Source organism: Terribacillus aidingensis, assembly GCF_900215625.1.
Taxonomy (GTDB): domain Bacteria; phylum Bacillota; class Bacilli; order Bacillales; family Amphibacillaceae; genus Terribacillus; species Terribacillus aidingensis.
In genome coordinates this window covers 173015-230685 of record NZ_OBEK01000002.1, presented here as the reverse complement: position 1 = coordinate 230685, position 57671 = coordinate 173015, and the positions used below count along the sequence as shown (strand labels likewise).

The following is a 57671-nucleotide window of genomic DNA, read 5'->3' as shown; positions in this document are numbered from 1 at the left end:
TTACCAGATTCGGACTTCATCGCTGCAGCTACACCGGCAAGGAACGACCCTTGCTGCTCTTCGAACACGATGCTTGCTACATTCTCTTTATCTACGACAGAATCGACGATGGCAAAATGCGTATCTTTATGCTGATCAGCGACTGTACCAATGTCCTCGGCAAGTTTGAATCCAATTCCGAAAATCAGATCCGTGTTAGATTGCACAAGGCGATTTAAGTTTGTCACATAATCAGATGCACTGTTTGACTGCAGGTAAGAATAGCCTGCATCTTCTTTTAGGCCGTTGTCTTCACCAAATTGTGTCAGACCTTCCCAAGCGGACTGGTTGAATGATTTATCATCAATACCGCCAGTATCTGTAACCATTGCTGTTTTGAAGCTGTTATCGCTTCCGCCTTGCTCTGAGCTGCCGCCAGATCCGCACGCACTAAGAACAACGCCTACGACAAGTAGCAAACCTAAAAGTACTGCATAACGACGCATTTTCAAGATAGAAACCCCCAAATGATAGATTGATAACCAAGTAGAAGCGAGGATTAAACATTAGTAAATAATTAGTACATAATTACTACATCTGCTCCACTCGAAACATAATATATCATCTTTTTTACAGAAAATAAACACTTGTTTTACAAAAAATACGAATATTTTTGTTTTATTTTACTTAATTCATCTCTTTTTTGTCACACATTACCGAATTATGCCCTACGATAGTTTGTCCTCAGCCGTCTTGGAAACTAGCACTTGCCGCGGCTTGCTGCCCTCATATGGTCCTACGACTCCCCGTTCTTCCATCGCATCAATTAGACGCGCCGCTCTTGTGTAGCCTACTCGGAATCTGCGCTGCAGCATAGATACACTGGCACTTTGCATATCTGTCACAAGAAACACTGCATCATGGTAGAGTTCATCTTCTACTTCAGACTGCACTTCTGTTTCTTCGTCGGGGATCATATCTGTCTGGTATTGTGCTTTTTGCTGTTCGATACAGTGATTTACGATACCTTCCACTTCGTCATCAGAAAGGAATGCCCCTTGAATACGTGTTGGCTTGGATGACCCGACCGGGATAAACAGCATATCGCCGCGTCCAAGCAGTTTTTCTGCTCCTCCGCTGTCCAGGATGGTGCGGGAATCAATCTGAGAACTTACGCTGAAGGCAATACGAGATGGAATGTTGGCTTTAATAACGCCTGTAATGACATCTACAGATGGACGCTGTGTAGCAATGATTAAGTGAATCCCAGCTGCTCGAGCCATCTGGGCAAGTCTTGTAATAGCATCCTCTACCTCACTTGATGCAACCATCATTAAATCAGCTAGCTCATCTACAAGTACAACAATGTATGGCAGGAACGGCTGCTCTTCTTCGTTTTGTTCGTTTTGTTTTTTAATATAGGCATTGTATCCTTCGATATTACGCGTACCCGAATCGGAAAACAGATCATAACGGCGTTCCATCTCTGCTACTACCTTTTTCAATGCTCTGGAAGCTTTTTTCGGATCTGTCACAACTGGTGTAAGCAAATGCGGTATCCCGTTGTATACATTCAATTCTACTTTTTTCGGGTCAATCATCATCATTTTCACTTCATGCGGCTTTGCTCGCATTAAAATACTGGTAATTATCCCGTTGATACACACACTCTTGCCGCTTCCTGTAGCACCAGCTACGAGCAGATGGGGCATTTTATTCAATTCGGCGACAATAGATTCACCGGAAATATCTCGGCCAAGTGCGAAACTCAGCTTGCCTCCGCTCTTCATCTGGCTGTTATCGAGCACTTCTCGGAGCGACACACTTGCAACTTCTTTATTGGGCACTTCAATTCCAACAGCAGATTTACCCGGAATCGGTGCTTCAATTCGGATATCCTTAGCAGCCAGTGCCAAGGCAAGGTCATCATGCAGATTCACAATCTTGCTAACCTTCACACCTGTATCTGGATATACCTCGTATTTCGTAACAGCCGGTCCGACATGCACTTTGCTCACTTTCGCTTTCACGCCAAAGCTTTGAAACGTTTGTTCAAGCTTTCTTGCGACCGCTTGAATTTGTGTTCGCTCTTGTTTTTGACTGTTTTTCTTTGGCTGTTTCAGCAACGTAATACTTGGCAGCTGATAATCACGGTTTTCCAGCTCTGAAGCTGGCAGTGCCTCTTTCTCAGCCGGCGTCTCTTCACTGCTCTTCTGCGGCTCCTCTTTTGGCTCAATAATCTCAGGCTGCTCTGGTTCCGCATAGGCGATGTTCGTGAAATCCTGGATAATCGGCTCCTCATGCCCGGGACTTGATTCTGCCTCTGTCATCTCTGCAGCTTCTTCTTTCTCTGCTTGCACAACCTGCTGCTTCTGTGACCTTGGCTTCGGTTCCTTCCTTGATCGATCTGATCGTTTTTTCTCCTTGTTCCCTGACAACTTGTCCTTCATCTTATCTGATGACGCGTTGGCTCCCTTTTTCACGAGCATAACCAGTTTTTGAACAACAGCGGAAAGAGAGGTATTGCTTAAGATCAAGATACCGATCAACACGAGAAAGAATGCGACGATTTTTGCTCCTGTAGAGGAGAACAGATAATAGCATAAAGCGAACAGAATAGCGCCAATCATACCTCCGCCGAGCGCCGAGGGATCAATGGTGTCTTGAATGTAAGCTAAATAATAATTCCAGCTCGTCTTAATAATAGACGGCTGTGACACTTGGCTTAATTTGTCCTCAAATGCTTGGATATGGGTGAACAGTAATACCCCTGCTACTACTGCGTATAAGCCAATCAGCTTTTTGTGGAACAAATTCGGCTTTTGGCATTTTGCCATCAAATAGAGACCAACAGCGCCCATAAAGACGGCCAGCAGAAAATACCAGCTGCCGAAGAAAAAGCGGAACAAATGCTCAAGCGCATTCGGAATTGCACCGCCGCTGATTGCTCCAGCTCCGCTGCCAAAGACAGCAAGAAATATTAATAACAGTCCGATAACTTCAAAGCTCATGACGTGTTTAAATTTGGTTTGTCGTTTTTTTGTTTTTCGTTTTGCCATAATAGCGAATCTCCTTGTTTTGCATTGCTTATGTATTTCTTTAGATGTAAAGAAAACCCCTGCCAAAGGCAGGGGTTTTCTCTCTTTACGTCCTCTGCCGCCTTATTTAGTATAACATAGGCGGCAAAAGTGCGAACATACGTATTCATTTACAAGGAGAATATTTTCCCGGGAGAACAGCTTTCATCCAGAAAATGAGCGGGATCTGTCGACAACAGCTGATGCACGCGGTATGTACCATTTCCCATATGCTCTGCATGAACGGTTCGGCCGCGATACTCCATAATTTGATAATCGGTAAATTGATTCGGTTCCGGCGGAAATATATCTTCTGCTGCTAGCGGTGTGTACAAAATCATTGCAATTCACCTTGATGATCGGATTTGTGCTCGTCCATTAATTCATTCAGCTTGCGCATGGCATGTGCCACACCGCCAACTTCATGGATTAATCCATAGGAGACAGCATCGGTTCCAATAACATTGGTACCAATGTCCCGCGTTAAATTTCCTTTTGCAAACATAAGTTCTTTAAATTTATCTTCCGTTATAGAAGAATGAGACGTCACGAAACTGATAACTCGGTCTTGCATTTTGTCCAAGTATTCAAAGGTTTGTGGAACCCCGATTACAAGACCGGTAAGCCTGATTGGATGAATGGTCATGGTCGCAGTCGGCACAATAAAGCTGTAATCCGTACTCACAGCAATTGGCGCACCGATAGAATGCCCGCCGCCAAGGACAATCGAAACAGAGGGTTTGGATAGCGATGAGATCATCTCAGATATCGCAAGCCCTGCCTCCACATCTCCGCCAACAGTATTCATCAAAACAATAAGCCCCTCGATTTTCGGGTTCTGCTCAATTGCAATCAATTGCGGAATAACATGCTCATATTTTGTTGTTTTATTTTGGGGCGGAAGCTGCATATGTCCTTCAATTTGTCCGATAATGGATAGGACATGTATACGGGAATCAGGTGCTTGCGCAACGGAAGTCTGACCAAGCTGCTGTATCTTCTCAATAATGGATTTTCCGCCAGATTCCTCGTTTTCGTTTTCTTGTTTATCATTACGTTCCTTTGCCATTTTCGTAACTCCTTTCCATACTTGCTTTTAGTATGAACAGCTGGAGGAACAGCATACATCTGAGAAGGAGCAAGTGCTGTGTTTTTTTACAGACTTCTTCCAATAAAAAAAATCCAAACTAAGATGACATTCTCTTTCAAGAAAGCTCATCATCGTTTGGATTTGTTGTTTATTTCAAGAGACTAGCAACGCTTTGCTTTTCCTCTTCAGTCAGCTCGACCAATGGCAGACGAACACTGCCGACTGCAATGCCTTTTTGATTTAGTGCTTCTTTCACAGGTGTTGGACTTGGTGCTTGGAACATCCCCTGCATAACTGGAAGAATCTCCTGGTGAATGCGAGCAGCTTCTGTCACATTGCCAGCTTTATATGCCTGCAGCATCGATTGCATCTCATTCCCGATTATGTGAGAAGACACGGATACAATACCGTCACCGCCGATTGCAGCGACTGGCAGTGTTAGATCATCATCGCCGCTGTAAAGGCTGAAGTCAGCTGGAGTGCCGCTAATAACCTTCGTCATCGCTGCTAAGTCACCGCTGGATTCTTTTACCGAAACGATATTTGGAATCTTCGCCAATTGAATAATTGTTTCTGGTTCAATTGTAATTACCGAACGTCCCGGAATATTATAAAGCATAATTGGCAGCTTGGTGCTGTTCGCCACTGCCTCAAAATGTGCATATAATCCGCGCTGGTTTGGCTTGTTATAATAAGGTGCAACAATTAAAGCAGCGTCAACACCGATTTTTTCAGCTTCCTGCGTCAGTGCAATACTGGCTTCTGTATTATTGCTTCCTGAACCAGCTATGATGGGAATACGGCCATTGACTGTCTTTACTGTATGACGGAACAAATCTAGCTTTTCTTCATGGGAAAGCGTTGGTGACTCTCCTGTTGTTCCAGCTACGACAACCGCGTCCGTTCCATTATTTATTAAATACTCAAGCAGTTGGTAAGTCGCATCATAGTCGATCTTCCCATGACTGTCGAATGGCGTTACCATCGCTGTAATAACGTTACCGAATTTCATCGTAAAACTCCCCTGCCTTCAACACATTTTGATTTAGAGACTAAGTTCAAATGTCGCATGAAGCGCATTCACTGCCGTCACTAAATCTTTCTCCTTAATCAATACCCAAATAGTAGTGTGGCTATCCGCGGATTGCAGAATATCTATTTCTTTATCCGTCAATGTGTGAACAATTTTAGCCGTAACACCTGGTATCCCTGTCATACCTGCACCAACTAGAGAAACCTTCGCACAATTATTGATAACCTGCGGCTCTAAATCAAGCTCATGTAAGATATCCTGCGCCAGATTTACTTGCTCTGCCGCAATCGTGTACACAATACCATTCGGTGAAATGTTAATAAAGTCAACAGATATACCTGCTTCGGCCATCGCTTTAAATACACGGGATTGTATTTTGTAAGCTTCCGTATCGGTTTCTATCTTAATTTGCGAAACGCCTGCAAGATGTGCGATACCAGTAATTAAACGATCTGGAATATCCTTGCCGGCAAATTCAGTTCGCGACGATGTGACTAGTGTCCCTTCTGAAAGTGATCCGGTTGAACGGACACGCATCGGCACCTTTGCCTGCATAGCTATTTCCACAGCCCGCGGATGCACGACTTTAGCTCCTTGATAAGCTAAATTACATATCTCCGAATACGTTACCACATCGAGTTTTCGGGCTTCTTCTACTACGCGAGGATCAGCAGTCATAATGCCTTCCACATCGGTAAAGATATCGACAAATTCTGCCTGCAAAGCAGCGCCAAGTGCCGCAGCCGATGTATCACTGCCGCCTCGGCCTATCGTCGTAATCTCACCGCTTTCGGTCATCCCTTGGAAGCCAGCTACAACGATAACATCATGTGTCTCTAGTTCCTTCCAAATTCGGTCGACGCGCATTTCTTTTATTTTAGCGGCTGTAAACTCGTCATTTGTAATGAAGCCAGCTTGGGAACCGGTCAAGGCAGCGGCACGAATACCTTTTGCATTCAGTGCATTGGAGAAGACAACGGACGAAATAACCTCGCCGCATGAAAGCAGCAAGTCCTTCTCGCGTTTCGATATATACGTCTCTCCTGGCAGCCCGACTAATCCCAGCAAGGAATCTGTTGCGTACGGATCGGGATATCTCCCGATAGCTGATACAACAACTACTACTTTATTTCCTTGCTGAAGCGCGGCTTCAATATGCTGAATGGCTTCCGCCTGATTATCTCGAACCGACGTACCGCCAAACTTCTGGACTAACACTTTCATTTCTACACCTCAGATTGTAAGCAAGTTATGTTGAATTAAGCGTTCTGCAATCTGAACACTATTCCAAGCCGCACCCTTCAATAGGTTGTCGGACACAATCCACAGGTGGAATCCATTATCATGATCTGGATCCTTGCGCACTCTTCCGACAAATACATCCTTCTTGCCAGCGGCAGAGAGCGGTGTCGGGTAGGTTTGCGTACTCGGATCATCTTCTAGTACGATACCTTCTGCTGCTGCCAGTTTCTCATGAATGTCTTTAACGGAAAGACCGTCTTGACCGAGTTCAAGATAAACGCTTTCGGCATGAGAAGTAAACACCGGCAAACGAACACATGTTGCAGAAACATGCATGTCTTCCGCATGCATGATTTTTTTCGTTTCATTGATCATTTTCATTTCTTCATACGTGTAGCCATTATCTTGGAACACATCAATTTGCGGCAATGCGTTAAATGCTACCGGGAAATGCCGTTTGTCGCCTTTTACAGGCAAGACATTCGCTTCCATATCTTCACCGTTTAGAAATTGCTGTGCTTGGTCCTTCAATTCATCTATAGCAACTGCACCCGCTCCAGATACAGCTTGGTATGTGGAGACAATGATACGGGAAAGTCCGAAAGCTGCTTTTAAAGGTTCCAATGCAGCTACCATTTGTATTGTAGAGCAATTCGGATTGGCAATAATACCTTTATGCGCTTTTAAATCTTCTTCATTTACTTCTGGAACAACAAGCGGCACTTCCGGATCCATTCGGTAAGCACTTGTGTTATCAACGACAACTGCACCGCGCTTTACCGCTTCTGGTGCCAAAGCTTTTGAGACAGAGCCTCCTGCTGAGAATAATGCAATGTCAACACCTTCAAAGCTCTCCGGCTTCGCTTCTTTCACCGTATAGCTTTTCCCTTTAAAATCTATTTGCTGACCAGCTGATCTGCTGGAAGATAATAAGGAAAGCTCGCCGATCGGAAAGTCGCGGTCTGCGAGAGTTTCCAGCATTTTCTGACCTACAGCGCCTGTCGCGCCTACTACTGCGATATGATAACTTTGCTGTGCCATAAAAAAACCCTCTCCTCTGTCTATCTCAATGGATACGTATGATATGGTTGTTACGCTAAACCCTATCATATCATAATTTTTCTGTGATAGGTTATCGATTGAGGAGTTTAGGAAAAACGTTGGACCAATACAGGCTGCAGCTGTTTGTACTGCAAAGCAGCTTCTATTGTTTCAGGCAGTTTTGTCATATCCGCAACAAGGGAGTTCGGCTTCTTAAATGGATCATCTTGACCGAATGGGATGAAATACATGAATTTAGCGGCCATTAAGCGCATTAAATTAACACCGTTCAAGCCTAAAGCATCATTTGTGCTGATTCCAAGAACGATTGGTTTCTCGTTTCGGATTGTTGCTTTCGTTGCCATTAACACAGGGCTGTCAGTCAGAGCGTTGGCCAGCTTCGACATACTGTTACCAGTCAACGGTGCAATTACCATGCAATCCAGCGGTTCTCTCGGACCGAGCGGTTCTGCTTCCGGAATCGTCTTAATGATTTTTGTTCCTGTCAAATCACTGATTTTTTGCAGATGATCCTTCGCATCTCCGAAATACGTATCAGTAAATTGAACAGTATTGCTTACAATCGGCACGACTTCTGCACCTAGCTTTACGAGATGTTCAATTTGCGGAAATATTTCACTGTAGGTGCAATGTGAGCCTGTAATACCGAACCCAATCCTTTTTCCTGCTAAACTCATACACTACTCCTCCTTCTAGCTGTTAGTTAAAATCTGTTTAATAACGACGGATAAAATATTGCCAGCCGTCTTCGGTGCAACAATACCCGGCAGACCCAAAGCATGGATAGCCTGGATACCCCTTTTTTTGGCGTATTCGAAATCGACACCGCCTGGTTTCGAAGCTAGATCAATAATCAATCCTTGTGTTGGCAGCTGTTCAATTACAGGTCTCTTCACAACAAGAGCCGGAATTGTATTAATGAGAATGTCGCTGTTTTGTACCATTTCTGGAAGACGATCAAGGAAAAAGGCATGCATCCCCATTTGGCTTATCCGGGCAATATCAGCATCGTGAATCGATCCCACATGTACATCTGCACCAAGTGCATCGAATTTCGCAGCCACGCTCATTCCGACACGCCCGAAGCCGAGCACAGTAACTTTTGATCCGTGGATTGTGAAATCCGTATGTTTGATGGCGGTCATAATAGCACCTTCGGCTGTAGGAATCGAATTGTAGATGGCCACATCATCTCTGTCGAACAGCGATACAAGGCGCAAATTTCGCTTCTTGCATGTTTCCGTCAAGTACGTATTCGTAATGCCTGTAAAAATAACACATTCTTTAGGGAGACGATCCATCCAAGTTTCTGTCAGCTGAATATTCTTATCAGAGAAGACCGTCTCAATTTGTCCATTAGGGCCCAGACCAGGAATCGGCAGGATAATGGCGTCCAGTTGTTCTGGATCAATATCTTCCATCTCCCGCTGAATACCGCCAGTAAAGCTTTGATTAATTTTTTCGAAACCCACTGCAAAAACAGATGCATTCGCACTGCACTGCAGGCTGCGAATCATCTCCAAGTAGCGGGCATCACCGCCAAGGACAGCGATAGTCAATTCGGTGGTCAAACTCTCACCTCGCTCTGCAGCGTTATTTTCGTAGATTTTCTTGCAATAGAAATGTTGCTTTCCAGTTATCATATGAGGATTACGGAGAGGAGTGCTTGAATTGGGGGCATTGCACAGACAGAAATTATGTGCTGTAACGGAAGATGTGTATTCGCCTTCTATGCTGCTTTAATTAGCGCCCCAACTAAAAAATCCAAACGCAGGATAAATTCTTCAATAAGAAATTATCCGTGTTTGGATTTTTTTAAGTATGCTTTTATCCTGCTTGTCACGAGTTAATAAGTATCATGTGTTTGCCGATTGTCTGGATTTCTTCCCAAGCTATGCGGTTGTCACTGCCTTCTTTGCGCAAGCCGAACCACTTATAATTCGGAATGAGAAAAGCATCAATCTTGCCTGTGACTGGGTTAAACTCTACATCTGTTTGTCCGAGCACCCCTAAACGTTCGCCGTTGTTCACATCAATGATCTCTTTATCTCCAATGTCCTTGAAACGCAAAGCCGATCAGCTCCTTTTTTATTTTGGTGCTACTATCGCTCTAGCTTGCTCTTTGCCGAATACGTGATGAATGATAGCATTCACATCGTCCATTGTTACATTGTCAATTTTCTCGATCAATTCATTAAAGGATGGATGTTTACCAAGCATTAATTCATTACGGCCATTTCGGCTCATTCTGCTATTTGTGCTTTCTAAGCCAAGCATATAGTTACCCTTCAGCTGTTCTTTTGTATTCCGCAATTCCTTTTCCGTCAGCCCGTCTGCTTTCAGCTTATCCGTAGTTAGACGGATTGTCTCCTGCAGTTCATCCAGCTGCTCTTTGCCAGTACCGGCATAGATAGTCAGCATGCCGCTATCTTTATGTGTACTATGGTAAGAGAACACTGAATACGCTAATCCCTTGTCTTCTCGCACATCTTGGAACAGCCGTGAACTCATGCTGCCGCCTAGTACGTTGTTCACAACCATAAGGCTGTAGCTTGCTGGATCATCCAGCTTCAAGCCATTGTACCCAATTGTCAAATGAGCTTGCTCTGTTTCTTTTGCTCGGCGGATTGTATTCGGAAAGAATGGCGGTGCTTCTAATTCCTGATGTGCTGACTCCGCTTCAAAGGAACCAAAATGATGTTCCACATCTTTCATGAACGAATCATCTACATTTCCGGCAACTGAAATAACGATTTTCTCCGGCACATAATGTGTTTCTTTATAGTTCCGAACAGAACCACTGTTAAAACTCATCACAGTGCTCTCTGTGCCTAGGATAGGCAATCCAAGCGGATGTTTGCCATAGGCAGCTTCAGCAAGCCAGTCATGAATAATATCATCTGGTGTATCTTCTGCCATCTTGATTTCTTCCAAAACAACTTTTTGTTCCTTTTCTATTTCTTCCTGAGCAAATTGCGATTCAAAGAACATGTCCGCTAATACTTCAAGTGCGAATTCTTTATGCGTATCAAGCACTTTGGCATAATAGCACGTGTATTCCTTAGAAGTGAAAGCATTCACCATGCCTCCAATTGCATCAAAAGCTTCCGCCAGTTCTTTCGCTGAGCGCTTTTTTGTTCCTTTAAAGAACATATGCTCCAGGAAATGGGACAGCCCATTATTTTTTTCTTCTTCATTTCTGGAACCTGTCAAGATCCAGATACCAATCGTTACGGATCGCACCGACGGCATGTTTTCTACTACAATTCGTAATCCATTTTTGCATGTGTGTCTTTGCAGCAAGTTTTAATCCTCCCAATCAGCAGCACGTACTGCTGTACCATTATCTTCCTTCATTCAATATCGTATCCAAAGTCGATACACTGTACCCTTTTTCTTCGATAACTTTCAGCATGTCGGCAAGTCCTGCTTCTACAACAGGCGTTGGATGCATCAGGATGAATGCTCCTGGATGCAATTTCTCAGTCACGCGTTTCATCATAACAGGTACTGTCGGTTTTTGCCAATCAATGGTATCAACGGACCACAAAATCGTCTCCATGTGCTGTTCAGCAGCAGCTTCAATAACGCCTTGATTAAAGCTTCCGCTCGGCGGAGCGAAATAGGTAGGTTTGTCACCAGTAATCGCGTTAATAATCTCATTCGTCTGAGTTATCTGTTCAACTGAGTCTGCTTTGTTCATTTGTTTCATATCGGGATGATTATAAGCATGGTTGCCAATAACATGTCCTTCTTCTTCAATCATCTCGACAATTTCATTATTTTCTTTTGCCCATTTGCCTTCAAGGAAGAAATTCGCCTTCACACCAGCATCTTTTAATGTTTGCAAAATTGGAGGAATATGTTCTTCGCCCCACGAAACATTAATCAGCAAAGCAACCTGCTCTTGATCTTCTCTCGCTCGATAAATTGGTGAAGCTGGCAGTTCGTCCAATGTAACTTCCGGCTCGACTTCCTCTAATACGAGCAGCTCCCGATCAAAAGTTCCTGTCTTTTGCATCTTTTCTACAGAAGCATCAACATCAACCTTGACACCCGCTTTGCCGGGTATTTTCTTCCATATCTTATCGATTCGTGCATTCTCGGACGGCTTTTCAACTTCCTTGCGTACCGCCTCTATCTCCTGCCGCAACTGTGCTTCATCAGACCTCACTGCTATATCAGAAAAAACTGGATGATGGCTCACAGACTCTGTTTGAGACGGCAGATTACCGCCATCAATCAGCAGAAGAATCAGTGTGACGAAAACAAGCAAGTGTATAATAATCCGATGCATTCCCATCCCTCCCCTAAACTAGCTTATGAGGAGATGGGACAAGGAAGAACAAGCAGGAAAAAAAAGAAACTGGCTAAACCAGTTTCTTGGGGACTTGCTTTATTCTTCAGTCGCAGACTGCTCTTCTTTTTCCTGCTTTGCTTCAACAAGCAGCTGTTTATGTGAAAGATTCACTCGTCCTTGACGGTCGATTTCTTTTACTTTCACTTTAAGTTTGTCGCCAATTTTGACTACGTCCTCTACTTTACCAACACGTTCCTCTGCCAGTTCAGAGATATGGACAAGTCCGTCTTTTCCTTTAAACAATTCGACAAATGCACCGAATTTCTCAATACGTTTTACTGTACCATCGTATACTTCTCCAACTTCAACTTCACGAACGATGTCGCTGATGATTTGTTTCGCTTCGTCGTTCTTAGCAGAATTAGTAGAAGAGATAAATACGGTTCCGTCTTGTTCGATATCGATCTTGACGCCCGTTTCTTCGATGATCTTGTTGATTTGTTTACCGCTTGGCCCAATTACGTCGCGGATCTTATCTGGATTGATTGTCATTGTCAGGATTTTCGGAGCATAAGCAGAAAGCTCTTGCTTCGGTTCGCTGATCGTAGAAACCATATGATTTAGGATCTCCAAGCGGCCTTTACGTGCTTGCGTTAATGCCTCTTCTAAAATCTCACGGCTCAAGCCTTCAATTTTAATATCCATTTGCAAGGCTGTTACACCTTTTTCTGTACCTGCTACTTTGAAATCCATATCTCCTAGGGCATCTTCCATGCCTTGGATGTCTGTAAGGATTGTGTAATCATCACCTGACTTCACTAAGCCCATTGCAATTCCTGCTACTGGTGCTTTAATTGGTACACCTGCAGCCATCATCGCCATTGTGCTGGCACAGATACTAGCTTGAGAAGTGGAACCGTTGGACTCCAGAATCTCAGAAACAAGACGAATTGTATAAGGGAAGTCCTTCTCAGAAGGAATCACTTTTTCCAATGCTCTTTCTCCGAGTGCACCATGTCCGATTTCACGGCGTCCTGGCGCTCTGATTGGTCCTGTCTCACCGACACTGAAGTGCGGGAAGTTGTAATGATGCATGAAACGTTTCGTTTCTTCTGTATCCAAACCATCAAGAATCTGTACATCGCCCAATGCGCCAAGTGTACATACACTCAATGCCTGCGTTTGACCGCGTGTGAACAATGCAGATCCGTGTGTCCGAGGCAATACACCAATACGAGAAGAAAGCGGACGAATTTCGTCAACACCGCGACCATCCGGACGGATTTTGTCTTTCGTAATAGCTCGGCGAACTTCTTCCTTAACTAGTTTGTCAAGAATTCCTTTCACTTGCTTCACAGTATCTTCATCAGCTTCCTGTTCTTCATAGAAAGCGACAGTTTCTTTTTTCACTTCATCAATCGCTGCTTCACGTGCTTTCTTTTCATGCACTTCGATGGCAGCTTTCAACTTGTCGTAGCAACGTTTTTTTACATCTTCCGTTAATTCCTTGTCCAAATCGAAAAGTTTAACATCCATTTTTTCTTTTCCAACAGCGGCCACGATTTCTTCCTGGAATGATACAAGACGTTTAATTTCTTCATGACCGAACATGATTGCTTCCAGCATAATATCTTCCGGTACTTCTTCTGCACCGGCTTCAACCATGTTGATCGCATCTTTTGTACCAGCAACTGTCAGGTCAATGTCACTCTGCTCTTGCTGTTCTTTTGTCGGGTTGATGATAAATTCACCATTTACACGACCAACAACGACACCAGCAATCGGGCCGTGGAATGGAATATCAGAAATGCTTAGTGCGATGGAAGAACCGACCATTGCAGCCATTTCAGAAGAGTAATCTTGATCCACACTCATTACCATGCTGATTACTTGCACGTCATTACGGAATCCATCTGGGAATAACGGGCGAATCGGACGGTCAATTAGACGAGAAGCCAATACAGCTTTCTCGCTCGGACGGCCTTCACGCTTGATGAATCCGCCTGGAATCTTACCAACCGCATACAGTCTTTCTTCATAGTTTACTGTTAATGGGAAAAACGGTAGGTCTTTCGGTTCTTTAGAACCAACAACAGTGGAAAGTACAGATGTGTCTCCGTACTGGATTAGGCAAGCGCCGCTCGCTTGCTTGGCAAGTTCTCCGATTTCCACAGAAAAAGTCTGGCCGGAAATCTCAGTGGAGAACACTTGTTTTTGGTCTGCCATGAATAAAGCCCCTCTCATTTATCTTGCAACATATCCTGTCTGTATTATGCTCCAGTTCAGGCTGCGTTTATAACACTATGTAAAATAGGTTTTCTCCTATAGAAAAAGCGGGAAAAATTCCCGCTTCTTTGTCCATCTTATCGGCGTAAGCCAAGTTTTTGAATTAGATCACGGTAACGTGTAACGTCTTTATCGCGAAGATAGTTTAACAAGTTACGACGGCGACCGACCATTTTCAATAGGCCACGACGAGAGTGGTGATCTTTTTTGTGTGTACGAAGGTGTTCGTTAAGTGTAGTGATTTCCTCCGTCAATACAGCGATTTGCACTTCTGGTGAACCTGTGTCACTGTCGTGTGTTTTGTATTCGCTGATTAGTTCATTCTTACGTTCTTTAGAAATTGCCATTTGTTTGTTCCTCCTAAAAAATCTAATAGTAACCCCATTCCCCGAGCAATCGCCGGAGTAGCGAATTGCCAAGCGAAGGTTTTCCATAGTCCAGATTACACCTTTTTGCTTCAGATTGCAAGTCCTGCAGTCCATTTCTATGCAAAATATGCGTTAACTTGCTGTTTATCGCGGTTCAATTGACTGACCAGCTCATCGATGCCGTTAAATTTCACTTCTTCACGAATGAAAGATCTCCAAGAAACAGTCAGTTGCTCCCCATAGATTTGTTCATCGAAGTCAAGAATATGAACTTCTAAATTGGGCAGTACGGCGTTTTCCTGGAAAGTCGGTTTATATCCCAGATTAGCCATACCATAATAGGTTTGCCCTTTTACCAGTACTTCTACTGCATAAACGCCTGTTTTTGGCATGAAATAGGCTGGATCGATACGAATATTCGCTGTTGGATATCCGATTGTACGACCGCGCTGATCACCTGTAATTACTTCTCCAGTCAATGTGAGCGGATGGCCAAGTAATTCAACGGCTTTTTCAATTTCCCCGGCTGCCACTAACTCCCTGATATGTGTAGAGCTTATTTTTTCATTGGCGTCTTCTACTTTAGCTACCGCTTCATAGCTGAAGGTATTGCTTTGTGCTGCTTCTTGAAGAGATGCTGCATTTCCGGCTCCTTTTTGTCCGTAAGTAAAATCGAAACCAGATACAAGATGCTGCACCGAGAGACCATTGATAAACCGTTCTATAAAGCTGTCCGGACTTAAGCTTGCAAGCTCTTTCGTAAATTCAATTAAATATAGATAATCTATCCCCATCTTCTCTAAAATGGCTTCTTTTTCACGAAGTGGTGTCAGATAATCCTCTCTTGTCTCTGCTCTGCCGAGAATTACCGATGGATGCGGATGAAAAGTGATGACTGCGCTTTTCAGCTGCTTTTCTTCCGCATAATCGATAGCTTGCTTAATAACCTGCTGATGGCCGCGATGAATTCCATCGAAAAAACCAATCGCTGCACTGACTGCAGGCATATCACTTAGTTCCATTGTTTCTGTATATTGCAATTTAATCGTTTGCATCTGTGCCACCTGCTTTCCCTGATACGAATACTCGTTTTGGCTTTAATAGCTGTGAATAAGAAGGATGCGTCTCATAAATGCCAAGCAGTTTCTCTCCTCTTTGGACACGGTAAAGATCCGCTTCTGCCGGCCGAGGAAGACGCTGACCGAATCGGACCTTTTGTTCGATTTCGGCATCTGCTTCGATGAGCGGCAGATAGTCAACTGCTTTCGTGACAGGCTGCAGCAGCTGTTCTATCGTCCCTGCTTCCATTGCTTCCTCTATTTTAGCAAACGTAACCGTATCTTGCGCAGAAAATGCTCCAGCTTGCGTACGCACCAAACTGCTCATATGTGCCGGGTATCCCAGAGCCTTACCGATATCTACACAAAGCGTACGAATATAAGTACCTTTTGAGCAGCTTACTGTAAACCCGAACACGCTGCCATCCGCGCGAACGGAATCCTTGTGCAATTCAATGCTGTGAATTGTAATCCGCCGAACAGGACGCTCCACGACTTGCCCTTGTCTGGCGTATTCATACAGCTTGCGGCCTCCTACTTTGACAGCAGAATACATAGGGGGTATCTGTTCCGTTTCACCAAGGAAGCTTTTGAGTACTTTTTCAATAACGGCTACGGGAATTGGCTCTGTGATTTGTTTTTCTTCGATTACCTCTCCGCTTTTGTCTTCCGTTTCGGTCGAGGTACCTAGCGTTACTTCTGCAACATATGTTTTGGAGGTATCCGTCAAATACGGAACAACTTTCGTTGCTTGTCCGATACAGAGCGGCAAGACACCTTCTACATCCGGATCAAGTGTGCCTGTATGCCCAATTTTCTTCGTTTGTAATAGCTTGCGTGCTTTGAACACACAGTCATGGGAGGTCATCCCTTTCGGTTTCCATAACGGCAGGATTCCATCCAATGCCAGCACCCCTTTACTATATGTAAAAAGAATCCCTTCTCCCATAAGGGCGAAGGGATTCTTTTCGTGTTCTTATCTCTCGGAATCGTCAAGCTCTTTTAGCAAATGCTCAATACGATTTCCTTGTTCTACTGCTTCGTCGAATTCGAAGGCTAGCTCCGGTGTTTTGCGCAAACGAATTCGCTTGCCAATCTCAGAGCGGATAAACCCTTTTGCTTTTGCTAACCCGAGAAGCGTATTGTTTTTCTGTTTTTCTTCACCGAGGACGGAAATGTAAACTTTCGCTTGCTGCAAGTCACCCGTAACTTCTACATCGGTGACTGTTACAAAACCGATCCGCGGATCTTTAATCTTTCTCGAAATAATGTCGCCGAGCTCTTTTTTCATTTGCTCTGCTACACGATTTGCACGTAATTCACTCATATATTCACCTCATCGTCATTTGGAGGGATGCTAAAGCCACTGTTTATCAGCAGCTGTTCTCTCGATCTCCGGAAAAGAATCAATCAAGGCAAGTGCCTGGTCCATTACTTGCTCGGCACGGACACGGTCTGGAGAAGTGGTTACCAATTCAAAGCAAGTACGCTGCCATAAATCATGGTAATCCACTTCACTGATAGCGATATTAAAGGAACCGCCAATCCGTGTTGTGATCCGTTTAACGACCGAACGCTTATCCTTGAGGGAATGCGCGTCATAGATTATACATTCTACAACCGCAGCCAGAATCATTTTCTTTCGATTTCTTCCATCACATATGCTTCAAAGGTGTCGCCTTCTTTAAGGTCGTGGAAGCTCTTCAGCGTAATACCACACTCATAGTTTGTAGCAACTTCACGGACATCATCCTTGAAACGTTTCAATGAATCGATTTCGTCTTCGACGATTACGACACTGTCACGAATCACGCGGATAGAAGCATCACGTGTTATCTTACCTTCCGTTACATAAGAACCTGCAATGGTACCGATACGAGAAACCTTAAAGATTTCACGTACTTCTGCCTGTCCAATGACTTTTTCTTCAAATTCCGGATCCAGCATGCCTTTCATAGCAGACTCAATCTCTTCGATTACTTTGTAGATGATACGATGCTGTCTAATATCAACATTTTCCGATTCAGCTGCTTTCTTCGCATTTGTATCCGGACGAACGTTGAAACCGATGATGATAGCATTAGAAGCAGATGCAAGAATTACATCGGATTCAGTGATTGCACCTACACCAGTGTGGATGATACGTACTTTAACGCCTTCCACTTCGATTTTCTCTAGGGATGCAGCCATTGCTTCTACAGAACCATGTACGTCTGCTTTCACGATTAGGTTGATATCCTTCACTTCACCTTGTTTAATCTGGTTAAACAGGTCATCAAGACTTACACGAGCACCAGAAGAACGGTTCTCTTCTACTTGTCTTTGCTGTTTTGCTTCCCCAACTTGACGAGCTTGTTTCTCATCTTTGAAGACCATAAACTGGTCGCCGGCGTTCGGCACAGAGTTCAAGCCTGTAATCTCAACAGGTGTAGAAGGAGCAGCAGTCTTCACACGGCGTCCTAAATCGTTCACCATAGCACGGACACGACCGTAAGAGTGACCAACTACAATGCTGTCCCCTACATGCATTGTACCGTTTTGTACAAGCAATGTTGCTACAGGTCCGCGGCCTTTATCAAGCTGCGCTTCAATAACGGTACCTTCAGCAGGACGATTTGGATTAGCTTTCAATTCTTCTACTTCCGTAACAAGCAAAATCATCTCAAGAAGATCGTCAATACCTTCGCGCTTCTTCGCGGAAAGCTGAACGAAGATTGTATCGCCGCCCCAATCTTCCGGAATTAAGCCATGCTCAGTCAATTCTTGCATAACGCGGTCCGGATTGGCGCCTTCTAAGTCGATTTTATTTACAGCGATGATGATTGGTACTTCTGCAGCTTTGGCATGGTTGATTGCTTCTACTGTCTGCGGCATAACCCCATCATCAGCAGCAACAACAAGAATAGCAATATCCGTTACCTGTGCACCGCGGGAACGCATGCTGGTGAATGCTGCGTGACCTGGTGTATCAAGGAACGTAATCTTCTTGCCGTTTTCTTCAATCTGATAAGCACCAATATGCTGGGTGATACCGCCTGCTTCGCCTTCTGTAACTTTTGTATCTCTAATGGAATCAAGCAGTGTTGTTTTACCATGGTCAACGTGCCCCATAATTGTAACAACTGCAGGACGCTCTTGAAGATCATCTTCTTTGTCTTCAATTTTGTAGTTGTCAAGATCTGTAACATCGACATCTACTTCTTCTTCTACTTCTACGTCATACTCCGCACAAATTAATTCAATTGCATCTTTATCAAGCTCTTGATTTTTCGTGGCCATAACACCTTGCAAGAAGAGTTTCTTGATAATCTCAGCGGACTCCCGATGAAGCTTCGCTGCCAATTCGCTGACAGCCAAGGACCCTTTGAAGGTGATTTTGTCTGGAGTCGGCATTGCTGGACGTTTCTGCTGCGGTTTCTGGCTGCGGTTGTTGTTGCGGCCGCCGCGTCGATTTTGTCCGCCTTTGCCAGGTCGGTTGTTGCCGCCTCGCTGTTGGCTGCGGTTTTGTCCGCCGCCGCTTTTGCCTTTTGGCTTATTGTTTTGACCATTATTTGCTGAGTTGGATGTGTTTGCTGAGTTCCCCGTTTTAATCGCTACTTTCTCGCTACCCGCGCTTTTTGCTGTGAAGCTTTTGTCCAATTTATCTTTTGCTGTATCGTTAATCATCGACATATGATTGGACACTTCAACATTCATATCTTTTAACTTATTGATAATTTCTTTACTTGAAACGTTCTTTTCTTTTGCGTATTCATAAACACGAATCTTTGACATACGTTCACCTCCGAGTGGATTCAGTGAGCAAAGATTTCAATTTGTCTGCAAAGCCTTTGTCTAAGACGGCAATTGCGACTCTGCCGGATTTACCAACCGCTTGTGATAATTGCTCCCGGTCCTCCTCTACCTGCAGAAAGGCGATGTTGTAAAAATCGGTCTTGTTGCGAAGTTTCTTTAAGGTTTGGGGACCGATATCACTGGCGGCTATTACCAGCTTTGCATTCTGTCGCTGTACATCACGGACAATGGCTTCTTCTCCAAATGTGCACTGTCCGGCACGCACAGCCAGCCCTAACAAATTCAAATAATTTTTACTCATGATTGCTGACCTTTCGCGATTCGCTCAAGCTCTTCATAAATAGAATCATCGATCTGTGTATTAAGATGGCGCGCCAGCGTGTCTTGTTTCTTCGCTTTTTCGATGATCAGTGCATCCTTTGAAACATACGCACCGCGACCGTTCTTCTTGCCTGTATCATCCACGAACACTTCGCCTTCTTTGTTGCGGACAATGCGGATCAATTCCTGTTTCGGCTTCATTTCATTAGAAACCACACATTTTCGAAGCGGAACCTTCTTTTGTTTCATATACAGCGCCCCTTATCAATATGTGTCTTCGTCAAAGTCATCGAAGTCGTCTGCTTCGGTATCTTGTACTGTCAAAATTCCGAGGTCCCGTGCTTCTGTCTCGGATTTAATATCGATTTTCCAACCAGTCAGCTTTGCTGCCAGGCGGGCGTTCTGACCGCGTTTCCCGATTGCCAAGCTAAGCTGATAATCTGGTACGATGACCGTCGTCGCTTTTTCTTCTTCATCCACTAATACTTGGATAACCTTAGAAGGGCTTAATGCATTTGATACATACTCGACTGGATCTTCAGACCACTCGACAATATCAATTTTTTCGCCTTTAAGTTCATTTACAATTGCTTGTACACGCTGACCTCGCTGGCCCACGCAAGAACCGACTGGATCGACTTCCGGCTGAGCTGCATAGACAGAAATCTTGGAACGGTCACCAGCTTCTCGCGCTACGGAGCGAATCTCCACAGTACCATCATAAATCTCCGGCACTTCCATTTCAAACAATCGCTTCAAAAGACCTGGGTGTGTCCGTGACACAAAGATGCTTGGTCCCTTGTTCGTGTTCTCCACTTTTGTTACAAATACCTTTAAGCGGTCATGAATATCGTATTTTTCCGTCGTCATCTGTTCGCTCTCAGGCAATTTTGCTTCAATCTTGCCTAGATCCACATAAATGAATCGCGGATCATTGCGGGAAACAATTCCCGTCATAACATCTTCTTCACGATCTGCATATTCACTGAAAATGACGCCGCGTTCTGCTTCACGCACACGCTGTGTTACCACTTGTTTAGCTGCTTGTGCTGCAATTCGCCCGAAGTCTTTTGGTGTTACTTCGATTTCAACAACGTCACCGATATCATATGTACCGGAAACTGCACGAGCTTCATCTAAAGTCATCTGCAGCTGGCTGTCCTCGACTTCTTCGACAACATCCTTGCGTGCAAAGACTTTCATAGAACCAGTGATTTCATTCAAATCAACACGTACATTTGTAGCAGATTTGAAATTCTTTTTATAAGCGGAGATCAAGGCTGCTTCCAGCGCTTCAATCAGGACGTCTTTATTAATCCCCTTCTCTTTCTCCAAATAATTAATGGCATCAAAAAGCTCGCTGCTCACTCGTATATCCCCCTTTAGTTAAACGTTACAGCCAGACGTGCCTTGGCGATTTTTTCGTAAGGAAGTGCCACTTCCTTCTTTCTCGCTTTGACCATGACTTCTAAAGTCAGAACGTCGTCTTCGAACGCTTTCAATGTACCTTCGTACTCTTTCTCGCTATCAATCGGCTCATATAGCTTTACGTATACATTTTTGCCGATGTTTTTTGTAATTGCTTGTTTCGTTTTAAGCGGTCTTTCCGCTCCTGGAGAAGAAACCTCCAAAAAGTATGGGAAATCAACCGGATCATTTTCATCTAGAATGGCGCTTAATTTTTCTGAGACTACTGCGCATTCCTCGATATCGATGCCTTCTGTTTTATCGACATAAACTCGCAAAAACCAGTTCTTTCCTTCTTTCACGAATTCCACATCGACTAACTCAAGCTGCAGCTCTTCCACGATCGGTTGTAGATAATTTTCCGTAACTTCCGTTATATTGGCTGCCAAAATGCTTCCTCCTTTACTGCACGCTTTCAGACATTTATTACTTCGAATGGGTGGGTGTGCCTCTCATCAATAGAAAACCCTTGCCCGAAAAGGAAGCAAGGGAACAATGTTTATCATGTGCATTTTGCTACAAAACAACGAAGAGGCGCTCCCCGTACAAATGATGCCGAAACCATGGGTATGAAAAAGAGTGGGTAATCCCACTCTTGATCTGGTTCGTATCAATACCGCTATTGGATAATATACCACAAGTTTCTTGTTTAGGCAAGAATCCTATTAGAATAGCGAAAGCTGGTTCTGATCTGCCATACCTTCCAAACAGCCATGCTGATCCATATACTCCAGTACGGTTTTACTGATTCTGCTGCGTTCACGCAAGTCTTCCTTCGACAGGAACTCACCATCTTCCCGCACTTTTACAATATTAAGGGCGGCGTTAGTGCCCAGCCCATCAATCGCATTGAATGGAGGGATAAGGCTGTTTCCATCAACAAGGAAGTCAGTGGCACTGGATTTGTACAAGTCTACCTTTTGGAAATGGAAGCCGCGTTCGCACATTTCAAGTGACAATTCCAATACAGTAACAAGACTCTTCTCTTTTGGAGAAGCATCATTGCCTTTTTGATTGATTTCGTTGATACGCTGACGAATGGCATCCGAACCTTTGACCATTGTATCTAATTCGAAATCGCTGGCACGTACACTAAAGTATGCTGCATAGAAAAGTATCGGATGATGGACTTTAAAATAGGCAATCCGTACTGCCATAAGCACGTACGCCGCGGCGTGTGCTTTCGGGAACATGTACTTGATCTTTAAACAGGAATTAATGTACCAATCCGGTACATTATTCTTTTTCATTTCCTCAATCCATTCATCTTGCAGTCCTTTTCCTTTACGAACAAATTCCATGATCTTAAATGCAAGCGAGGAATCCAGCCCTTTGTGCATCAGATATACCATGATGTCATCACGACAGCCGATTACTTCGGGCAGCGTACAAATACCTTTATTAATTAGTTCCTGTGCGTTGCCCAGCCATACATCGGTACCATGTGACAAGCCAGAAATCTGAACAAGTTCTGCAAATGTGGAAGGATTCGTATCTTCCAGCATCTGCCGCACAAAACGGGTACCAAATTCCGGCACGCCAAGCGTTCCTGTCTTACACATTATTTGTTCTGCCGTTACACCTAAAGCCTCTGGGCCGGAAAAGATTTTCATTACATCCGGATCATTTGTCGGTATTGTTTTCGGGTCAATACCGGATAAATCCTGCAGCATACGAATCACGGTCGGATCATCGTGTCCGAGTATATCCAGCTTCAGCAGATTATCATGAATGGAGTGGAAGTCGAAGTGTGTCGTCCGCCATTCCGAGTTCCGATCATCCGCCGGGTACTGAATCGGTGTGAAATCATATATATCTTGGTCATCAGGTACAACAATTATACCCCCAGGATGCTGACCTGACGTCCTTTTAACACCGGTACAGCCTTGTACAAGGCGATCGACTTCTGCATTTCGGATATGCAGCTGATTATCACTCGCATAGCCCTTTACATAACCATAAGCCGTCTTTTCAGCTACCGTACCAATTGTTCCTGCACGATACACCTTGTCCTCACCGAATAATACTTTCGTATAGTTATGTGCTTGCGGCTGATACGTACCTGAGAAGTTCAAGTCAATATCGGGAACCTTATCTCCTTTAAATCCAAGGAAGGTTTCAAACGGTATATCCTGGCCATCTCGATTGAGTGCTTCCCCGCAGGAAGGACAAGCTTTTTCAGGCAAATCATAGCCGCTGGCTACAGATCCATCATCAAAGAACTCGTTAAACTTGCAGCTTGGGCACACATAATGCGGCGGCAGCGGGTTAACTTCGGTAATATCGGTAAGCGTTGCAACCAAAGATGATCCGACAGAACCACGTGAGCCGACAAGATAGCCATCTTCAAGTGATTTTTTCACGAGCTTATGTGAAATAAGATAGATAACGGCAAAACCATGACCAATAATACTTTTCAATTCCTTCTCAATACGTTTTTCAACGATATCCGGAAGTGTATCTCCATAGATACTTTTCGCGCGGTCATAACTCATCTGGCGCATTTCTTCTTCTGCACCGTCGATATTCGGCGTATACAGATCTTCTTTTACCGGCTTCACATCTTCCATCATTGCAGAAACTTTCTGTGTGTTCGTTACAACGATTTCTTTTGCTTTTTCGGATGGAAGGAAATGAAAGCTTTCCAGCATTTCTGGTGTAGTGCGGAAATGAACATCCGGTAAAGTTTGCCTGCTGAGCGGGTTACCATTTTGAGACTTAATTAAAATATTTCGGTACTGTTTTTCGTGTTCTTCTATATAATGCACATTTCCAGTTGCAATTACTGGCTTGTCTAAGTCATCGCCCAATTCGACAATGTTGCGCATGATATCGTAAAGATGTGCTTCGTTCTGCACTAGCTCCTTCTCAATTAAATGATAATAATTGGATGGCGGCTGAATCTCAATTACGTCATAGAAAGCTGCTGCTTCTGCTGCTTCTTCCTTTGACTTCTGCATCATTGCTTCAAACACTTCACCTTTATCACAGCCTGAACTAATGATTAAGCCTTCTCGATGCTGTACCAGCTTAGAGCGCGGAATACGCGGCACACGATAGAAATAATCGACGTGCGACATGCTCACAAGTTTGTACATGTTTTTCAAGCCAACTTCATTTTGCACATAGATGGTGCAATGGTAGGGACGGGAACGCTGATATGCATTTCCTTGGCCCATATAATCGTTCAGCTGATTGTGGTTCATAATCTCTTGTTTGAACGCTTCCTTCAGCAAACGCCACAGCAAATACCCAGTCGCTTCTGTATCATAAATCGCACGGTGATGCTGTGTCAGTTCAATATCCAAGAACTTACATAATGTATTCAATCTGTGATTTTTCAGCTGCGGGAATAAAAATCGAGCTAATTCGAGCGTATCAATGACACCATTTTCTGCTTTCGGCAGACCGATGCGCTTAAATCCTTGATTTAAGAACCCCATATCGAAGCTGGCATTGTGGGCAACTAATATGTCGTCACCCATCCAAGCATGAAAGTCTTGTAAAACTTCATCGATCTCGGGTGCATCCACAAGCATATCGTCTGTTATACCTGTCAGATCAATAATTGTCTGGCTTAATTTTTGATGCGGATTCGCAAACCGCTCGAATCTATCTACGATTTCTCCATCACGGAATTTCACGCCAGCTAATTCAATAATTTTGTCATAGGAAGCAGACAAACCCGTTGTCTCTACGTCAAATACGATATAAGTTGCTTGTTCCAGATTAATATCTTTCGTGTTATACGCAATTGGAACACCGTCATCAACAAGATTGGCCTCCATGCCATAAATCACTTTAATATTATTCTTTTTACCAGCAGCATACGCTTCGGGATAACTCTGTACAACAGCATGATCGGTGATGGCAACACTATCATGACCAAATCTGGCTGCTGTCTCAATTAGTCTGCTAGCTGAAGTAACAGCATCCATTTGACTCATCAATGTGTGCGTATGAAGTTCTACTCGCTTCTCGCCTGCTGCCGCTTTGTCTTCACGCAAACGGACAGTGACTTCATTGATATCATTCGCCATCATTGTCAATTCATTGGTGAAAGTGTCTGTTTGAATACTTCCCCGTGCTTTAATCCACATGCCTTTTTTGAGCTGTTTGAATCGATCTGCATCCTCATTATTGCCTTTAGAGAACATTTTGATCTGGAAGCTATCCGTGTAATCTGTCACTTTGGCGATAAGTAAGTGCCGCCCGGAACGCAATTCGCGAATGTCTACATCAAATACATAGCCTTGTACAGCCATACGCCGTTCTTCATCTTGTATATCACGCATCGATGTTATTTCATCATTTATCGCATATCCAATCATTACTGGGCCTTGCGGAACATCGTCTTGTTTCTTCGCACGTTCTTCTTGATCTTTGATTGCCTTTTGTACAAGCAAGCTATCTTCCAGAGCTTTTTGTTCTCGGAATTTCGTTATTTCTTCCATGTTTTGCTCTTGTACAGTGACGGTCAGCATATACACACTGGCGCCAATTCGCTGGCAGTATGTTTGAAATGCAGGTTCAAGCCGTTTTTTCAGTGCACTTGCTTCCGCTTGATTTCTCGCGGTTAACATAATCTTATTACCGTTAACTACAGGCGCTTGTGTTTGGACTAAATCCTTATAAGCTGGTGACATTTGCGGATAAGTAAGTACAAAATCCTGCCAGTAGTCAGCAATATGGGCCGACTCCAGCGTATTAGAGGCACATTTAATCGACCAATTCACCGCAGCAATGTGCGCGAATGCGTCTGTCAATTTTGTTGTGAAAATTTTATATATAGTTGGTGGCAGCAGATTGGCCAGCTGAAAATGAAAATGCCAGGTTTTCGACTTTGGATCAACTTCCAATTTTTCCAGCTGACTTTCTTTAAAATGAGCAGTGATGGTTTCTTCATCAAGCTGGATTTGATCTAGCAGCATGTCCATTTTCTGATTGCTGGTAAGACTCATATTGACCTTCTCCTCCCCCGCTACTAAAATGCGGTCTTACGAAAGCCCCTGTCAATAATTGACAAGGGCTTGTACTTTTTATAAATAAGAAGCTAGTTGATCTAGCAAATCATTTTCATGTGAAATTGCTTCTTGTTCTGTATCTCGGAACTTCACTTCCACTTCACCATTAGCAGCTAGTTTACCTACTGTAACGCGAACTGGAATACCAATCAAATCACTATCAGCGAATTTGACACCGGCACGTTCCTTACGATCATCGTACAACACATCGACGCCAGCTTCAAGTAATCTTTCATAAAGACGATCTGCCAGCTCACGCTGTTCGTCTTTTTTCGGATTCAAGCTGATCAGGTGCACTTGGAATGGACTAATGGCTTTCGGCCATATAACTGCTCCGTCCTTGCTGTGCTGTTCCACAGCTGCTGCAAGTGTACGGGAAACACCAATTCCGTAACAGCCCATAATAAGATTTTGTGCTTTTCCTTGTTCGTTAAGGAATTTCGCCTGCATTTTATCAGCATAAAATTCGCCAAGTTTGAACACTTGTCCAATCTCAATTCCTTCTGCAAACTGGATAGTGCCTTGACCATCTGGCGAAGCGTCCCCAGCTTGGATGAAACGAAGATCAGCATATTGCTTCACTTGGAAATCACGCTCTGGATTTACATTTTTAAAATGGTAGCCATCTTCATTCGCTCCGCATGAAACGTTAGCAACATACTTCACACTATTGTCCGCGATCACATCTACTGCTTCTGGTACATGAATTGGTCCAAGCGACCCGAAACCTGCGCCAAGAAGCTCTTTCACTTCTGCTTCATCCGCAAGCTCAACCATTTGTGCCTGATACAGGTTTTTCACCTTAATATCATTAATGTCATGGTCGCCGCGAGCGATAACCATTACAAGCTGCTCATCTACTTTGAAAACGACTGCTTTTAAGCCTTCTTCTAATGTATGACCAAGATAATCTGCAGCTTGCTGCATCGTTTTTACATTGGGTGTCTCTACCTTTTCTAAAGGCAGCGCTTCTGTGTCCGGCTTTTGTCCTTGATCAAGCACCTCTGCCATCTCAATATTGGCGGCATAATCAGACGAATCACTAAAAGCGATTGTATCTTCCCCAACAGAGGCTAGCGCCATGAATTCATGCGTATCTTTCCCGCCCATTGCACCAGAATCAGCAACAACTGCACGGAAATTCAATCCTACGCGTTTGAAGATGCGATGATAAGCGTCAGACATCGTTTTATAAGCTTCATCCAGACTTTCATAATCGGCATGGAAAGAGTAAGCATCCTTCATGATAAATTCACGGCCGCGAAGCAGTCCAAAACGCGGACGCTGTTCATCACGGAACTTTGTTTGGATTTGATAAACTGTAAGCGGAAGTTTTTTGTAACTGTTCAGCTCATCACGCACTAAGCTGGTCGTCACTTCCTCATGTGTAGGTCCGAGCGCAAACTGTCGGTTGTTTCGATCATGCATGCGCATTAGTTCCGGTCCGTACACCTTCCAGCGTCCTGTTTCCTGCCAAAGCTCTGCTGGCTGCAATGCCGGCATCAGCATCTCACTTGCTCCTGAACGATCCATTTCTTCCCGAATGATGGCTTCCACTTTACGCAGCACTTTTGTACCTAGCGGCAGGTAGCTGTATATTCCGGAGGCTGTCTGACGGATATAGCCGCCTTTGACGAGAAGCTGGTGGCTGATAGCTTCCGCATCAGCCGGTACTTCTCTTAATGTTGGTATAAATGTTTTACTTTGTCGCATTCTTCCACCTCTGCATCATAAAAATAACCGCTGTATATCATTCCAAGTGACCACAATCATTAAAAGCATCAGCAGTGCGAATCCAATGAAATGCACTACTGCCTCTTTCTGCGGTTCAACTGGTTTACCGCGCAGCGCTTCCACACCGATGAATAGGAGTCGTCCCCCATCAAGAGCAGGCAGCGGTACGAGATTGACAATTCCTAAATTGACGCTTAATAAAGCAGTCCATTGAATCAAGTTGATTAAACCTGTCTTCACTACTTGGTCAGTCGCATCATAGATTCCAACCGGACCGGATAAAGCATTAATATTAAGCTGGCCAGTTATGAGTTGCCCAAGATTAGTTAAAATTAACGTACCAAATTCATACGTTTGCTGGAAACTGTATGGAATTGCTCCCAAGAAGGATTTTTCCATAGCAAGTGTTACACCAATTTGACCGATCTTTTGGTCCCCGCTTTCTACGAGCGCAGGGATGATTGGCACTTGCTGCTCTTGACCGTCCCGTACGATCGTAGCTTGCAATTCTTCTTCCGGGCTGTCTTGAACAATTGCTGTGAATTCCTCCCACGTCTGTACAGGGGTTCCATTGATTGCTGTAATGTCATCACCGGATTGAAGTCCCGCTTCTTCTGCTGGGGAGTCTTTTTGTACGGTTCCTACAGCAGCGTTATCAGCTGGAATGCCTTGTATAAGTGCCAGCACGAAGAACAAGAAGATCGCTAGCAGGAAATTCATTAAAGGACCGGCAAATAATTGCATGGCCCGCTGTCTTTTGTTCTTTGAAGCAAATTGACGATTATAAGGGGCAATCTGTGTCTCTGTCTCGTCCATTACGTACATGGCTTTTTCGTTAACAGGGAAAGACAGACGTTCTTCCTCTCCAACTTCATAGCCATAAATCATCAGGCTATGATCCAAATCTGCCCGTTCCACTTCAATGACACGAGAATTTGGATGCTTCGATTTATTGTTGACGATAATCTTTGATACTTCTTGTTTGTGATTGAATTCCAGGCCGATATGATGACCTGGCTTTAATTCAACAATTTCAGGATCTTCACCGGCAACGCGGACATATCCCCCAATGGGAAGAAGTCTAATGGTATAAAGTGTCTCATTTTTCGTCCAAGAGAAAATTTTCGGTCCAAAACCGATAGCGAATTCACGTGCCAACATCCCAGCACGCTTTGCAAATATCAAATGTCCGAGTTCATGCACGAAAACGAGCAGCCCGAACACGAGAATAAACGCAATAATAGTTGTCATAATGAGCACCTGCCTTTATTGGATATAGGACCTCACTTGACTGCGCGTGAGTCGATCAGTCTCCATAATCGTTTCTAAGGACGGGAAAGATTCATAGTCGTGTGCATCAAGCGCACGTGCAACGTAATCCTCAATCGTGAGGAAGTCGATTTTCCCAGCAAGAAACTGTGCGACCGCTTCCTCATTCGCAGCATTAAGTACAGTTGTAGCAGTACCGCCTGCCTTGCCTGCTTCATACGCCATGCGCAAACAAGGGAACCGATCCAAACTCATTTCTTCAAAGTGGAGCTTGCCTATTTCCACTAAGTTTAACCTTTTTGAGACAGCTAAATCAAGTCTTTCCGGGTAGGTGAGCGCATACTGGATCGGAACACGCATATCTGGTGTTCCAAGCTGTGCCAGGACACTATAATCCTTGTATTCCACCATGGAATGAATAATACTTTCTCGGTGCTGAACAACTTCAATATCATCATAATCAATTCCAAAGAGCCAATGAGCTTCTATTACTTCTAAGCCTTTATTCATCATTGTGGCAGAATCGATTGTAATCTTTTGCCCCATGCTCCAGTTCGGATGGCGCAATGCATCCTCCAGCGTAACTTGTTTCAGCTCATCTCTAGTATAATCGCGGAAGCTGCCGCCAGATGCTGTTATGATAAGTTTATTTACATCTTCAAGCTTCTCACCATTAAGACATTGAAAAATAGCAGCATGCTCGCTGTCTACTGGAAGCAGATTCACACCATGTTTCTTCGCTTCTGCCATGACAAGATGTCCGGCAGACACAAGTGTTTCCTTATTAGCAAAGGCTACTTGCTTTTTCGCACGAATTGCTTCCAGCGTCGCTTCTAGTCCGATACTGCCGAGCACCGCATTAACGACAACATCGACCTCACTAGCCGAACTAATGGCAACCATACCAGAAGAACCAACCAAGATGTCGATATGAGGCATTGCCTGGTGAAGCTTTTCTTTTGCTGTTTCGTCCTGTACGACGACAACTGATGGGTTAAATTCTTTAATAAACGGTACAGCTTTTTCAACGTTGCGTCCGAATGCCATACTGTACAGCCGAAAAGCTTCCGGATGATTTCGGATAACATCTAAGGTTTGCAGACCAATAGAACCGGTTGCACCTAATAATGCGATTGTTTTCATCGGACACGCCCCTCTCTATACTCTATTAAATGAATTGAATTAAATGCAGGATTGGGAAAACAAAAATCATACTGTCGAAGCGATCTAAAATCCCCCCATGACCTGGCAGTATTTTGCCGGAATCTTTTACGAGATAATGCCGTTTGAATGCGGATTCAACCATATCGCCAAGCTGACCGAATACAGCAATTAAAATACAAACTCCAATTACGATCCAAATAGAGGCATTTACCGGCGAAACAACCTGGAATATAATGCCGGCTAAACAACCAAGCAAAAGACCGCCAATGCCGCCTTCAATCGTTTTATTCGGACTTATTGTAGGCCATAGTTTATGTTTTCCGAATGCCTTGCCAAAGAAATAAGCACCAGAGTCTGTTGCCCATATCACAACTAGCACAAAAATAAACTTAGCTAAGCCGGTAACAACATGGCCTTCAATAATGACATCCTGAGCATTTCTCGTGATAAGGAAGTAAAGGAACCCAAATCCAATGTAGACTACAGTAATGAGCAGAAATCCTGCATCTTCAAATGTAAAGCGATTCTTAGCAAGCACCGTATAGCTTAAAAGCAAAATTACAGAGAACAACAGAATGTCTGTCTTATTGATATGTACATCAAACATAGCATTAATCATGCCGAGTTCCGGTGATAATAAACCCCAAAGCATCAGGATACTGACGACCGATGGTATTTTGTATTTTGCGATCTTGCGCATACGCAGCAGCTCGATGAAGGCAATGGTCGCAATCAAATAAACGAACGCTTCAAACCATTCTCCTCCGAGCAGCACAAATATCATAAAAAATATGCCTGCAACAACCGCTGTAATTAAACGTTGCTTCATTATTAACTATTCACCTCAAATACCGCCATAGCGCCTTTTTCTGTTCTGGAAATCACTTACGGCCTGCTCAAACAGCAGCTCATCAAAATCAGGCCATAATACTTCCGTGAACCAAAGCTCTGCATAAGCACTCTGCCATAACAGGAAGTTGCTTAAGCGATGTTCACCGCTTGTACGGATAATCAAATCAGGATCTGCCATTTCTTCTGTATATAAATAACGAGATATGCAAGACTCATCTACTTCGTCTAACTGCAGCTTTTTCTCTTGAACATCCTGCATCATACTTTGGACCGCGTTCACCAGCTCATAACGTCCGCCATAATTTAACGCAAAGTTAAGAATCAGCCCATCGTTATGCTTTGTCTGTTCCATCGCTTCACGTACAGCTTCTCTTGTAAAAGAAGGCAGTCCTTCTAAATCCCCTATTGTTTGTACTTTGACATTTTCTTCTATCAGCTCAGGCAGATACGTTGTCAGAAACTCTTTTGGAAGCTTCATTAAAAACTCGACTTCTGCTTGCGGTCTTTTCCAATTTTCTTTAGAAAAGGCGTACAATGTCAGTACCTTCACGTTAATACGGTTGGCAGCTTTTACAATACGACGCACAGTCGTCATGCCTTCCTTGTGGCCGGCTATACGCGGAAGTCCTCGCTTTTTAGCCCAGCGACCGTTACCATCCATAATAATAGCTATATGATTTGGAATATTCTCCAGCTGTAATGTTGTCGGCTGCAATTCTATTCTTCTTTTCCTATTAAAAAAAGGAAGTTTAATCATTTTGAATCCTCCATTGGGCTTATTTCTCTGCTGACTGCATGAGTCAAACTGGGTGCCCTGTACAGTACTTGCTCTTTAGCTCTCGCAAAAAGTGCAAAAACCCCCTTTAGCAAGAGGGTCTTGTACTGCTTATTTTACATGGTTAAGGGTCAAACTTCCATTATTTCTTTTTCTTTGTCTTTAGCGAGGTTTTCCAGTTCGCCGATATGATGATCTGTTTCCTTCTGCACATCATCCTGGAAGCCTTTCAAATCATCTTCTGTGATTTCTTTATTCTTCTCGGCTTTTTTCAGCTGATCATTACCGTCACGGCGTGCGTTTCGGATTTGAACTTTCGCTTCTTCCAAATACTTGGATACAACCTTAACTAGATCCTTACGACGCTCTTCCGTTAAAGCAGGGATGCTTAGACGAATAATGTTACCATCGCTGGAAGGAGACAAGCCTAAGTCTGCTTTTTGGATCGCTTTTTCGATATCTGAAATAGCTGTTTTATCATATGGTGTAATAACAAGCATACGCGCCTCAGGTGCCGTAACACTTGCAAGCTGATTAAGCGGTGTAGAAGCACCATAATAATCAACATAAACGCTGTCTAGCAAGGACGGATTAGCGCGCCCTGCGCGTACCGTTGCCAACTGTCTGGAGAAAGCCTGTACTGCTTGTGTCATTTTACTTTTTGCATCATTTACAATTGCCGTTGACATTATTTATTCCCCCTGATAATTGTGCCGATATCCTCACCGGCAACTGCTTTTTTAATATTGCCTTGTTCACTGATTGAGAAAACGAGCAGCGGTATGTCATTATCCATGCATAGGGATGAAGCAGTTGCATCCATAACACCAAGTCCCTCATTTAGGATATCCATGTATGTTAAGGAATCATATTTTACAGCATCTGCAACTAATTTCGGATCTGCATTATAGACACCATCAACATTGTTTTTCGCCATTAAAATGACTTCTGCTTCTACTTCAGCTGCACGCAGCGCCGCAGTCGTATCAGTTGAGAAGTACGGGTTCCCAGTTCCGGCTGCGAAAATAACAACACGCTTTTTCTCAAGATGGCGAATCGCTTTCCGGCGAATATACGGTTCCGCAACCTGGCGCATTTCAATGGAAGTCTGCACTCTTGTCGGAATACCTAGATTCTCCAAGCTATCCTGTAAAGCCAGTGAATTCATCACGGTTGCCAGCATACCCATGTAATCTGCATTCGCACGATCCATTCCCATTTCACTTCCGACTTTACCGCGCCAAATATTACCGCCGCCGACAACAACAGCAACTTCTACGTCCATTTCAGCAACTTCTTTTACTTGTTCCGCAATATTGCGAATCACAGATGGCTCGATTCCGTAACCAACTGTTCCGCTTAATGCTTCCCCACTTAATTTCAATACAATTCTTTTATAGCGCGCTTTAGTCATTGTTGCCTCCAAAGGTATGTATTTTGTAAAAAAGGGAACACAACGTGTCCCCTTTTTTTGTCGTGCTTATTTTTTAACTTGGCTCATTACTTCATCAACGAAATTATCTTCGCGTTTTTCCATACCTTCGCCGACTTCATAACGAACAAAGTTCACGACTGAAGCACCTTTGTCGGATACATATTTTTTCACTTTGTGATCCGGGTCTTTAATGAAGCTTTGTTCAAGCAAGCAGATTTCTTCGAAGAACTTGCCTAGGCGTCCTTCTACCATTTTTTCTACGATGTTTTCTGGTTTGCCTTCGTTTAAAGCTTGTGTTTTCAATACTTCACGCTCGCGGTCGATTTCTTCTGCAGCAACTGCGTCACGAGAAACATAACGTGGGTTAACAGCAGCAACGTGCATTGCAACATCTTTTGCAAGGTCAGCATCAGTTGTACCGTCAAGCAATGTCAAAACACCAATACGGCCGCCGCCATGCAGGTAAGCACCGAATGCTTGGTTTTCTGTTTTGCTTACAAGAGCGAAACGACGTAGAGAGATTTTCTCTCCAATTTTAGCGATTGCAGCGTTGATGTATTCACCAACAGTTTGCTCATCGTTCATTTTCTGCTCAAGCGCTTCTTCCACGTCTGCTGGTTTGTTAGCAAGAATATGCTGTGCCACATCATTCAATAGTGTTTTAAACTGATCATTCTTTGTAACGAAGTCAGTTTCACAGTTTACTTCAATTAGTACTGCTTGATCGCCTTCTGTAGCGATGAAAGCAAGTCCTTCTGCTGCAACGCGGTCAGCTTTTTTCGCTGCTTTCGCGATACCGTTCTCGCGAAGATAGTCGATTGCTTTTTCCATGTCACCATCAGTTTGTGTTAGCGCTTTTTTACAGTCCATCATTCCTGCGCCTGTTTTTTCTCGCAATTCTTTTACCATTTGTGCTGTGATTGCCATCGTAAATGCCTCCTTAGGGTTTGGACAATTTATTTCTTGAAAAAAGGGTGATAAAAGGTCCCCCCTTATCACCCTTCATCCATTACTCGCTTACAGCTTCTGCAGCTTCTTCAGCAGCTGGAGCTTCTTGTTCTTCCAACTCTTCACCTTGCTTGGATTCCAAGATAGCATCCGCCATTTTGGAAGTAAGCAATTTGACAGCGCGGATAGCGTCGTCATTCGCAGGGATCACGTAATCGATTTCGTCTGGATCACAGTTCGTATCAACGATACCGATGATCGGGATGTTCAATTTGTGAGCTTCTGCAATTGCGATTCTTTCTTTACGCGGGTCGATAACGAATAGAGCGTCTGGAATTCTTTCCATGTCTTTGATACCGCCAAGGAATTTAACAAGACGTTCTTTTTCTTTAAGAAGACCTACTACTTCTTTCTTAGGAAGTACTTCGAAAGTACCGTCTTCTTCCATACGCTCGATAGATTTCAAGCGGTTGATACGTTTGCGGATTGTTTGGAAGTTTGTAAGCGTACCGCCCAACCAACGTTGGTTAACGAAGTACTGACCTGAACGGATCGCTTCTTCTTTAACAGATTCCTGTGCTTGTTTCTTCGTACCTACGAATAGGATAGTACCGCCGTCTGCAGCAAGTTCCTTAACGTAATTGTACGCTTCATCAACCTTCTTAACTGTTTTCTGAAGATCGATGATGTAGATACCGTTACGCTCCGTGAAGATGTATTTCTTCATTTTCGGGTTCCAACGGCGAGTCTGGTGACCGAAATGAACACCAGCTTCAAGCAATTGTTTCATTGAAATGACTGACATAGTGTTTCCTCCTAATGGTTTTTTCTCCTCCGACTGCTTCATCTTTTATCGGGAACTGATTGAATATCAGCACCTCCCGTAAAAATCGGCAGACGTGTGTATTAACACCAAAAATAAATATAGCACAGCTATTGCCTTCAATCAAGTTTCTTAGACATGTTTTTATACTTTCTCAGCTTTTTTTATCTGTATTGCCATTTTTCCTCATTAATAGGATTAATTCTACTTCCGTTTTCCCCATTCCAAGCTTTTTGGCAATCTCTGCAGGAGCGTGATGCTGCTCATGAAGCTGCAGGACGCGGCTAAGATTAGACATCGATACTTGGTCTTTTTCCTCTTCAAGCTGCGGAGGTGCATAATCTGCTGAATGAGGAGCTTCTTCTGCTTCTTTTTCAGAATAAGCTGCGGGAACAGCAGTGGTTTCCTGCTTCCTGGTATTAACCGAAACTTTTTCATTCACTTGCTCAGCTTGAAGCAGCCGTTCATTTTCTTCTTTTAATTCATCTAGGATGGAGTTGAGGATTGACTCATAAGCCTGCTTTTCTTTCTTATGTCTGCTTTCTTGCTGCTGTACGTTCGATTGAAGTGTTCGAATCGCAATAAAGGTAAGAAGATGCAGCAGAAGACTTGCGGCTACTAGTAGTGTAAGCATGGAGAACCTTCCTTCTATACAAAATGGAAATAGCTTTCAGCTGATAGCTGAAAGCTTTGCCAAAGATTCCCTTAATTTAAAGATTGCACGTTTGTGAATCTGAGAAATTCGGGAAGTTGTTAATTCCAGTATGTGACCAATCTCCGTAAACGTCAATTCTTCTTTATAGAAGAGACTGATGACGAGCTGTTCGTGTTGGTTGAGCAATTTGATACAGTCTGTGAGCTGATGCAGCAGTTCCTTCTGCATAACAGCATCCTCTGGCTGAGGTGTCTTTAAATCTGGAAGAACATAACCGGAGTCATGTTTTTCCTGTTTAGGCTGAGCAGGCTTGTCATCCATAGAAAGCACATTGGAAAACAGTGAATCCCGTACCGATTCTTCCACTTCATCTTTACTTAAACCAGTCTGCTTGGCAATTTCAGAGCTAGTAGGCTGACGTTCGAGCGACTGTTCCAAGCTGGCAGCTGCTGCTTCAATTTTTTTCACTTTATCTCGTACGGTACGAGGAAGCCAGTCTTCTTTTCGTAAGCCATCCATAATAGCACCTCTGACACGAAAAGAAGCATACGTTTCGAATTTGAAATCCCGGCTCGGTTCGAATTTTTGCAAGGCATCATACAATCCTGTGTAACCAAAGCTTCTGACATCATCTCTGCTCACACTGGAGGGAAGATGAGCAGCGATGCGCTGGGTGTGGTAATCTACTACGTGCATATACATTCGCATCAATTCATTGGCAGCTTCGTTATCTTTATTTATCAACCAGCTGTTCCAATAGTGCTGTTCTGTTTCTGATCCATTATTGACCATGAAACTCCCTCCTTCGTTTGCTGTTTCGTCATAGGCATAAAGCTGCTCCATTATATGATCGCTTCCTCTTTATTTACTGTTTTGACCTTCAAAGCACACGTATCAGTATCAAACTCAATCGTACGTCCATTACTGCCGCCGACATCCTTGCCTTCAATTGGAATTCGATATTCTTGCAGCTTCCGTTCCACTGCCTCAATGTTTCGGGGACCAATCCGCATCTTTTCATCACTTGACATGAAAGAAAACATTTGGGCTCCCCCTGCCATCTTCGCCTTAAAACGCATTTTGCTCGCACCTAATCGCAGCAAATTCGCAATCAGGTCGTCCATCGCAGTATCTGCGTATTTATTACGGTTCATCTGTGTCTGTCTGGCCAGACTCGAGTCAGGAAGCATGACATGTGCCATTCCAGCCAGCCTGGATTGTCTGTCGTAGACAACAACGCCGACGCAAGAACCAAGACCTGCTGTACGCAAATGCTGCGGAGAAGCAGCAATCTTTGCGTCAGCGATGCCGACATGCAACACCTCTGTATCAGTCATGCACTTCGACTCCTAAAGATCGGAATAATTGATCGAACGCATCTGGATCCAACAGCAGAAGAAATTTCCCTTCAATCATATGTTGTTCCTGATTCGGATTGAGTAAGGATATGACTGTATCAATAACAACCGTATAGTCGCTCTCCTGAGCAATTTCAATCAATCCATTTGCTAAAATGGCACCGCCCATATCCACACTTATTTGCGGAACGGATGGCTGCATATTTACATCAGCGAAATCACTGATAGCAGACAAATAGCTTCCGGCCAAAATGTTGCCCATTTCATGTAAAGCAGACAAGTTGATATCATCATGGGACGTGTTCGACCATGCGAAGGCCTCACTGCCCGTAATATAATGAACAAACATTTCTGCATCTCCTGGTTCTAACAGGAAAAACATGTTCCCTGGTGCATCTCCCTGAATCCGAAGATAGATGGCCGCTACTGGCTGCTCCGCACCGCCTGTCGAATCAATCAATTCATTAAAATGACATATTCGCACTGCAGGAACCTGCATGTCGATATCTCGGCGAAGCAAAGTAGAAAGAGCAGTAGAGGCGTTTCCTGCGCCTATATTTCCTGCTTCTTTCAATGCATCCAGTTGATCCTCTGTTATATGCCTTAAATCATACATTAGTTTTCAATAGACTTGATTTGCTCAATTTCATGGAATTTCAATACTTTCCGCAAATCAAGCAAAATGATCAGCCTGTCGTCCAGTTTTACAACTCCGTCAATATAATCGATGTCAATGGCACCAATCACTTGCGGTGATTCCTCAATTTTGTCGACAGGTATATCTACCACATCATTGGCAGCATCAACAATTAAACCGATGGATGTATCCGCAAGATCCACAATAATAATTCTTGTATTCTCATCAGCTGGTGTTTCCTCCAGTCCAAGGCGGCTGCGCAAGTCTACAATCGGTGTCACAATCCCGCGCATATTGATAACACCTTTGATGAAGTTTTCCGTATTCGGCACTCTCGTGATATGCTCCATCTTCTCAATTGAACCTACTTGGGTTACTGGTACCGCATATTCTTCATTCTTTAATTGAAAAACAATTACTTTCACATCTTGTACGATTTCTTCTGCCATAATGAACCCTCCTTATTTGATTAGCGCATTGCTGTCGATAATAAGTGCTACTTGTCCATCTCCAAGAATGGTAGCTCCGGAGATTGCAAAAATGTCAGTCAGATAGTTGCCAAGTGATTTGAGCACAATTTCCTGCTGACCGATAAAACCATCGACGATCAAGCCGGCAGATTTATCGCCTTTTTTAATGATTACAACGGAATAATGATCCGTTTCTTCAATTACTTCAGGTACCTGGAATACATCTTTCAAAGAAACGAGTGGCACCACTCTGCCGCGGAAATCTATTACTGCTTGATTATGAACATGCATAACATCCGATTTTGAGATAATTGCCGTCTCAATAATAGACGAAAGCGGAACTGCATATTTTTCTTGTTGTATCTCTACCAGCAAGACGCTAATGATAGATAATGTCAGGGGTAATTCAATACTGAATGTGGAACCTTTTCCTTCTTCAGAGTCAATGGTAATTGCTCCGCCAAGCGATTCTATCGTGTTCCGAACAACATCCAGTCCTACGCCTCTTCCGGAGATATCCGAAATAGTATCTGCAGTGGAAAAGCCGCTTTCCATGATTAGACCAAACACTTGGTTGTCTGTCATAATGGACGCTTGTTCTTTTGTAATTAACCCATTATTAATCGCTTTCTCGGTTACTTTCTTGCGATTGATACCAGCACCATCATCACTAATATTAATAAAGACATGATTTCCAGAGTGATAAGCCTTCAGTTTAATTGTTCCCGTTTCCGTTTTTCCTAGCTTGCGTCTAACATCCGGGGTTTCAACTCCGTGATCTAAACTGTTGCGGATTAAGTGTACAAGCGGGTCACCGATTTCATCGATTACAGTACGGTCAAGCTCTGTTTCTGCTCCTTCAATTTGAAGGTCGATTTTTTTGTTAAGATCCTTTGCAAGCTGTCGAACCATACGCGGAAAACGATTGAACACTTGGTCAATGGACACCATCCGCATTGTCAGCACGATACTTTGCAGATCACCAGAAATTCTCGCCATCCGCTCAACTGTTTCATTCAGTTCTGGATGCTTTACTTCTTCGGCAATCTGTTCGAGTCTGCCGCGGTCAATTACCAGCTCTTCAAATAAATTCATGAGAATGTCTAAACGCTCGATATTCACTCGAATTGTCTTATTGCTGTGTTGCGCTTTTTTCTCTCCGGTTGTTTCCTGCTGCTTTGCTGCATTTGCAGGTACCGGTGTCTCTTTCGTTTCTGCAGTTGAATCCCGAGCTTGTTTATATGTATCAACGGCATAGTCCTGGATGGAGACTGCATCAACTTCTGAAACTTGAAGAATCTTCTCTTTAATCAGATCCATTGACTTCTGGGTTACGAAGAGCATTTCAAAACTCAGATCAAATGCTTCATCTTCTAATTGAGAAACATCCGGATTGGATTTTACAATTTCACCTAAGGATTCTAATACTTCAAAGACCATATAAACCCTTGCAGCTTTTAACATACAATCTTCACGCAATGTGACTTTTGCGTAGAAGTTTTGATAACCTTTTTCTTCACTTTCTCGGAGAACGGCTAGTTCAAATTCATCCAACGTGATACCTGATGTATCATTGTTTGTTTCTGTTTCTTCAGCAACAGCTGCTGCCGTTTGCAACACGGCTTCGCCTGATTCAATTGCTTCTAGCTGGCGAACAAGTTCGCTGACTTCTTTCTTCCCTGTTCCGCCGGACTCAATATCGACCACCATTTCTTCCAAGCTGTCTACAGCTTCAAATACTACATCAAGGATGTCTGGATTGATCTTAATTTGATGATTACGAATTCCATCAAGAACATTCTCCATTTGATGCGTCAAATTAGCTAAATCCTGATACCCCATCGTAGCAGACATACCTTTCAGTGTATGAGCGGAACGGAAAATTTCATTTACTAAGCTGAGATCTTCCGGCTGCTTTTCAAGCTCGAGCAAATGCTGGTTCAATGCCTGCAGATGTTCTTTGCTTTCTTCGATGAATACATCTAGATACTGATCTGTTTCCATTAATTGACCCCCTCTAAAAGATTAATTCGCTGGTGAATGGCTTGTGCAATCAATTGCACCGGACAAACATGATGAAGCAAACCTGCTTCAGCAGCTGCCCGAGGCATACCGTAGACGACACAAGTTGTCGCAGATTCTCCAATACTGTAAACAGAAGACAGCTGATTACTAATCTTGCGCAAACCTTCTGTCCCATCAGCTCCCATGCCAGTCATAATGACTGTACACACATCTACATTCTTCAAATCACTAATTGATTCGTACATTCGATCCACAGATGGACGGTGTCCTCTTACTGGTGCCTCAGTCGTCAATTTAGCAACTAGTCTGTCTTCTGACTGCACAATTGTCAGATGATACCCGCCAGGAGCGATATATACTGTGCCATTTCGCAATATCTCATGCTGCTCGGCTTCTTTCACTTTAACAGCACTCAAGCTGTCCAGTCTGTCTGCCAGAGACTTGGTAAAACCTACTGGCATATGCTGGACAACAACAACTGGAGCAGAAAGAGAAGCAGGCAGCTTACCGATTACTTCCTGCAGAGCTCTTGGCCCTCCTGTGGAAGTTCCAATCGCGACCAGACTATGAGCAGTACGCCTCTTCATTGGTGTCCTGCTGATGACTTTCACTTCCGGTGCCTTCACTTGCGGTTTAACAGAAAGGCGGGACGAAGCTGCTGCTGCTACTTTGACGACGAGTTCATCCCGGACCTTATCAAGGTCCAACGAAATGGAACCCGATGGTTTGGCGATGAAATCAACTGCGCCAAGTGACATAGCTTGAATGGTCATATCTGCACCTTGTTTTGTGAGGCTGGAAAGCATAACAACCGGGAGAGGCTGCTTTTTCATAATTTCTTTTAGTGCTTCCAGACCACTCATGATAGGCATCTCGACGTCCATCGTCACAACATCCGGTTTCAGCAGTTGGATTTGATTGAGTCCATCCTGTCCATTCCTTGCTGTTCCGATTACTTCCAGGCGGTCATCGCCATTCAGCAGATCTGAGATTATCTTCCGCATAAAAGCTGAGTCATCAACGACTAAAACGCGGATTTTCCCCATTTCGTGTTCCCCCTTTCAGCCAGATATCTTTCAATCTGCCAATAAATGATGTTGATTCTTTTGCTGCTGTATCTGGACCTGGCTTTTGATAGCTGGCTGCAAGCTGCCGAATAGCTGCTGCAGCCTTTGAATCTTTTTGGTCAATAAATGGCTTCTGAAGCTTCACTGATCTTGTTACTTGCTTATCCTCTGGCAATATCCCCAAAAGATTGATTTTCGCTTGCAAGAAGGTTTGTACTACTTCCTGCATTCTGGCAGCTGTATCTTGACCTTCTCGCCGATCAGCCGCTCGGTTTACAAGCAAATGCATCGGCAATTTGGCATGGCGCTGTTTGATATGCTTGATCAAAGCGTATGCATCCATCATGCTCGTAGGTTCTGTTGTCGTAACAACGATACTTTCATCTGCCGCCAAAATAAAGGCTGCACTTTCTTCAGTTAATCCAGCTCCCATGTCCAGAAAGACATAATCATACTTGAGCTGCGCTCTTTCAAATTCCGCTTGGAAATGAACAAACCCAGCATCATCCATCTGGAACAAATTGTTCATCCCTGTTCCCGCTGCGATGAAATCCAGCCCCTGGGGTCCTGATTCTACGATTTCCTCAAAGTCTAATCGCTTTTGAATCATGTCAATAAAGGAATAGTCAGCTGATTTTCCTAACAGAATTTCAATATTCCCCATGCCAAGGTCCAAATCGATTAGAAGAACAGATTTACCGAGCTTACATAGAGCCAAAGAGAAGTTCAGAGCAAAATTAGACTTCCCAACGCCTCCTTTTCCACTAGCAATTGCCACTGTACGACCTGATCCGGCACCTTGCACACTGGCCCGTAATTTAGCAGCTTGATCACGCACGAGCCGTCTCCTCCATTACGCGTTTTGCCAAATAATTCGCAGTAGGAGTTAAAATGTCATCAGGCACATCTTGTCCGTGTGTAAGATAAGCAACACCGATACTTGCTTGCTGCATGAGATTCAATATTCCGCCATATCGGCTCGCTTCATCTATTTTTGTAAATATAAACTGCTTGATTGGCAGATGAGCAAACTGATGATAAATAGCTGCCAGATCACTTGCTCTCGTAGTAATAGCTAATGTTAAATAGGTTTCCGCATCTTGCTGCAAATCGAGTGTACGCTCCAGCTCTTTTACATACGCAGCGTCTTTAAAGTTTCTGCCGGCAGTATCCACGAACACTTGATCATAATCAGCAAACCTCTTTCTTGCTGCTTCATAATCTTCAAGTGAATAAGCGACTTCCATTGGAACATCCAGTATTTTTGCATATGTTCGCAGCTGGTCAATCGCAGCAATACGGTACGTGTCCGTCGTGATGAATGCTACCTTTTTGTTATCAACTAACGCACTTTTGGCTGCCAACTTGGCTATCGTTGTTGTCTTGCCCACACCTGTGGGACCGACAAGATGAATATATTTCTTTTGAAAACTTGCCGGTTGCTGCACTTTACTGAAACGCTCTGTAAGCAGAGCAAGCAGCTTGCTCTCTGCATCCTCAGCGTATCCCTGTTCAATTAATCTTTCCATCAGACCCGAAGCGATTTGAGGAAGCACCTCATTATGAAGCAGTCTTTCATATAAACGCTGCAGCGGCATCGCGTAGTGCCTTGTTTGGCCGGAGATTGCCGCTTTTAATTCCTGCTTTAAAGCAGTCAGTTCGGAAGACATATCTGCTTGCTTACCGCTCCCTGTTTCTTTGCTGGCTACATTGGAGGCTCCAGCAGACACAGCTGCGGCCCTCTCCTTAACAGGCCCACCTGTGCTTACATCAGGATCCAAAGCCGCAATAACTTCAATCTGCTTTTTTTTGAATAAACCGAGAAATCCGCCGCTTGTGAACTCCTTTGTACGCAAAATAACTGCGTCTTTACCAAGCTCCCGTCTTACTTGTATCATCACTTCGGGCATGGATGCCGCTGTGTATTTTTTCATTTTCATGCGACATTCACCATCCCGACACTCTTGATTTCTGTTGTATTGTCCAATTCATTATATGAAAGCACGACTGCATGCGGCAGACTGCGGTCAAGCAGCTGTCTGATGTACATCCGAATTGTAGGCGAACAGAGCACAATGACCGTTTCCTCTTGTAAAGACAACCGCTCTGCTTGCTCCATGACAGACTGGACGATCTGCTGCTGTGCATCTGGATCGAGCGATAAATAGTTTCCATGCTCTGTCTGCTGAATATGATCAGCAATCAGCTTCTCAACTGTCCCTGAAACAGTAATTACTTGTAACGGTTGGTTCCCCTGAACATATTGTTTCGTGATTTGCGGAGCCAGTGCTTGACGTGCATACTCTGCTAAAAGATCTGTATCGGTCGTCATCCTTCCGAAGTCAGCCAATGTTTCAAAGATTACAGGCAAGTTTCGTACGGAAACTTGTTCTCGCAGCAGTTTTGCCAGCACTTTCTGCACATCCCCGACAGATAGCGGATCTGGGGTTACTTCTTCTACTAGTATCGGATACGATTCTTTCAAATGGTCAATCAGCTGTTTCGTTTCCTGCCTTCCAAGCAACTCATGCGCTTGTCTTTTTATCGTTTCGGTCAAATGAGTAGAAACAACAGACGGAGGATCAACTACTGTATAACCAGACAGCTCCGCTTCATCTTTTGTATCTTCGCTAATCCATTTAGCAGGCAAGCCGAATGCTGGTTCCAGTGTATTGATTCCTTCCAGTCCGTCATCTTCCACACCTGGACTCATTGCCAAGTAATGGTCCAGCAGCACTTCTCCTGCTGCTACTTCATTGCCTTTAATTTTCAAGCGATATTCGTTCGGGCCTAGCTGGATGTTATCGCGAATACGCACAACTGGTATAACGATACCTAGCTCAATTGCCAGCTGTTTCCGAATCATTACAATTCGATCAAGCAGATCTCCGCCTTGGTTCGTATCCGCTAACGGAATCAGTGCATACCCAAATTCAAACTCAATTGGATCCATGCTAAGCAAACTGACAACATTATCTGAGGATTTCATTGAAGCTTCTTCTTTGACTTCCTCTGTTTCTAAATCTGCTGTTTCCGATTGCTTTTGTAATCTGGATAAGAAGTAGGCAATGCCGGCTAATGCACCAGCAAGTGCAGTCGTCAGGAAGAAGTTAATCGGTGTTAATCCTAACAAGAAAATTGTTCCGGCAGCGATATATAGCATACTCGGAAAACGGAATAGCTGCTTTGTTACATCACTACCAAGGTTTCCTTCAGACGCTACACGGGTTACCACGATACCTGTAGCAGTTGAAATCAGAATAGCTGGTATTTGAGAAACTAAACCATCGCCAACTGTAAGCCGCATGTATGTATCAATTGCTTCTTGGAAACCCATGTCCAGCTGGACCATACCAATGATGAGTCCAAAAATAATATTCATTAACAGAATAATAATTCCAGCAATGGCGTCCCCTTTAACGAACTTGCTGGCACCATCCATCGCACCGTAAAAATCTGCTTCATGCTCGACTTTCTGGCGGCGTTCCTTTGCTTGTACATCAGAAATCATACCTGCATTTAAATCAGCGTCAATACTCATCTGCTTACCTGGCATCGCGTCCAGTGTAAAGCGAGCTGCTACTTCCGAAACACGCTCGGATCCTTTCGTGATGACAAGGAACTGAATAATAACTAAAATGACGAATACAACAAATCCAACAAGCGGGTTGCCTCCAGTTACAAAGCTGCCAAACGTATCTACGACCCCACCTGCTTCCGCTTCTGAAAGAATCGACCTTGTTGTTGATACATTCAGCGCCAGCCTAAACAGCGTAAGCAACAGTATGAGAGAGGGGAAGATCGAGAATTGCAGCGGTTCTTCGGTATTCATCGACACCAAGATAACGATTAAAGCAAGTGTGATATTAATTAGGATTAGAAAGCTGAGCAACCAGCCTGGCATTGGGACGATCAGCATTATGATCACTAATATTACCGCTATAAGTACTGACATATCCTTAATTTTCATAAAGTTATTCCTCTTCTCTTACATTTTACGCTCTGTACGGTAAACAAAGGCAAGCACCTCCGCTACCGCCTGGAAAAATTCTTCCTTTATCGGCTGGTTAAGCTCTACTTTACTGTATAGACCGCGAGCAAGCGGCTTGTTTTCTACCATCGTAACGTTGTTCGCTTTTGCTATTTCTCTTATTCTAAATGCTACATGATCCATCCCTTTCGCTACGACAATCGGCGTATCTGACTTTGATTCATCGTACTGAATTGCAATAGCGAAATGTGTCGGATTGGTAATGACGACATCTGCCTTCGGGACTTCACTCATCATACGCATCATGGACATCTGGCGCTGCTTTTCCTTTATCTTGGAACGAATGAGCGGGTTTCCTTCCATGTTCTTGTGCTCATCCTTGATGTCTTGCTTGGACATCTTGATGTTCTTCTCAAAGTCAAAACGCTGATAAACGTAATCAATCACAGCAATGAACAGCAGCACAACTGTTGCGGCAAACCCCATATACAGTGTAATTCTGCCAAAGAACTGCAAAGCATTTTCTGCGGTTTTTGTAAACATTGTCATAACGGTGTCCATGTTCTGCCACAGAATGATAAAGGTTACTGCTCCCACCAGGCTGATCTTCAGCAGCGACTTTACTAGCTCGACTAAAGCTCGGGCCGAAAAGATACGCTTTGCACCTTGAATCGGGTCCATTTTTTTCAAGTCAAACTTTATAGCCTCTGGGCTGAAAAGAAAGCCAAACTGCGCAAAGTTGGAAACAACTCCGGCAATAATGGCAATAGCCATAACTGGCCCTACAATTTTAGCGAGTGAGATGCTCATCTCTATCAGCAAAGTCTGCACTGTATTTGCTGTAATATCTTTTGTAAGATATTCATCAAATACATGGGTAAAGAGATAAAGAAACTGGTCCTTAAAATAACCGCCCATTAAAGCGAGCAAACCTAACGATAACAAAAGCAGAAAAGCTGTGTTGATATCTTGACTCTTGGCTACCTGCCCTTTTTTCCTAGTATCCTGCCGTTTCTTCGATGTCGCTTTTTCCGTTTTCTCACCAGCGAAAAACTGCAGGTCTAAACGGTATTTCAATTTAAGCCCCTCCAAACAAGACCATCAAATCACGCATTGTGACTAACATATAGTCAAACAGCTGTCTCACAACGGTCATATAAACGCCTATTGATATGAAAAGCAAAACAAAAGCGACCAGTATCTTGATTGGCGGGCCGACGACGAAAACGTTCAGCTGCGGAACAGTTCTGGCTACAATACCAATAGCGACATCAACAAGAAACAGACTGCCAACAATTGGGATACTCATTTGGAAAGCAATAAGAAACATCTGACCAAATGTATGAAGTACAAGATCTACAATGTCCTGGCTGCCGAATGGTACCATCTCATCCAACGGAATAAGCTGATAACTGTAGAAGATTCCGTCGATTAAAAGCAAGTGTCCGTTTATCGAAAGCAGGAATAAGGTAGCAATTGTATATAAGAATTGTCCGGTCAAAGGGCTCTGTGCTCTTGTGACTGGATCAATAACGTTGGCAATGGCAAAACCCATTTGAAAATCAATTAGTCCGCCTGCCACATTGATTGCCTGTATAACGATGAAAGCGAGCAGTCCAATGGATAAACCTACTAACGCTTCTTTGAAAAGCAGCAGAAAATATGTCGAATCAACCGGTATTGTCGGTCGGTCAATGGTAAAGAAGATGATCATGGCCAGAAAAAAGCTAAAACCTATCTTAAAGGTCGCCGGCACATTTTTGTACGAGAATAACGGTACTGTGACAAAGAACGCGATTAGGCGAACTAAAACCAATGCAAATGCTGGTACAACAGTATAATCAATCTGAGATAGCATCTATTCAGCCCACAAACCGATCCAAATTCTCTAGGATACCTGCTGTAAATTCAACCATCCTGGTCAGCATCCACGGTCCAAAAAAGATAATCCCGACTAACACAGCAACAATCTTCGGAATGAACGCGAGTGTTTGTTCCTGTATTTGTGTTGTCGCTTGGAATATGCTGACGATTAACCCCACTGCAAGTGCAAGAATTAGCAAAGGACCAGTAATAATAAGTACTGTATAAATACCGCGTTCTGCGATTGATATGACAAATTCACTGCTCATAATGCGTACGCTCCTTCATTCTAAAACCCTCTTAACAGGGAGGATGTCACCAGATACCAGCCGTCTACCAAGACGAATAACAAAATCTTAAATGGTAATGAGATGATTACCGGCGGAAGCATCATCATCCCCATTGACATAAGGATGCTGGCTACTGCCATATCGATAACCAGGAATGGAATGAAAATCATGAACCCCATCTGAAAGGCGGTCTTCAATTCGCTGATCGCAAATGCCGGCACCAGCGTCGTTAACGGAATATCATCAATAGATTCCGGTTTATCCATACCGGCATAATTCATAAATAAAGATAAGTCCTTTTGTCTGGTTTCTTCTGCCATAAATGCTTTAATCGGTCCGCTTGCCTCTGTATACGCCTCATCTAATGACATTTCATTATTCATTAAAGGAGCAATTGCCTGATCATTTATCTCATTGAAAGTAGGTGCCATAATAAAGAATGTCATAAATAGTGCAATTCCGATTAATACTTGTGTTGGCGGTGTTTGTTGTGTGCCTAAGCTCATTCGAACAAAAGATAAAACGACAATAATACGTGTAAAACAAGTCATCAAGATTAAAATCCCTGGTGCCAAGGAAAATACGGTCAGCAGAAGCAGCAGCTTTACCGAGGTCGATACACTCTCAGGGTCGGTTCCAGAAAATACACTCATAAAATCATTCATCTTCTGCGCCCTCCCTTTGCTGCTGTTTCAATTTGTTTCTTGACTGTTTCAATTTCCCTAACTCTTGCTTGAAAAGGTCTTGAAAACGATTTTGGGATTCGTCCTGCTCTATTGCTGTTTCTTCCTGACCAGCGATTTTCTGTTTTCTGCCTGGCAGCATGCTTGTCAGCAAAGCTGACGCCTTCATTTCCTGCTGTTCTTTCTCTGTTAGTTCCTGAATTGTGTGTTCATCGGTAATTTGGGCGAGTAAGTCTACATTGTCTCCCACACCAAGCATATATACCTTCTCGCCAACCCTGACGATCTGCACTGATTTGTTGTTTCCTAAAGCAATCCCGCCTATATTCTCCATGGCGCGCACTTGCTGAAACAATCGATTGCGTTTGTTTAAAAACTTCAGTAGGACATAGATCAGTCCGAGCACAACCACTAAAGCCAATGCAAGCTTGACAAGATTCAGGAAGGTAGATGTACCTCCGGCTGCCGAATCAGCCGTATCTGTTGTTGGTGTATTTTCTTGTTGGTCACCGGCTTCATTCATGTCCTTGCAGGCATCCGCTCCTGCAGCATCTTCTTTTAAGCAATCTCCAACACTTGCCGCAGCCGAGACTGCGACGGGAGAAACGGCAAAATGCAACACTAGCACAAGCACGCATGCCCAGACTGTTCTTTTTATCATTTCCTACTCACCTTTTTTAGCTTAAAGCCTTTGTAATTGCTTCTACAACACGGTCTGCTTGGAATGGTTTAACGATAAAGTCCTTCGCTCCTGCTTGGATAGCGTCGATAACCATCGCCTGCTGTCCCATTGCTGAACACATAATAACTTTCGCATCTGGATATTGGCTTTTAATTTCTTTCATAGCCGCAATACCGTCCATTTCCGGCATTGTAATATCCATTGTAACTAGATCTGGTGTTAGTTCTTTGTATTTCTCTACTGCTTGCTGACCATCTTGGGCTTCCCCTACTACTTCAAACCCGTTCTTTGTCAAAATGTCCTTAATCATCATGCGCATAAATGCTGCGTCGTCTACAATTAGAATTCTTTTACCCATATTATCTCTTCCTCTCAATGGTCAATTAGTTGATTGATTTTAATCGATCTGTCTGGCTAAGGATATCGGTTACGCGCACACCGAAGTTTTCTTCAATGACAACAACTTCTCCCTTAGCTATCAGCTTATTGTTCACATGAATATCCACTGGTTCTCCTGCAAGCTTATCCAGCTCTACTACAGAGCCAACAGATAGCTCCAGAATATCCTTAATGGTTCTTTTCGTACGGCCTAGCTCTACCGACACCTTTAATGGTATATCCATTAATAAGTCCAAATTGCGCGGCTGTTCTGCCGGCGGAGCAGCTGGCGTGTCAAACGTTGTAAATGCTGCTTGCTGTACATTCGGAGCAGGCTGACTTGGTACGGGATGCTGCGGTACGGATTGCTGCTGACTTGGTGCGGGCGCAGTTGGTGCACTTTGTTGTGCGCTTGGTGCGGGCTGCGAACTGCTTGCTGCTTGTGCTGACTCTTCGGCAGCTGGAGCAGCAGGGTTAAGCAATTCATCTACCATATCTTTCGCAAACTCAGTTGAAAGCAGCTGCATAATAGAAGAATCTATTAAATCACCAATTTTCAGGTCGAATGAAACACTTACAACTTGTTCATCATCAGGAAGTTTTTCAGTACCTGTTCCTTCAGAAAGATCCATTAGTGCGATGGATGGCGGAGAGATATCCACTTTCTTGCTGAATATCGTACTCATGCTAGTCGCAGCAGCACCCATCATCTGGTTCATCGCTTCCTGCACAGCACTTTGGTGTATCTCATTGAATTCCTCAGCTGGAGCACTCCCGTCACCGCCAAGCATTAAATCAGCGATAATAGCAGCATCACTTTGTTTAATGACAAAGAGATTTGCACCCGTAAACCCTTCTGTATAACTTACTTCAATCGCCACATTCGGCTGCGGGAACTCTTCATATAAACTTGACCTTTTAACTACAGCTGTCTTCGGTGTTGTGATTTCTACTTTCTGATTTAATAAGGTAGAAAGCGTCGTTGCTGAGCTGCCAAAAGAGATATTGCCAATTTCCCCTAATGCATCTACTTCCATTGTTCCCAGGTCATCTCCAGGGAGGAGCTGCTCATCACCTGTGTTGGTTGAATTATCATCTGATCCGTTTAGTAGCGCATCAATTTCTTCTTGGGATAACATATCACTCATTTTCTTCCCCCCCTGTATCAATCTCTTCCATAATTTGAATTGCCATTCTGTTTTTCTTTTTCCCTGGCTGGGCTTTAAATTTCACTTGATTATCTACCTTAACTTGCAAAGGGGCGTCAATGGACTGATTCAGCATCAGCACATCACCTTCCCGAAGATTAACTAATTCTTCTACATCAATAGACGTTTCTCCGAGTATCGCTTTCACATCGACTGAAGCTCTTTGAATACCTGCAGTAAGATCACGCCATTCCGACTCATTACCTTCCTTATTTGAAGGTGCTTGCATCCAGTAATGAATGGACAGCTTCGATACAATCGGTTCCAATACGACATGCGGAATACAAATGTTAATCATACCGGTCGTTTCTCCAATGGTAGAATTCAGCGTAACAACTACAACTGTTTCATTAGGTGAAACCATTTGCAGAAACTGCGGATTAATCTCAAAGTCCTCAAGCACCGGGTCAACATCTTCGAGTGATTGCCATGCAACCTTCAAGTTTTCCATACTTGATTCAAATAACTGCGTCATCAACGTCGTTTCGATTTCAGTCAAGTTGTTTATCTTATTAACATTGCTTCCTTGCCCGCCAAGCGTTCGATCCAGCATTGCAAATGCAACAGTAGGGTCATACTCAATGAGTATTTTCCCTTCAAGCGGTGACAAACTGTACGTGTTCAAGATAGTCATTGTCGGAATCGAGCGAATAAACTCTTCGTAAGGCACTTGATCCACGGAAGCAACTGCTATCTGTACAAACGTTCTTAGCCTGGCTGAATAATAAGTAGTCAGCATTCTGGCAAAGTTCTCATGTATTCTCGTCAGACTGCGAATCTGATCCTTAGAAAAACGGAGTGCCCGCTTAAAATCGTACGTTTTCACTCGCTTGTTCTTCTCGTCTTGTTTCAGCTCGTCGGCGTCCATCTCTCCGGAAGATATAGCGGATAACAGTGCATCGATCTCATTCTGCGATAAGACCTCTTCTGCCATGCACGTCACCTCCGTTCCTTCTTTTCACTGGTTTATTGTAGTACCTTGTTGATCGTATACACATCATCGATCTTGCCTTCTTGCATTTCTTCATTCAGTTTTTTCTTCAGACTATCTTCCAACTCCGTTAAGCCTGTTTCAATATCTTCTTTATTCATCTTTGTCAGTTCCTTGATAACGACATTTTTCAGCTGGAACTGTCTCGCAGTCACTTCTTCTTTAGCTTTCTCGCCGTCTGTTATAAGTTGGAACTGCAGACGGACAATGCTGCCATCTTTCAAATTTGTAGTAATTTCATCTGTGGTCACAGAATGTTCAGCAAGCTCCGTTGCGGATGGTTCCTTTGTTTCCGCCTCCGAAGTAGGGCTTGTGAAAAAACTCCAAGCTGCATAGCCACCTGCTCCTAAAATGATTACGACTGATAAAATGATAATAATTAGTTTAGCGTTCATTTTTCTCCTGCTTCTCCTTTACACCGACCAGGCCAATCGTCTGGTAGAATTCGCGTATTTTTCTCGCAACCTCTATCTCAGGTTCCCGTACGATAATTTTCTTACTGGAAGTCAGTGTAATTGTCGTATCAGGAAACGACTGTATCTGCTCAATGAACAATGCATTTAAGGTAAATGTCTCTCCATTCAGTCTAGTTAACAGAATCATGTTATGAAAGGGAGTCTGGAAAACCCCCTTCACCTCCTTCTTAACGCTTCAAGTTAACAAGCTCTTCCAAAATTTGGTCAGAAGTTGTAATGATTCTTGTATTTGCCTGGAATCCACGCTGCGCAATAATCATGTTTGTAAATTCTTCAGATAAGTCAACATTGGACATTTCTAAAGCGCCGGATACTACTGTTGCTGTTCCATTTTCTCCTGGAACGGATATGCCTTCACCCAACAGACCTGCGTTTGGTGTGTTTCGATACGTGCTGTTACCGTTCTTTATCAAACCATCTGGATTGGAGAATTTGGCCAAGCCGATTGTACCTGCTTCTTCAAGTCCGCCATCCTCTGTATTGTAAGAAACTAATCCTTGAGAATTAATGCTTAGATTCGTCGCTCCTTCAGGAACTGTGATAGCATCACCAGCTGTATCTAACAAGAATAAACCGCTGCTGTTTACAAGTCTGTTTTCTCCATCCAGATAGAAGTTACCAGCTCTTGTGAATCCAATAGCAGCAGAATTCAAGTCTGTATTACCTGTTGGTGACTCAGCAACAATAAACATCCCGTCTCCCTCAAGTGCGAGGTCTAGTGTTCTGTCTGTGTTTTGACGATTCCCTTGGGTATGTACATTATCAATAGATCCTATCTTCGATCCTAATCCTACTTGACTGGCATTTGTACCACCTGTTGCAGCTGTTGGATCATTTGAAGATTTAATTTGCTGATTCATCATGTCCTGAAAAGTGATTCTGCTTTTCTTATAACCTGAGGTATTAACGTTTGCAATGTTGTTTCCAACAACATCAAGGTTAGTTTGAAAACCTTTCATACCAGAAATACCAGAGTATAGTGAGCGTAACATTCATCATCATCCTTTTCGTTATTGTTTTATTCGTTGCTAACCTTCGTTACCGCATCTGCATAGATGGACTTTCCATTAGCCAGCTCAAGAACCGCATATCCATCCTTTTGGGTAACGGCTTTCACTTTGCTTGTAATAGTGTCAGTAACTTCATCTGTTTTCTCGTCATATTCGTTATAAGTTACTTGTTTATCAATCATATGACTGTATTGGAGTACCGGAGACATGCTTGTTTGCTTACCAGCAATTGTTTGAACAGCTTCTGAAATATTCATCACCTGTTCTAAGTTAGTAAAAGTGGTCATTTGATCCACAAACTTCGAATCATCCATAGGACTTGTCGGGTCCTGGTTCTGTAATTGAACCATTAGAATTTGGAGAAAATCATCCTTATCAAGTGTAGCACTTGGTGTGCGAGTTTTTTGTGAGTCCAGATAGTAGTTAGAGTCTATAGCCCTTGTTGTCATCATATCCTTATCTCCTTCTGTTCAGATAATATATCTGCGAACGCGAAATCAGTATTCTCTCGCGCACGGTTATCTTGCTGTTCTTGCTGCTTGTCTTTTCTTTCCTCATCAGCATTATCTCGAAAACTTTGGTCAGCGTTTCTCTCTGCAGGAGACTCCTGCGGCTGGTCAACTCTTTCCAAAATACTCACTTGATGAGGCGAAAACATATGCTTAAGGCTGGATATATTAGAGTCCAGCATATCCCTAGCTTGTTTAGAAGCAGCAATTATCTGAACTGTAATCTCACCATTTTCGCGAATTAACTTAACTTGTAAATCCCCTAAATTGCCCGGACGCAGTTGTATAGACAGTTCCTTCATGCCATTTCTGTCTGATAATATGCCGCTGAATTTCACTGCTTGCTCTAGTTTTTCTACTAGCTCCTTACCTGCTTGGTGCGGCACTTGATCAGCTTGTTTTAAATGGAAGACAAGCTGTTCCTGTTTAGACATCTGGAAATTACTCACTTGCTTCGAATCTAATGGGGTGATTTCCTCTTGCTGCTGCTTTGCAACATTGCTTAGCAGTGATTTTCCGGCTGTATTAGAAGACTCAACTATACTTTGGATTACTTTTGCTGTTTCCGTGACTGTCTGCTTACCGACTGATTGCTGCAAAGATGCGGAAGCGTTACTAGGTAACTGTTTTACTATTAATTGATCTGTCGGCGCATTTTTTTTTCCAAGCTCCTGTGTTCCATTTGATTCAGAATTTGGAATTAGACCTCGTAATTTTAGCAAGGCTGTATTCGATTCTGTTTCCTTAACTGGAGCTGCTTGTCCGGTAGAAGTCTTTTGCAAGCTGACTGCTGCAGTATTGGCTTGTCGATCGCCTATGAATTCACTCAAGAATACGTGTGAAGAAGCTGCTTTTTCTTGCATTCCGTTTTTCGACACGGAGTGATTACTATCAGTGTTTATAAGATAAGATTGCAACCCTTGAAGTTCTTCTAAAAGCCCTTCAGCTGATAATTCGTTCTGATCTGCCTTTATCTCTTTAAGAATTGTCTCTGCTTTAACTTTTATTTGATCGGGCAGATAGGCAGTAAGCTTATCGGCCCCTAGCACTTGCTCCATTAATTCCCAAGCATTTTCAGGCTGGCCTTTTAGCTGCATAGATTCATTGTCTGGGAGTTTATCAAAGAATGCTTCTAAAATAACCTGTATATCCTGCTTATCTTGTACATCTAGAACTTGACTGCTCCCGGAATCTTTATTTACTGCAAACTCGGTTTGTTTATCTGTACTAACTTGCTGAAACAGATTTTGAAACAGGCTATCTCCGGAAGAAGATTGATTCTGTTGACCTTTCACAACCCCAGTTCCTGGCAGCAGCGGTGTAATTACATTATTCAACCGCTTGTCCCTCCTTCTCTGCCTCTTCTACCATGGCGCTTGTATAAGATGCAGCTGCTTCTGGATCCATTGCAGCTAGAATTGTTCCTCGCTTCTTACCAGATAGCTGTTGAAGAACACCCAACGCTTTTTCACTGTCCAGCTTGCTGATGATTTCTGCAGCCTTGCTGTCTTCCATTTTATTAAAGGAAGTTGCAGCTTCTTTATAAGGAGACGTCTCTTTTCCCTCAGCAGCTTCACTATTACTGTCAGTTGTTTGTGCTGTTGTATTACTGGCTGATTCAGCGCCGTTTATTTGATTCTTCAGTTTGAGGATTTGTTGATTTAGATCATCAATTTCGGTGTTTTTCGCATCTTCGGTTTCTTTCATCATATCAATGGTCGCTTGCTTCTCTTCCAGCTGTTCCTTCAACTTATCCACATCTGCTGAACTAGTAGCTGGTGTTGCAGTCTCTTCACTGACAAGATCTCCAATCACCGGGATCCCAGCAGCTGCTTTTGTAACAGATACGCCCGAAAATTCGAGTATTGCGACGACAAGTGCTGCCGCCAGTACAACCGGCAAGAGAAAATAAAGTAAGAATCCTTTGCCTTTTCCTTTTTTCTTTTGTTGTTCTGCTTTTTGTTTTGCCATGCTATCGTGCTCCATTTGCTAAGAATTGCCGGATTGATAGATCGTCCATCTGCTTGTTTTCTTCTTCGTGCAGTTTACGCCAAGCTTCTTGTCGTTTTTTCTCTATTAGCTTATCGATTTTCTTTACTTCTATATATGCCTCAGAGAGCAGTTCCTGCTTCTCTAACATTGCGGTGCGGGCAAATTGCACCGCGATCTGGGCCCGGTCGATTTGCCGGTTGACTGTTTCCAGAAAGGCATGATGCTCTGATAATCGCTGTATTGGAAGTGATGCCGCCAAGCCATTGGTAAGAAGTGCTTCTGCATCTTCTTTTTTCTTCAGCAATTCATATAAATTGGTTGCGGCTATTTCAAACTGTTCTTGCTTTTCAGTAAATGCTTGCTGCGCCGCTTTGCGTTCCCGGTCTTTCATGCGCAATATCTTTTCAAATACCCTCGTATCGGCCATCAAGTCATCCCTTTCCGAGCAGCTGCCGCATCGCTTCCATCGCGTCGCTGCGGCTGGTAAATTCATGCATTCCTTGCTTGAGAAATTCAAGAATCGGTTTTTGATACAAGATTGCTTCATCGATTTCTGGACTAGTTCCTTTTCGGTATGCACCGATTTGGATCAGCTCCCGGTTTTCCTCGAATAAAGCAAGCATTGTTCGCAGCCGCTGTGCCAGCTGATAATCATCTTTGTCTGTTATTTGCGGCATCACACGGCTGATCGACTTCAGAACATTTACAGCAGGAAACTGCCCTTGTTCTGCTAATTTACGATCCAGCACAAAGTGTCCATCCAAAATTCCTCGTACAGTATCTGCTATCGGTTCGTTCATATCGTCCCCATCTACAAGCACGGTGTAAAAACCGGTGATGGCTCCCGTATCATTCGTACCGGTACGCTCGAGAAGTTTTGGCAGAGCTGCGAAAACAGAAGGTGTATAGCCTTTCGTTGTTGGCGGCTCGCCTGAGGCAAGTCCGATTTCCCGCTGTGCCATTGCCACTCGTGTTACCGAGTCCATCATCAAATTGACATGCATCCCTTGATCACGGAAATATTCACAAATAGCCGTAGCTGTATATGCTCCTTTTATCCGCATGAGCGCCGGCTGATCGGAAGTGGCGACAACGATAATTGACTTTTTAATACCTTCTTCGCCCAAGTCCTTTTCAATAAATTCACGAACTTCTCTCCCGCGCTCACCGATTAGAGCAATGACATTCACATCTGCACTCGATTTGCGGGCAATCATACCGAGTAATGTACTTTTCCCAACACCGCTTCCGGCAAAGATACCTACTCGCTGTCCTTGACCGACTGTCAGCATGCTGTCAATAACTCTTACGCCCGTTTCCAACGGCTGCAGGATTCGCGGCCTTGTCATCGGGTTAGGCGGATTTCTGTCTGTCGTAAATGACTTTAATCCCTTTGGAAGCATACTTCCATCTAACGGTTGGCCTAACGGATCAATGATACTTCCAATTAAGCCATGTCCAATCTTGACTGACAACGGCTGAGCAGTGGCTTCTACTAAACAGCCTGGACCTACATCCTTTAATGGCGCAAAAGGCATGAGCAATACTTTTTCATCATCAAATCCGACGACTTCCGCCAAAAATCTTTCTCCTGAATTCGAAGAAGGATGGATGTAACATACCTCTCCAACACTTGTAACTGGTCCATGTGACTCAATCAGCAAGCCGACAACCCGATGAATCCTGCCATATCTTTTATACGTATCCATTTTGTCAATTTCATCAAAGTAACGCTGCACCATCAGGCATTTCCCTCGCGTCTAATTTCGAACAGCTTCTCTCGCAGAACGGTCAGCTGGGAATCAATGCTTGCATCAATTCGGCCATGCTTGGTTTCCAGCACACATCCTCCTGCCTGCATATCGTGCTGCGGCATTATCGAGATGTCAAAATCCTTCCCTGCCAAGACTGCCAGCTCTTCTTTCTGCTGTAAGACAAGTTCATAACATTCTGGGTGAACAAAGATGCGTACGTTGCTTCGCTCTTTCCAGTCGGCTATAGCCCCTTTTACAAGCTGTACATAACGTTCTTTATCAGCCGTCAATTCTGCATGCAAAATCTTTTCCGCCAGTTTCAGTCCTAAGGCGAGAACAGCGTCCTCGCTAGCTTCTACTGTTGCTTCATAGTCCTGCTGTGCTAAAACTGCAAGCTGCTGCGCTTCTACAAGCTTTGCCTGGTATGACTGAAGACCTTCCTGCTGTCCGGCAGTAAAGCCTTTTTGATACCCTTCAAGCTGTGCTTGTTCCACTAATTCCTGCCGATCCATTTCCCATTGTTTTTTTTG

General features: G+C 43.6%; 60 protein-coding genes (2 of these 60 running past the window's edge). All 60 read right to left on the bottom strand.

Features of this window, described 5'->3' with window-relative positions:
* Positions 1-491, bottom strand: the start of a protein-coding gene (locus CRO17_RS06550) for a BMP family lipoprotein (RefSeq protein WP_097040529.1). It extends 586 nt beyond the left edge of the window; 491 of the gene's 1077 nt are visible here — the first part of the coding sequence; its start codon is at positions 489-491; the stop codon falls past the left edge of the window.
* A 216-nt stretch (positions 492-707) separates the two neighbouring features.
* Complete coding sequence (locus CRO17_RS06545) at positions 708-3038, bottom strand: DNA translocase FtsK (RefSeq protein WP_097040527.1); 2331 nt, start codon at positions 3036-3038, stop codon at positions 708-710.
* Positions 3039-3187: 149 nt separating this feature from the next.
* Positions 3188-3397: a YlzJ-like family protein gene (locus tag CRO17_RS06540; protein WP_097040525.1), complete on the bottom strand. Its 210-nt coding sequence runs from the start codon at positions 3395-3397 to the stop codon at positions 3188-3190.
* Positions 3394-4125, bottom strand: a complete 732-nt coding sequence (locus CRO17_RS06535) for a ClpP family protease (protein WP_097040523.1) — start codon at positions 4123-4125, stop codon at positions 3394-3396. Before CRO17_RS06535 ends, CRO17_RS06540 begins: the two co-directional genes overlap by 4 nt.
* Before the next feature lie 169 nt (positions 4126-4294).
* Positions 4295-5158 (bottom strand): 4-hydroxy-tetrahydrodipicolinate synthase, encoded by an 864-nt coding sequence (dapA, locus tag CRO17_RS06530; RefSeq protein ID WP_097040521.1) that lies wholly within the window; start codon positions 5156-5158, stop codon positions 4295-4297.
* A 33-nt stretch (positions 5159-5191) separates the two neighbouring features.
* On the bottom strand, positions 5192-6403 hold the full coding sequence (dapG, locus tag CRO17_RS06525) for an aspartate kinase (protein ID WP_097040519.1): 1212 nt from the start codon (positions 6401-6403) through the stop codon (positions 5192-5194).
* Between the two features lie 9 nt (positions 6404-6412).
* Entirely contained in the window at positions 6413-7462 is a 1050-nt protein-coding gene (locus CRO17_RS06520; protein WP_097040517.1) for an aspartate-semialdehyde dehydrogenase, read from the bottom strand.
* Between the two features lie 107 nt (positions 7463-7569).
* Positions 7570-8160 carry a dipicolinate synthase subunit B gene (gene dpaB / locus CRO17_RS06515; RefSeq protein ID WP_077309481.1) on the bottom strand — a complete coding sequence of 197 codons (591 nt, stop codon included), beginning with the start codon at positions 8158-8160 and terminating at the stop codon, positions 7570-7572.
* A gap of 15 nt (positions 8161-8175) precedes the next feature.
* Entirely contained in the window at positions 8176-9054 is an 879-nt protein-coding gene (gene dpaA, locus CRO17_RS06510; protein WP_245864683.1) for a dipicolinic acid synthetase subunit A, read from the bottom strand.
* Between the two features lie 268 nt (positions 9055-9322).
* Positions 9323-9553 (bottom strand): YlmC/YmxH family sporulation protein, encoded by a 231-nt coding sequence (locus tag CRO17_RS06505; RefSeq protein ID WP_077309485.1) that lies wholly within the window; start codon positions 9551-9553, stop codon positions 9323-9325.
* 18 nt (positions 9554-9571) lie between these two features.
* On the bottom strand, positions 9572-10786 hold the full coding sequence (locus CRO17_RS06500; protein ID WP_097040513.1) for a M16 family metallopeptidase: 1215 nt from the start codon (positions 10784-10786) through the stop codon (positions 9572-9574).
* Between the two features lie 40 nt (positions 10787-10826).
* Positions 10827-11780 (bottom strand): polysaccharide deacetylase family protein, encoded by a 954-nt coding sequence (locus tag CRO17_RS06495; protein WP_245864681.1) that lies wholly within the window; start codon positions 11778-11780, stop codon positions 10827-10829.
* Between the two features lie 99 nt (positions 11781-11879).
* Positions 11880-14009: a polyribonucleotide nucleotidyltransferase gene (pnp, locus tag CRO17_RS06490; protein ID WP_097040510.1), complete on the bottom strand. Its 2130-nt coding sequence runs from the start codon at positions 14007-14009 to the stop codon at positions 11880-11882.
* Positions 14010-14146: 137 nt separating this feature from the next.
* Positions 14147-14416: a 30S ribosomal protein S15 gene (gene rpsO / locus CRO17_RS06485; RefSeq protein ID WP_077309491.1), complete on the bottom strand. Its 270-nt coding sequence runs from the start codon at positions 14414-14416 to the stop codon at positions 14147-14149.
* 137 nt (positions 14417-14553) lie between these two features.
* Positions 14554-15492 (bottom strand): bifunctional riboflavin kinase/FAD synthetase, encoded by a 939-nt coding sequence (locus CRO17_RS06480; protein ID WP_097040507.1) that lies wholly within the window; start codon positions 15490-15492, stop codon positions 14554-14556.
* Entirely contained in the window at positions 15479-16399 is a 921-nt protein-coding gene (truB, locus tag CRO17_RS06475) for a tRNA pseudouridine(55) synthase TruB (RefSeq protein ID WP_097040505.1), read from the bottom strand. Before truB ends, CRO17_RS06480 begins: the two co-directional genes overlap by 14 nt.
* A 72-nt stretch (positions 16400-16471) precedes the next feature.
* Entirely contained in the window at positions 16472-16822 is a 351-nt protein-coding gene (gene rbfA, locus CRO17_RS06470; protein WP_077309496.1) for a 30S ribosome-binding factor RbfA, read from the bottom strand.
* A gap of 30 nt (positions 16823-16852) precedes the next feature.
* Positions 16853-17131, bottom strand: coding sequence for a DUF503 domain-containing protein (locus CRO17_RS06465; protein ID WP_097040504.1), 279 nt, complete (start codon positions 17129-17131; stop codon positions 16853-16855).
* Positions 17128-19269: a translation initiation factor IF-2 gene (gene infB, locus CRO17_RS06460; protein ID WP_097040502.1), complete on the bottom strand. Its 2142-nt coding sequence runs from the start codon at positions 19267-19269 to the stop codon at positions 17128-17130. The genes CRO17_RS06465 and infB overlap by 4 nt, the downstream gene beginning before the upstream one ends.
* A 4-nt stretch (positions 19270-19273) precedes the next feature.
* Positions 19274-19591 (bottom strand): L7Ae/L30e/S12e/Gadd45 family ribosomal protein, encoded by a 318-nt coding sequence (locus CRO17_RS06455; protein WP_097040499.1) that lies wholly within the window; start codon positions 19589-19591, stop codon positions 19274-19276.
* The gene (rnpM, locus tag CRO17_RS06450) at positions 19588-19860 is read right to left on the bottom strand and encodes an RNase P modulator RnpM (protein WP_097040498.1); all 273 of its coding nucleotides are present in this window, start codon (positions 19858-19860) and stop codon (positions 19588-19590) included. Before rnpM ends, CRO17_RS06455 begins: the two co-directional genes overlap by 4 nt.
* A gap of 15 nt (positions 19861-19875) precedes the next feature.
* Positions 19876-20979 (bottom strand): transcription termination factor NusA, encoded by a 1104-nt coding sequence (gene nusA / locus CRO17_RS06445; protein WP_097040496.1) that lies wholly within the window; start codon positions 20977-20979, stop codon positions 19876-19878.
* 14 nt (positions 20980-20993) lie between these two features.
* Positions 20994-21467: a ribosome maturation factor RimP gene (gene rimP, locus CRO17_RS06440; RefSeq protein ID WP_097040494.1), complete on the bottom strand. Its 474-nt coding sequence runs from the start codon at positions 21465-21467 to the stop codon at positions 20994-20996.
* Between the two features lie 276 nt (positions 21468-21743).
* Complete coding sequence (locus CRO17_RS06435; protein ID WP_097040492.1) at positions 21744-26039, bottom strand: PolC-type DNA polymerase III; 4296 nt, start codon at positions 26037-26039, stop codon at positions 21744-21746.
* Positions 26040-26117: 78 nt separating this feature from the next.
* Complete coding sequence (locus CRO17_RS06430) at positions 26118-27815, bottom strand: proline--tRNA ligase (protein ID WP_097040490.1); 1698 nt, start codon at positions 27813-27815, stop codon at positions 26118-26120.
* A gap of 15 nt (positions 27816-27830) precedes the next feature.
* Positions 27831-29087: an RIP metalloprotease RseP gene (gene rseP, locus CRO17_RS06425; protein WP_097040488.1), complete on the bottom strand. Its 1257-nt coding sequence runs from the start codon at positions 29085-29087 to the stop codon at positions 27831-27833.
* Between the two features lie 15 nt (positions 29088-29102).
* Positions 29103-30248 (bottom strand): 1-deoxy-D-xylulose-5-phosphate reductoisomerase, encoded by a 1146-nt coding sequence (gene dxr, locus CRO17_RS06420; RefSeq protein WP_097040486.1) that lies wholly within the window; start codon positions 30246-30248, stop codon positions 29103-29105.
* A gap of 25 nt (positions 30249-30273) precedes the next feature.
* Complete coding sequence (locus tag CRO17_RS06415) at positions 30274-31098, bottom strand: phosphatidate cytidylyltransferase (protein WP_097040484.1); 825 nt, start codon at positions 31096-31098, stop codon at positions 30274-30276.
* Between the two features lie 15 nt (positions 31099-31113).
* Complete coding sequence (locus CRO17_RS06410; protein WP_097040482.1) at positions 31114-31878, bottom strand: undecaprenyl pyrophosphate synthase; 765 nt, start codon at positions 31876-31878, stop codon at positions 31114-31116.
* 149 nt (positions 31879-32027) lie between these two features.
* Entirely contained in the window at positions 32028-32585 is a 558-nt protein-coding gene (frr, locus tag CRO17_RS06405; RefSeq protein ID WP_097040480.1) for a ribosome recycling factor, read from the bottom strand.
* Entirely contained in the window at positions 32585-33310 is a 726-nt protein-coding gene (gene pyrH, locus CRO17_RS06400) for a UMP kinase (RefSeq protein ID WP_077309524.1), read from the bottom strand. The genes frr and pyrH overlap by 1 nt, the downstream gene beginning before the upstream one ends.
* 66 nt (positions 33311-33376) lie before the next feature.
* On the bottom strand, positions 33377-34258 hold the full coding sequence (tsf, locus tag CRO17_RS06395) for a translation elongation factor Ts (protein WP_097040477.1): 882 nt from the start codon (positions 34256-34258) through the stop codon (positions 33377-33379).
* Between the two features lie 82 nt (positions 34259-34340).
* A complete protein-coding gene (rpsB, locus tag CRO17_RS06390; RefSeq protein ID WP_097040475.1) occupies positions 34341-35084 on the bottom strand; it encodes a 30S ribosomal protein S2 in 744 nt (247 codons plus the stop codon).
* Positions 35085-35256: 172 nt separating this feature from the next.
* Positions 35257-35736 carry a DUF6115 domain-containing protein gene (locus tag CRO17_RS06385; RefSeq protein ID WP_097040473.1) on the bottom strand — a complete coding sequence of 160 codons (480 nt, stop codon included), beginning with the start codon at positions 35734-35736 and terminating at the stop codon, positions 35257-35259.
* Between the two features lie 36 nt (positions 35737-35772).
* Complete coding sequence (locus tag CRO17_RS06380; protein WP_097041922.1) at positions 35773-36549, bottom strand: FliA/WhiG family RNA polymerase sigma factor; 777 nt, start codon at positions 36547-36549, stop codon at positions 35773-35775.
* Between the two features lie 50 nt (positions 36550-36599).
* Positions 36600-37094 (bottom strand): chemotaxis protein CheD, encoded by a 495-nt coding sequence (locus CRO17_RS06375; protein WP_097040470.1) that lies wholly within the window; start codon positions 37092-37094, stop codon positions 36600-36602.
* On the bottom strand, positions 37087-37689 hold the full coding sequence (locus CRO17_RS06370; RefSeq protein ID WP_342748967.1) for a chemotaxis protein CheC: 603 nt from the start codon (positions 37687-37689) through the stop codon (positions 37087-37089). The genes CRO17_RS06375 and CRO17_RS06370 overlap by 8 nt, the downstream gene beginning before the upstream one ends.
* A gap of 41 nt (positions 37690-37730) precedes the next feature.
* Entirely contained in the window at positions 37731-38201 is a 471-nt protein-coding gene (locus CRO17_RS06365; protein WP_097040466.1) for a chemotaxis protein CheW, read from the bottom strand.
* Positions 38202-38213: 12 nt separating this feature from the next.
* A complete protein-coding gene (locus CRO17_RS06360; RefSeq protein WP_097040464.1) occupies positions 38214-40226 on the bottom strand; it encodes a chemotaxis protein CheA in 2013 nt (670 codons plus the stop codon).
* Complete coding sequence (locus CRO17_RS06355; RefSeq protein ID WP_097040461.1) at positions 40226-41293, bottom strand: protein-glutamate methylesterase/protein-glutamine glutaminase; 1068 nt, start codon at positions 41291-41293, stop codon at positions 40226-40228. Before CRO17_RS06355 ends, CRO17_RS06360 begins: the two co-directional genes overlap by 1 nt.
* Positions 41265-42152 (bottom strand): MinD/ParA family protein, encoded by an 888-nt coding sequence (locus CRO17_RS06350; protein ID WP_097040459.1) that lies wholly within the window; start codon positions 42150-42152, stop codon positions 41265-41267. The genes CRO17_RS06355 and CRO17_RS06350 overlap by 29 nt, the downstream gene beginning before the upstream one ends.
* Positions 42145-43254 (bottom strand): flagellar biosynthesis GTPase FlhF, encoded by a 1110-nt coding sequence (flhF, locus tag CRO17_RS06345; RefSeq protein WP_097040457.1) that lies wholly within the window; start codon positions 43252-43254, stop codon positions 42145-42147. The genes CRO17_RS06350 and flhF overlap by 8 nt, the downstream gene beginning before the upstream one ends.
* Positions 43251-45284 (bottom strand): flagellar biosynthesis protein FlhA, encoded by a 2034-nt coding sequence (gene flhA, locus CRO17_RS06340; protein WP_097040455.1) that lies wholly within the window; start codon positions 45282-45284, stop codon positions 43251-43253. The genes flhF and flhA overlap by 4 nt, the downstream gene beginning before the upstream one ends.
* 18 nt (positions 45285-45302) lie before the next feature.
* The gene (gene flhB / locus CRO17_RS06335; protein ID WP_097040453.1) at positions 45303-46382 is read right to left on the bottom strand and encodes a flagellar biosynthesis protein FlhB; all 1080 of its coding nucleotides are present in this window, start codon (positions 46380-46382) and stop codon (positions 45303-45305) included.
* Between the two features lies 1 nt (position 46383).
* Positions 46384-47163 carry a flagellar biosynthetic protein FliR gene (fliR, locus tag CRO17_RS06330; protein WP_097040451.1) on the bottom strand — a complete coding sequence of 260 codons (780 nt, stop codon included), beginning with the start codon at positions 47161-47163 and terminating at the stop codon, positions 46384-46386.
* Between the two features lie 4 nt (positions 47164-47167).
* Positions 47168-47437 carry a flagellar biosynthesis protein FliQ gene (fliQ, locus tag CRO17_RS06325; protein WP_077309553.1) on the bottom strand — a complete coding sequence of 90 codons (270 nt, stop codon included), beginning with the start codon at positions 47435-47437 and terminating at the stop codon, positions 47168-47170.
* 20 nt (positions 47438-47457) lie between these two features.
* On the bottom strand, positions 47458-48123 hold the full coding sequence (fliP, locus tag CRO17_RS06320) for a flagellar type III secretion system pore protein FliP (protein WP_097040449.1): 666 nt from the start codon (positions 48121-48123) through the stop codon (positions 47458-47460).
* The gene (locus CRO17_RS06315) at positions 48116-48802 is read right to left on the bottom strand and encodes a flagellar biosynthetic protein FliO (RefSeq protein WP_097040447.1); all 687 of its coding nucleotides are present in this window, start codon (positions 48800-48802) and stop codon (positions 48116-48118) included. The genes fliP and CRO17_RS06315 overlap by 8 nt, the downstream gene beginning before the upstream one ends.
* Before the next feature lie 16 nt (positions 48803-48818).
* Positions 48819-49181, bottom strand: a complete 363-nt coding sequence (locus CRO17_RS06310; protein WP_077309559.1) for a response regulator — start codon at positions 49179-49181, stop codon at positions 48819-48821.
* A 25-nt stretch (positions 49182-49206) separates the two neighbouring features.
* Positions 49207-50349 (bottom strand): flagellar motor switch phosphatase FliY, encoded by a 1143-nt coding sequence (gene fliY / locus CRO17_RS06305; protein WP_097040445.1) that lies wholly within the window; start codon positions 50347-50349, stop codon positions 49207-49209.
* Positions 50342-51343: a flagellar motor switch protein FliM gene (gene fliM / locus CRO17_RS06300; RefSeq protein ID WP_097040442.1), complete on the bottom strand. Its 1002-nt coding sequence runs from the start codon at positions 51341-51343 to the stop codon at positions 50342-50344. The genes fliY and fliM overlap by 8 nt, the downstream gene beginning before the upstream one ends.
* A gap of 32 nt (positions 51344-51375) precedes the next feature.
* The gene (gene fliL / locus CRO17_RS06295) at positions 51376-51795 is read right to left on the bottom strand and encodes a flagellar basal body-associated protein FliL (RefSeq protein WP_097040440.1); all 420 of its coding nucleotides are present in this window, start codon (positions 51793-51795) and stop codon (positions 51376-51378) included.
* Entirely contained in the window at positions 51785-52003 is a 219-nt protein-coding gene (locus CRO17_RS06290) for a flagellar FlbD family protein (protein ID WP_097040438.1), read from the bottom strand. Before CRO17_RS06290 ends, fliL begins: the two co-directional genes overlap by 11 nt.
* 40 nt (positions 52004-52043) lie before the next feature.
* Positions 52044-52868 carry a flagellar basal body rod protein FlgG gene (flgG, locus tag CRO17_RS06285; protein ID WP_097040436.1) on the bottom strand — a complete coding sequence of 275 codons (825 nt, stop codon included), beginning with the start codon at positions 52866-52868 and terminating at the stop codon, positions 52044-52046.
* A gap of 26 nt (positions 52869-52894) precedes the next feature.
* Complete coding sequence (locus tag CRO17_RS06280; RefSeq protein ID WP_245864678.1) at positions 52895-53338, bottom strand: flagellar hook capping FlgD N-terminal domain-containing protein; 444 nt, start codon at positions 53336-53338, stop codon at positions 52895-52897.
* Complete coding sequence (locus tag CRO17_RS06275) at positions 53335-54732, bottom strand: flagellar hook-length control protein FliK (protein WP_097040433.1); 1398 nt, start codon at positions 54730-54732, stop codon at positions 53335-53337. Before CRO17_RS06275 ends, CRO17_RS06280 begins: the two co-directional genes overlap by 4 nt.
* Positions 54725-55366: a MotE family protein gene (locus CRO17_RS06270; protein WP_179636882.1), complete on the bottom strand. Its 642-nt coding sequence runs from the start codon at positions 55364-55366 to the stop codon at positions 54725-54727. Before CRO17_RS06270 ends, CRO17_RS06275 begins: the two co-directional genes overlap by 8 nt.
* Position 55367: 1 nt before the next feature.
* Positions 55368-55814: a flagellar export protein FliJ gene (fliJ, locus tag CRO17_RS06265; protein WP_179636880.1), complete on the bottom strand. Its 447-nt coding sequence runs from the start codon at positions 55812-55814 to the stop codon at positions 55368-55370.
* A gap of 4 nt (positions 55815-55818) precedes the next feature.
* Positions 55819-57129 carry a flagellar protein export ATPase FliI gene (gene fliI / locus CRO17_RS06260; protein WP_097040427.1) on the bottom strand — a complete coding sequence of 437 codons (1311 nt, stop codon included), beginning with the start codon at positions 57127-57129 and terminating at the stop codon, positions 55819-55821.
* Positions 57129-57671 carry the 3' portion of a flagellar assembly protein FliH gene (fliH, locus tag CRO17_RS06255; protein WP_179636878.1) on the bottom strand. Its footprint extends 204 nt past the window's final position, so only the last 543 of its 747 coding nucleotides appear in the window; its start codon lies off the right edge, out of view; its stop codon occupies positions 57129-57131. The genes fliI and fliH overlap by 1 nt, the downstream gene beginning before the upstream one ends.

What these genes read in the sequence shown, in the direction of transcription:
- CRO17_RS06545 (WP_097040527.1), bottom strand. Translation starts at nt 3,038, where the DNA reads ATGGCAAAACGAAAAACAAAAAAACGACAAACCAAATTTAAACACGTC.
- CRO17_RS06540 (WP_097040525.1), bottom strand. Translation starts at nt 3,397, where the DNA reads ATGATTTTGTACACACCGCTAGCAGCAGAAGATATATTTCCGCCGGAA.
- CRO17_RS06535 (WP_097040523.1), bottom strand. Translation starts at nt 4,125, where the DNA reads ATGGCAAAGGAACGTAATGATAAACAAGAAAACGAAAACGAGGAATCT.
- dapA (WP_097040521.1), bottom strand. Translation starts at nt 5,158, where the DNA reads ATGAAATTCGGTAACGTTATTACAGCGATGGTAACGCCATTCGACAGT.
- dapG (WP_097040519.1), bottom strand. Translation starts at nt 6,403, where the DNA reads ATGAAAGTGTTAGTCCAGAAGTTTGGCGGTACGTCGGTTCGAGATAAT.
- CRO17_RS06520 (WP_097040517.1), bottom strand. Translation starts at nt 7,462, where the DNA reads ATGGCACAGCAAAGTTATCATATCGCAGTAGTAGGCGCGACAGGCGCT.
- dpaB (WP_077309481.1), bottom strand. Translation starts at nt 8,160, where the DNA reads ATGAGTTTAGCAGGAAAAAGGATTGGGTTCGGTATTACAGGCTCACAT.
- CRO17_RS06495 (WP_245864681.1), bottom strand. Translation starts at nt 11,780, where the DNA reads ATGCATCGGATTATTATACACTTGCTTGTTTTCGTCACACTGATTCTT.
- pnp (WP_097040510.1), bottom strand. Translation starts at nt 14,009, where the DNA reads ATGGCAGACCAAAAACAAGTGTTCTCCACTGAGATTTCCGGCCAGACT.
- rpsO (WP_077309491.1), bottom strand. Translation starts at nt 14,416, where the DNA reads ATGGCAATTTCTAAAGAACGTAAGAATGAACTAATCAGCGAATACAAA.
- CRO17_RS06480 (WP_097040507.1), bottom strand. Translation starts at nt 15,492, where the DNA reads ATGCAAACGATTAAATTGCAATATACAGAAACAATGGAACTAAGTGAT.
- rbfA (WP_077309496.1), bottom strand. Translation starts at nt 16,822, where the DNA reads ATGAGTGAATTACGTGCAAATCGTGTAGCAGAGCAAATGAAAAAAGAG.
- CRO17_RS06465 (WP_097040504.1), bottom strand. Translation starts at nt 17,131, where the DNA reads ATGATTCTGGCTGCGGTTGTAGAATGTATAATCTATGACGCGCATTCC.
- infB (WP_097040502.1), bottom strand. Translation starts at nt 19,269, where the DNA reads ATGTCAAAGATTCGTGTTTATGAATACGCAAAAGAAAAGAACGTTTCA.
- CRO17_RS06455 (WP_097040499.1), bottom strand. Translation starts at nt 19,591, where the DNA reads ATGAGTAAAAATTATTTGAATTTGTTAGGGCTGGCTGTGCGTGCCGGA.
- rnpM (WP_097040498.1), bottom strand. Translation starts at nt 19,860, where the DNA reads ATGAAACAAAAGAAGGTTCCGCTTCGAAAATGTGTGGTTTCTAATGAA.
- CRO17_RS06435 (WP_097040492.1), bottom strand. Translation starts at nt 26,039, where the DNA reads ATGAGTCTTACCAGCAATCAGAAAATGGACATGCTGCTAGATCAAATC.
- CRO17_RS06430 (WP_097040490.1), bottom strand. Translation starts at nt 27,815, where the DNA reads ATGCGACAAAGTAAAACATTTATACCAACATTAAGAGAAGTACCGGCT.
- rseP (WP_097040488.1), bottom strand. Translation starts at nt 29,087, where the DNA reads ATGACAACTATTATTGCGTTTATTCTCGTGTTCGGGCTGCTCGTTTTC.
- dxr (WP_097040486.1), bottom strand. Translation starts at nt 30,248, where the DNA reads ATGAAAACAATCGCATTATTAGGTGCAACCGGTTCTATTGGTCTGCAA.
- CRO17_RS06415 (WP_097040484.1), bottom strand. Translation starts at nt 31,098, where the DNA reads ATGAAGCAACGTTTAATTACAGCGGTTGTTGCAGGCATATTTTTTATG.
- CRO17_RS06410 (WP_097040482.1), bottom strand. Translation starts at nt 31,878, where the DNA reads ATGATTAAACTTCCTTTTTTTAATAGGAAAAGAAGAATAGAATTGCAG.
- frr (WP_097040480.1), bottom strand. Translation starts at nt 32,585, where the DNA reads ATGTCAACGGCAATTGTAAATGATGCAAAAAGTAAAATGACACAAGCA.
- pyrH (WP_077309524.1), bottom strand. Translation starts at nt 33,310, where the DNA reads ATGACTAAAGCGCGCTATAAAAGAATTGTATTGAAATTAAGTGGGGAA.
- tsf (WP_097040477.1), bottom strand. Translation starts at nt 34,258, where the DNA reads ATGGCAATCACAGCACAAATGGTAAAAGAATTGCGAGAAAAAACAGGC.
- rpsB (WP_097040475.1), bottom strand. Translation starts at nt 35,084, where the DNA reads ATGTCAGTCATTTCAATGAAACAATTGCTTGAAGCTGGTGTTCATTTC.
- CRO17_RS06385 (WP_097040473.1), bottom strand. Translation starts at nt 35,736, where the DNA reads ATGCTTACACTACTAGTAGCCGCAAGTCTTCTGCTGCATCTTCTTACC.
- CRO17_RS06380 (WP_097041922.1), bottom strand. Translation starts at nt 36,549, where the DNA reads ATGGTCAATAATGGATCAGAAACAGAACAGCACTATTGGAACAGCTGG.
- CRO17_RS06375 (WP_097040470.1), bottom strand. Translation starts at nt 37,094, where the DNA reads ATGACTGATACAGAGGTGTTGCATGTCGGCATCGCTGACGCAAAGATT.
- CRO17_RS06365 (WP_097040466.1), bottom strand. Translation starts at nt 38,201, where the DNA reads ATGGCAGAAGAAATCGTACAAGATGTGAAAGTAATTGTTTTTCAATTA.
- CRO17_RS06360 (WP_097040464.1), bottom strand. Translation starts at nt 40,226, where the DNA reads ATGGAAACAGATCAGTATCTAGATGTATTCATCGAAGAAAGCAAAGAA.
- CRO17_RS06355 (WP_097040461.1), bottom strand. Translation starts at nt 41,293, where the DNA reads ATGGGGAAAATCCGCGTTTTAGTCGTTGATGACTCAGCTTTTATGCGG.
- flhF (WP_097040457.1), bottom strand. Translation starts at nt 43,254, where the DNA reads ATGAAAATGAAAAAATACACAGCGGCATCCATGCCCGAAGTGATGATA.
- flhA (WP_097040455.1), bottom strand. Translation starts at nt 45,284, where the DNA reads ATGAAAATTAAGGATATGTCAGTACTTATAGCGGTAATATTAGTGATC.
- fliR (WP_097040451.1), bottom strand. Translation starts at nt 47,163, where the DNA reads ATGCTATCTCAGATTGATTATACTGTTGTACCAGCATTTGCATTGGTT.
- fliQ (WP_077309553.1), bottom strand. Translation starts at nt 47,437, where the DNA reads ATGAGCAGTGAATTTGTCATATCAATCGCAGAACGCGGTATTTATACA.
- fliP (WP_097040449.1), bottom strand. Translation starts at nt 48,123, where the DNA reads ATGAATGATTTTATGAGTGTATTTTCTGGAACCGACCCTGAGAGTGTA.
- CRO17_RS06315 (WP_097040447.1), bottom strand. Translation starts at nt 48,802, where the DNA reads ATGATAAAAAGAACAGTCTGGGCATGCGTGCTTGTGCTAGTGTTGCAT.
- CRO17_RS06310 (WP_077309559.1), bottom strand. Translation starts at nt 49,181, where the DNA reads ATGGGTAAAAGAATTCTAATTGTAGACGACGCAGCATTTATGCGCATG.
- fliY (WP_097040445.1), bottom strand. Translation starts at nt 50,349, where the DNA reads ATGAGTGATATGTTATCCCAAGAAGAAATTGATGCGCTACTAAACGGA.
- fliM (WP_097040442.1), bottom strand. Translation starts at nt 51,343, where the DNA reads ATGGCAGAAGAGGTCTTATCGCAGAATGAGATCGATGCACTGTTATCC.
- fliL (WP_097040440.1), bottom strand. Translation starts at nt 51,795, where the DNA reads ATGAACGCTAAACTAATTATTATCATTTTATCAGTCGTAATCATTTTA.
- CRO17_RS06290 (WP_097040438.1), bottom strand. Translation starts at nt 52,003, where the DNA reads ATGATTCTGTTAACTAGACTGAATGGAGAGACATTTACCTTAAATGCA.
- flgG (WP_097040436.1), bottom strand. Translation starts at nt 52,868, where the DNA reads ATGTTACGCTCACTATACTCTGGTATTTCTGGTATGAAAGGTTTTCAA.
- CRO17_RS06280 (WP_245864678.1), bottom strand. Translation starts at nt 53,338, where the DNA reads ATGATGACAACAAGGGCTATAGACTCTAACTACTATCTGGACTCACAA.
- CRO17_RS06270 (WP_179636882.1), bottom strand. Translation starts at nt 55,366, where the DNA reads ATGGCAAAACAAAAAGCAGAACAACAAAAGAAAAAAGGAAAAGGCAAA.
- fliJ (WP_179636880.1), bottom strand. Translation starts at nt 55,814, where the DNA reads ATGGCCGATACGAGGGTATTTGAAAAGATATTGCGCATGAAAGACCGG.
- fliI (WP_097040427.1), bottom strand. Translation starts at nt 57,129, where the DNA reads ATGGTGCAGCGTTACTTTGATGAAATTGACAAAATGGATACGTATAAA.